Origin of the sequence: Marinomonas sp. S3726 (assembly GCF_000967665.1) — a bacterium.
Classification (GTDB): Bacteria; Pseudomonadota; Gammaproteobacteria; order Pseudomonadales; family Marinomonadaceae; genus Marinomonas.
The window spans coordinates 115,344-173,014 of sequence record NZ_JXYC01000004.1 but is presented as its reverse complement, the minus strand read 5'-3'; the positions used below and the strand labels follow the sequence as shown (position 1 = coordinate 173,014).

Sequence of the window (57,671 nt, the reverse complement as noted above, 5' to 3'; positions counted from 1 at the left end):
TAGGCCCTGGCATTAGCTGCTTAGCGGCAATTTGAGCTAGTGCATTATTAATCTGCCACTGAGCCATTTTTCTTGCATCACCTGTTAAGGTATTAAGGCTGTTTGTTAGCTTTTCAGCGCGTTGCTCAGTACCTAGTTGGTTCCATAGTGGAAACGCCTGCATTGCCTTATCTATTTGTGTTTTATTAGCATTCATAATATCTGTACCTAAATTCTTTTACCTGTATTGGCTGCTTATAAATAAAGTGTGGCGCCACACTTTATTTCATAAAGGCCGCTAAATAATGAGGTCCGCCCGCTTTTGGTCCTGTGCCTGATAGGCCTTGACCACCGAACGGTTGAACACCTACAACGGCACCAATTTGATCTCGGTTAATATAAAGGTTACCTACACGCGCAAGCTCAGCAATGCGTTGGCAGGTGGTTTCATTACGGCTATGAACACCCATGGTGAGGCCAAAACCTGAGTTATTGATCTCTTCAATCATATTCTCCAACTCGCTAGCTTGGTAGCGTACCAAGTGCAGAATAGGGCCGAATTGCTCATCACCTAATTGATTAATGCTGCTTAGCTCAAACGCAGTTGGTGCAATAAAGGTACCTTGATCGCATGCTTCTGGTAGCTTTGTTTGACCAATTAACTTCGCTTCTTTTTTCATGGTTTCAATGTGCGCAGCAAGCTTGTTCTGAGCTGTTTTATCAATCACAGGGCCAAGGTCTGTACTGTGGAACTGAGGGTCAGCAACCACTAGCTCTTGCATCGCACCTTGTAGCATGGTGATAACACGGTCAGCGATATCTGCTTGTACAAAGAGTACACGCAGAGCTGAGCAGCGTTGACCTGCTGAAGCAAAGGCTGAATTAACCGCATCTCTTACAACTTGCTCTGGCAATGCTGTGGAGTCAACTATCATGGCATTCTGTCCACCTGTCTCAGCAATGAGAGGAACAGGGTCGACACCACGAGCAGATAGCGCACGGTTAATACGTTGTGCTGTTCCTGTGGAGCCGGTAAAAGCAAGACCAGCAATACGCTTGTCAGAGGTAATTGCATTACCCACAGTTGCGCCATCACCCGGCAATAGATGAATAACGTCGGCGGGAATGCCTGCTTCTAACAATAGCTCTACCGCACGCATGGCAATTAAGCAGGTTTGCTCTGCAGGTTTAGCAACAACCGTATTACCGACAACCAGTGCGGCAGTTACTTGGCCAAGGAAGATAGCCAATGGGAAGTTCCAAGGGCTAATACAAGCAAATACACCTCTGGCTTCAAATGTTTGCTGCTGTTGCTTGCCTCTAAAGTCAGTATAAGGCTTAGCTTGGGCTAGATTATCTTGGCTGAAGCAAGCGTAGTAACGACAGAAGTCTACCGCTTCTCTTACTTCATCAATGCTGTCTTGTATGGTTTTACCTGCTTCCTTGTGGCAAATTGCAACAAACTCAGCCAGATTTTGCTCTAACAAGTCAGCCATCTTTAAAAGGCAAGCAGCACGTTCAGACATAGGTCTTGCTGACCAACTTGGGAAAGCGTCTTGTGCTTTGCTGATAGCAAGGCTTACTTGATCTGCGTCTGCCCAGTTTAGTTCACCCACTATCTGACTTTGCTTGTATGGGCTACGAACTAGATGCTGTATGTCTGTCGCTAGTTTTTCACCAGAAACTAATGGGCCTGCTTGCCAAGTGTTTTGCATAAAGCTTTGCACTTCTTTTTCAAATGGCTGCCATTGAGAGCTGATGTCGATATTTGGGCTAAAAGAGTTTTGGCGCTCTTCGAACATATCAATTGGTAGCTTGATATAAGGATTAGCCAGTGTTTTACGGCTTAACAGGGTTTCAACAGGGTGATGAGTTAACTCTTCGACTGGGCATTTAGCATCCACCAGCCTATGTACGAAAGAGCTATTCGCGCCATTTTCAAGCAAGCGACGAACTAGGTAAGGAAGTAGGTCTTTATGGCTACCAACAGGCGCATAAATACGTACATTCACAGATTGATCTTTGATTACGCGGTTATAAAGCGCATCACCCATACCATGTAGGCGTTGGAATTCGAACTCAGCTGTACTTGCACCTGTATTGCCTGCAATCGCATTAATCGCTGCAATTGTATGAGCATTATGTGTTGCAAACTGAGGGAAGATCCACTGCCTTGCATGCTGGCTTAATAGGTAATGGGCGCAGGCAAGGTAAGACGTATCTGTTGATTCTTTACGTGTATAAACAGGGTAACCATCAAAACCTTTTTGTTGACACAGTTTGATTTCAGCATCCCAGTAAGCACCTTTTACCAAGCGTACAGGGATCTGATCTCCTTGCTCTGCTGCAATGGCTGTTAACCAAGTTAGAACCGGAAGAGCGCGTTTAGAGTAAGCCTGAATGACTAAACCAAATAAGCCCCAGCCTTTACAAACAGGGTCTTGGTAAAGCTTTGCAAAGAGCGTCAAAGACATTTCTAGGCGATCAGCTTCTTCGGCATCGATAGTAATACCGACATTTTTCGCTCTAGCTTTGATAATAAGATTTTTTACACTTTCAAATAGCTCAGACATTACTCGAGCTTCTTGCGCAACTTCGTATCTTGGGTGAAGAGCAGATAACTTGATTGAGATAGTTGGGTTTGCTGCGCTACCTTTATAAGTGTCTTTTGCCACGCTATCAATTGCGCGCATGTAAGCATCAAGGTATTTATCAGCATCCTGTTGTGTCAGCGCTGCTTCACCTAACATATCGAATGAATAGCTATAACCTTTATCACGATAGCTTTTACCGCGAGAAAGAGCTTCTTTGATAGAGCGGCCTAGAACGAATTGGTGCCCCATGATTTTCATTGCTTGATACATGGCTTTTCGAATAACAGGTTCGGATAAGCGGTTTACCAAGCGATTCATCAGATTAGCGGGAGTGCCATCTTCTTTTTCACTCATGCCAACAACTTTACCTGTTAGCATCAAGCCCCAAGTTGAAGCGTTTACAAAAAATGAATCAGAATTTTTTAAGTGGCTATTCCAGTCCGCAGCGCTCAGTCTGTCACGGATAAAAGCATCGGCTGTTTCGCCATCAGGCACACGCATCAAGGCTTCTGCTAGACACATTAGAAGAATGCCTTCTTTGGTATCTAGGCTGTATTCTAATAACAATGAATCAATCATGCTGCTGGCTTCATCATCAGCACGTACGGCTTGAATAAGCGCTGTTGCATTGTTCGTGGTTGCTTCAAGCGTTTCTTTAGAAGGCTTAGCAAGAGGCAGTAGCTGAGTTAACCAGCTCGCTTCATCCACATTGTATAAGGGAGAGATCAGTTCCCATAACTGGGCAGGTTTTTGCTTGATGAAAGAAGAATCAAGCACATCAATTGCGTTAAACATAAGTAAGCTCCATACCCAAGTGGGGAGATAGAATACAAGCGCTCGCTGTTTTGATTTTAGAACAATATCGACAAATCAAACTGTGTTAGCGAGTTGCTAATGTGACATTTTGCTTACTGTATGATGACTTTTAATTTCAGTCTTATTGAATGCTCGCCTAATTTTACAAAAAACTCTGGGCGAACGAGGGAAGTTTAAGTGAGGTAAAGCTTTTGAAAGCGAACTGGGCTTATCCCTAATTCTTGAGAGAAAAGTGTGGTCATTGCGCTTTGGCTGGAAAAACCACAAAGGCTTGCCGCTTGAGAGGCTGAGTAGCCATTGGCTAATAAAAATTGGGCATGCTTGAGGCGCTTTTGCTGTACATATTGATGGGGAGTTAGGCCCATTTTCTCTTTAAACCTTTGATGAAATTGACTCACACTTAAGAAACAAAACTGAGCTAATTCTTGCATCTGAATTCGGCGAGAAAGGTTGTTATCTATATATTGATCCAACTTATCTATGTCTAATCGACGGCCAGCTGTTGTCGGCGTGACTATGTCTGTTTCGGTAAGTTGGTGGCGTATTGCACTAAGCAATGTGTTACCACAGGCTCTGGCAAGTAGCTTGTCATCAGGGTGCTGTTCTAACTCGCTGCTTAAGCTGGTGGCCAATAGTTTTAATCTAGCATTAAGCTGGAAAAAGCTTGCCTGATCAAACATGCGTGAAACCAACTCGTACTCTTCTTGGGTAATGGCCTGTTGAGGAGGGATAGGTAAGTTCACTACCATGATGCGGTTTTCACCTAAACCTGCAAAAGCATGGCCTTCACTTGAAGGTACGACACAACCACCGCCAGGGGCGAGTTGTTTGCCCTGTCCCTGAATGTCAAAATCCGTGTCGCCATCAAGCACTATGACCAACTGATGATACTCATGGTCATGGGTGTGTGCCTGAATGGGCAAGGATAGTACATCAGAGGGCGTTAACACATTTCTCTCCGCCATTTAGTATAGATAAAATCAGTTTATACAATGGCGGCTAGAATAGGTAAAGACTTGTTGTCTTTTGTTTAGATAAAAGCTTTTCTAGAAGGTTAGAAAGCGTCCAACCTAGAGACTTCTTCTAAATAAGAAACTTTATAAGGTTCAACAAGATAACCATTAAACTTCTCAAGTTCAGGGCTTTCGGAAATCATTCGAACATATTCTTTATGATCATCAACAGAATCCCAGTTTTCTATCTCAAAAACTTTGTTGGCTCTATCAGGAGTAGTAAAGATGGCCACATTTTTGGCACCAGCTTGAATCATACTCGCTTGGTGGGACTGGAGAAGGTCAATAAATTCATTTACTAAAGGTGGCTTAACTTTAAAGCTTACAACGACTGTCACACTCATATAAGGCTCCTTTCAAAGTGCATTATTAAGTTAGGCTAGCAAATAAGTTTGGGCTGAAATAGCGTATTAGTAAAGTTTCTATTTCATATAGTGAGCCTAGTTTCATTTTAAAAATATGGCCATTAAAACAAGGTATTAATGACCATAAAGTTGAAACCCTTCTCGATAGAAGAGAGTTTAATTCGCTAAAGTGACAACTAGGTTACCTAATGCACCTGCTTTTAAAACATCCTCATGGGCTAGGCCAAGTTCATCCAAAGAATAGGTTTTACGAACGACAGGTGTAAGTAAGCCTGAACTTAGTAGCGGGTAAAGTGACTGACCAATTTGCTTAAGGGCAGGTGTTTTTACATTAGCAAGGGCAACCCCAACAACAGCGGCATCACGAGCCATGAGGTCTCTTGGATTAATTTCGACAGTACCTCTGTTACCGATAACCGCAACACAGCCACCGTGGGCTAGGGCTTTTAAGTCCTGATCCAAGTTTTGGTCTGCAAGCATCTCGATAATGACATCAAAGCCATTTTCTAGGTTTTGAAAAGGGACAAGGTGGTCTGCATCTTTGTGATTAATCACATGATGAGCCCCTTGCTCCTTAAGAAGCGCTTCACCGGCTTCTGAGCCTGCACTAGCCACAACTTCTAAGCCTGCCGCTAAAGCAAGTTGTACGGCAGCAATACCAACAGCGCCTGTACCACCATGAATCAATACTTTTTGGCCTGCTTGAGCATGCGCTCGGCCGAATAAAGCTCTATGGGCTGTGGTGTAAGGTACGCCCAAGCAAGCGCCTTGTTCAAAGCTAATGTTATCAGGTAGCGGAAACGCCTTTTCAGCCAAGCATGAAGCGAATTCAGCAGATGATCCTGATAAACAACGACTAAAGTAGATACGATCGCCGACTTTAAACTCAGTCACATCGTCAGCCACTTCGACCACAGTACCTGCACCATCGTTCCCTGGTGTATGAGGGAAGCTGGCTTGGTAGTTGTTAGTACCAGAACGAATATAAGTATCGACTGGATTGATACCTGCCGCGCCTATTTCTACTAATAGCTGACCTGCTGCAATGACAGGTTTTTGAGCTTCAACCACAGCCAAATCGGATGCTGGGCCATAATCTTGTATTTGAACCGCTTTCATAGGATGTCCTCTTATATGCTTGGCTTAATCACCGTAAATGACACTCGGTAACCAAGTGGCTAACTCTGGGTAAATGGCTAATAGCACCAACATGGCAACTTGAATCAAGATAAAAGGGACAACGCCTTTATAGATTGATTGAGTTTTCAGTTCTGGCGGTGCTACACCTCGTAAATAAAATAGTGCAAAACCAAATGGTGGTGTTAGGAAAGATGTCTGCAAGTTAATTGCCATCATGATACCTAACCAAACGGGATCTAACCCCATTGCTAATAAAACCGGTGCAACAATAGGCACCACAACAAAGGTAATCTCGATAAAGTCTAAGATAAAGCCTAATAGGAACATGACTAACATGACAATTAGCATGGCACTAAAGACACCACCTGGTAATTGGCTAAAGAAGTTATGAATTAACTCTTCGCCACCAAATCCTCTAAAGACAAGGGAGAATAGTGACGCCCCGATCAGGATTAAAAATACCATTGAAGTAACGCGTGTAGTGGAGTAAACCACTTCTTTTAAGGTAGTAAGGTTTAAACGACCACTGGCTAGTGCCAAGATTGCTGCACCAAAAGCACCGACACCAGCAGCTTCTGTTGGCGTCGCAATACCTGTCAAAATAGAACCTAGTACCGCTAAGATAAGGGTCAATGGTGGCACCAAGCCTTTTATCAGAAGAATATATACTGGCTCTGTAGAGCCTGCTAATAATTCATCCTTAGGCACTGCTGGGGCTTTGTGAGGCTGTAACCAAGCCACAATTGCCACATATAAAATGTAGGCAACTACTAATAGTAAGCCTGGAATCAAGGCACCAACAAAGAGGTCGCCTACTGATACGGTTTTAGGAGAAAAAATGCCCATTTCCAATTGTGCTTTTTGGAAAGCATTGGACATAACATCGCCTAAAAGTACTAGTGCAATAGAAGGTGGGATGATTTGACCAAGTGTCCCTGTTGCACAGATTGTGCCTGCGGCAAGAGATGGATCATAACCGCGACGTAACATGGTAGGTAATGAGATCATCCCCATGGTAACAACCGTCGCACCTACTATCCCTGTACTCGCTGCGAGTAGCATACCCACTAGAATCACAGAAATTCCCAAGCCACCACGCAAAGTACCAAATAGCATTGCCATACTATCTAGTAGTTTTTCGGCAAGCTTAGACTTTTCTAACAAGACGCCCATAAGGACGAATAAAGGCACCGCAATCAGGGTTTCATTACGAATAATGCCAAATAGGCGATTAGGCAGAGCTTCTAAGAAAACGGGGTCGAAGGTTCCCATCATGCTGCCAAGGCCAGCAAAAATTAATGCTGTACCAGCTAATGAGAAGGCAACAGGGTAGCCAAAGAGTAAAAAGATACAAACAGCCCCAAAGAGCCAGAGTGGAATTAACTCAGTCATTTTGAGGTCCTTGTGTTGATTCAGAAGAGAGTTGGCCTGTAATTATGCCTATGCTCTTAAATATGTCGGCAAGGCCTTGAATAATGAGGGTAATCATCATTAAAGGTATCAAGGTTTTTAATAAGTAAACGAAAGGTAGGCCGCCAGGTTCTTGTGATGTTTCCATGACTCTCCAAGATGCAGAGACATAATCAAAACTCAAGTAACTGGTATAAAGGGTGACAGGTAAAAGGAAGAGAACTCCTCCTACTAGGTTTACCCACGCTTTTTTCTTATCACTAAAACCGCGATAGAAAACATCTACACGCACATGTTCATCTGACTTAAAGGTGTAGGCGGCGCCTAACATAAAGACTAACGCGTGTAGGTAAAGTACTGACTCTTGTAAAGCAATAGAGCCGGCATTAAAGCCATAACGCATGACAACGATAAGGCAGGTTAGCGCCATCATTCCTAAAGTAAGCCAGGCAACGCACTTACCTATCACAGAAGAAAGCGACTCAGCTAGGTCGATTATTATTTTTAGCATGATCAAAGTCCACAGACTGTTTGTTATGTATTGATTTAAGACGTATTTTCGCCTTTGAGGCTCAAGTTTATGGGATTTCAAATGCCAAATACACAGTAAGTGTTAATTAGATCAAGGATTTATCTTAATAAGAAAAATAGCTGCACATAACAAATGTGACAAAGGGCGTAATAAAAGATGCTTTTATGACACTGATAAAGACGCTTTAATTTAATAAAAAGCGTTTTTTTGAAAAAAAAGTTAAAAATATTTATTTATAACTATCTGATATATATGAGATTTATTGCTAATAAACAAAAAACTTGAATACAAATTTAGGAGCCTGTCTGGCTTTAACATTTTTGTCACATTCCCTCGCTATAGTATCAATCATCAAACAAGATATGGGAATTACCCCATGAATTTGGATGTAACCACTGAGGCTATTGTAATGATGAAAAATTTAGTTGCCGGTCTAGCTCTTACTGCTGCCGCAAGTTTATCTGTAAGTGCTGTTGCTGCTGTTGATCCAATGCTGCCTTCATATAATAAGGCAAGCGGTGTTTCTGGCAACATTTCAAGTGTTGGTTCGGACACACTGGCAAACCTAATGACACTTTGGGCGGAAGATTTTAAACGTTTATACCCAAATGTTAACATTCAAATTCAGGCTGCAGGTTCTTCTACTGCGCCACCAGCACTAACTGAAGGTACTTCAAACTTCGGCCCAATGAGCCGTACTATGAAGGACAAAGAAGTTGCTGCTTTCGAAAAGAAATATGGCTACAAGCCAACAGCGATTCCAGTAGCAATCGATGCTCTTGCGGTTTTTGTACACAAAGATAACCCAATTAAAGGCCTATCTTTGCCACAAATCGATGCTATCTTCTCTTCTACACGTAAAGGTGGATACAACCAAGATATCACTAACTGGGGTGCAACAGGCCTAACTGGTGCTTGGGCTAACCGCGACGTTCAATTGTTCGGTCGTAACTCAGTATCAGGTACATACGGTTACTTTAAAAAGAAAGCGCTTTTCAAAGGTGACTACAAAAACAGTGTAAATGAGCAGCCAGGTTCAGCATCTGTTGTACAGTCTGTATCAACATCTTTGAACGGTATCGGTTACTCTGGTATCGGTTATAAAACATCTTCTGTACGCGCTATCCCACTAGCGAAAAAAGAAGGCGGTAAGTTCATAGAAGCGACGCCTCTAAATGCTGCGAAAGGTTCTTACCCACTATCACGTTTCCTATACGTTTACGTGAACAAGGCTCCAAACAAGCCTCTTGATCCACTACAACGTGAATTCGTTAAAATGGTATTGTCTCAACTTGGTCAAGAAGTTGTAGTAAAAGATGGTTATGTACCACTACCTAGCAAGGTTGCTAACAAGTACTTGAGCGATCTAGGCATTCAATAACATTTGAATGGTACAGCAAGATCATAAGCAGGAAAGATTAGTCTTTCCTGCTTTTCTTATGCTTGCTGTTGTCACAAATATGCAACAAATTACAAGATGATTTCTGATGAGTAAAACAACAGACCGTCAAGCCCCAGATTTGGATTTCAACAGCCCAGCTTTGCTACGCCACAGAAAAGTGAGACGAGCAAAAGACAAGGCTGCTACAGCCGGTATCGCAATAGGTGGAAGCAGCGTTATTCTTGCTGTACTACTGATTTGTTTTTACCTTTTATATGAAGTTGCGCCACTTTTTGCAGGTGCTGAAATCGAAGCGGAAGCCGTGTATAGCCTGCCGCACCAAGAAAGTGGTGCTAGCCATTACTTAACGGTTGAAGAGCAAAATGAAGTTGCCATGCGTGTTGCCCAAGACGGCAGCATTATCTTTTTTGATAACTTAAACGGCGATGTTATCAAACAAGTAAAAAGCACGGTTGCAGCGGATATGACAGCCTTTGCGATTGAAGATGATACCAGTCGTATTATGGCGCTAGCTTATGACAATGGTCAGCTTGTAATTGCTCAACATAACTACAAAATTACTTACCCAGATGGCAAACGAAAAATTACTCCGTTAGTTGAGTATCCATTTGGTGAGCAAGCGATTGATGCTGCTGACTTTCCCATTAAACAAGTCGCGATTAGAAACGGTGAAGAAGCCTTAACACTTGTTGTTATTGGTGATACTCAAAGCCGTATCGTTAAGCTTGAAAAAGACGTTAACTTTATCACTGAAGAAGTGGAGCTAACCGAACTTCAAGCCGAGCTACCTTTTATTGATAATGCAACCTCTTTGCTTATCAGTGGTGATCAAAGATATCTATATATAGCCACTCAGTCAGGTGCTATGACAGAGCTTGATTTACGTGATATTGATAATATCCGTATTAAGGCTCAGCATCAGCTTACCGAAGAAGGTAAGGATTTAACTTCAATGAGCTACTTACTGGGTCAATCATCTATCATGGTGTCTGACGCAAGCGGTAAAGTGAGCCAATGGTTTAATGTTCGTGATGAAGATAACGTTGAAAACCTAACCTTTATTCGTGATGTTACTCAGCCTGTTGGCATTATCGATGTGGCGATGGAACAGCGTCGTAAAGGCTTCGCTACACTAGATACCCGTGGTGTTGTTGCGATTTATAATGCTACCTCTTCACGCCAAGTAATTAATGAAAAGTTGAGTGATGAGACAGCGACTAACATTGCTTTCTCTCCAAGAGCGAATGGTTTACTGCTAGAAGACAGCCAAGGTATCCGCTTCTTCAAAATTGATAATGAGCACCCTGAAGTATCATGGGGATCATTATGGTCTGAAATCTGGTACGAAGGTTATCAAGAGCCAACTTATACTTGGCAGTCATCTGCTGCTAACAATGACTTTGAGCCTAAATACAGCTTGATGCCACTTGCGTTTGGTACGTTAAAAGCGGCGTTTTATGCCATGGTTATGGCTGTGCCGTTAGCTATCTGTGGTGCTATCTATACGGCTTACTTTATGGCGCCTGGTCTTCGCCGTAAGGTGAAACCAGTAATCGAGCTTATGGAAGCCCTACCAACGGTTATTCTTGGTTTCTTGGCGGGTTTGTTCTTTGCGCCTTTCCTTGAAGAAAACCTAGCTGCAGCCTTCAGTATTCTTGTGGTGTTACCTATAGGTATCCTGCTATTTGCTTATATCTGGTCTCGTTTACCGAATCAGATTCGTTGGTTATTACCTGATGGATGGCAACCAATACTCTTGATCCCTGTGATCATTTTCTTAGGTTGGGCATGTGTCGCCATGAGTCCTGTGATTGAGCTGAACTTCTTTGCGGGTGATATGCGTGGTTGGATCACTAATGACCTAGGTATTACGTTTGACCAAAGAAACGCTTTAGTTGTTGGTTTCGCTATGGGCTTCGCGGTTATCCCAACAATCTTCTCTATTACTGAAGATGCCATATTCAGCGTACCTAAAGCACTGACTCAAGGGTCATTAGCATTGGGTGCAACTTACTGGCAAACCATGGTTCGTGTGGTACTACCAACAGCGAGCCCAGGTATCTTCTCTGCCATTATGATAGGTATGGGTCGTGCTGTCGGTGAGACAATGATAGTACTGATGGCAACGGGTAATACACCGATTATGGATTTCAACATCTTCGAAGGTATGCGTACTCTAGCGGCCAACTTAGCGGTTGAAGTACCTGAATCAGAAGTTGATAGCTCACATTATCGCATCTTGTTCTTGGCAGCATTTGTGCTCTTCTTGTTTACCTTTGTGGTTAACACGATTGCAGAAACTGTGCGCCAACATTTACGTAAAAAATACGGTTCTCTGTAACTTATAGTGAGCAAGAGTATGACAAGTATTAAAGAGAAAAAAATGCAAAAACCATCCGTTTCAAATTGGTTTAAGTCCGGTGATCCATGGGTATGGCTAAATGCTGGTGCCGTGGCAATATCTGTGATCATGGTAATTGGATTATTACTTCTTATCGCTGTACGTGGTTTAGGCCACTTCTGGCCAGCTGATATTGTTGAAGCTAGATATGAAGTACCAGGTCAACCTGCTTACAAGCTAGTTGCAGAAAGAGTAGAAAGCCTGGAAGTACCTGCTGTACAAGTGAGAGAAGCTGGTATTGAAATTAGCGAAGATAAAGAGATTGTTTCTCGTACGCTAATGAAAACAGGTAACCGTGATATTTACGGTTCTGACTTTCGTTGGGTAATTGATGATTTCCTAACGGAAGTAACAAAACCTGAAATGCTATTTGCTGCTGAAAGACATGAATGGGGTAACCTTTATGGTTACCTGCAAGCAGTGAAAGAAAATGGCACCGTGATTGCTGAAACGCAAGATAAGCAAGCAACTGACAGTGCGTTAGCGACTTGGGAAAGCTTTGAGAAAAGCATCGAAAGAGCGTTAGTGATCCATGAAGACATCTATCAGATTGAAAAACATGACATAGGTGCGATTAACCATGGTTTAGAGCGTTTACGTTTAAAGCAACGTTCTTTAGAGCTTAATGATGAGCTAACACCAGCAATCTTAGCTGACCTAGATGCTGATAGAGCAGTATTTGATCAAGAGTATAAAGTGCTGCAAGAGCGTTTGATTACACTTTACGGTGAAATCAATCGTGATACTTTCGTAGTAGAAGCGATGGACGGCACTATTAGTGAGTTACAGGTTGCTAAAGTGGTTCGTGCTTTTAGACCTAATGCGATGAATGTCTTTGATAAAATTGGTTTCTACGGCGCTAAGCTATGGGAATTCTTATCTGATGATCCTCGTGAAGCAAATACTGAAGGCGGTGTATTCCCAGCTATCTTTGGTACCATCATGATGGTATTACTGATGACTATCTTGGTAACACCTTTTGGCGTTGTTGCAGCGGTTTACCTAAGAGAATATGCGAGCCAAGGTTGGTTAACACGCGTGATTCGTATCGCTGTAAACAACCTAGCTGGTGTACCTTCAATCGTATACGGTGTATTCGGTTTAGGTTTCTTCATCTACTTTATGGGTTCTTCGATAGACCAAGCTTTCTTCCCAGAAGCTCTACCTTCACCAACATTTGGTACTGGTGGCTTGATGTGGGCGTCAATTACCTTGGCCCTGCTAACGGTTCCTGTGGTAATTGTTGCAACAGAAGAAGGTTTATCTCGTATTCCTAGAAACGTCCGTGAAGGTAGTTTGGCTTTGGGTGCGACCAAAGCAGAGACACTATGGCGTGTTGTTTTACCTATGGCTAGCCCAGCTATCATGACTGGTGTCATCCTAGCAGTTGCGCGTGCCGCAGGTGAGGTTGCACCACTTATGCTTGTTGGTGTTGTTAAATTGGCGCCATCTTTACCGTTAGATGGTAACTACCCATTTATTCACCTAGATCAAAAATTCATGCACCTTGGTTTCCATATCTATGATGTGGGTTTCCAAAGTCCAAATGTTGAAGCGGCAAGACCACTTGTCTATGCCACAGCCCTATTGTTAGTGATAGTAATTGCTCTATTAAACTTAGCAGCTGTTACCATTCGAAATCACTTACGTGAAAAATATAAATCGCTGGAAATGTAGATAGCAGAGAAGAGACGATTATGAGCGAAATGAAAGCACACTCAATTGATATTTCGGCGATGCAGCGTAGCCAACAGACTTTGCGTATCGAAAATGAAACTCCTTGTTTAACTGTGAACAACTTAGAACTTTTCTATGGTGATAAGCAGGCGTTGAATGGGATTGATATGATCATCCCAGAAAAGAAGGTAACTGCGTTTATCGGACCATCTGGTTGCGGTAAATCGACCTTATTACGTTGCTTTAACCGTATGAATGACCTAGTTGATACTTGCCGTATTACCGGTGAGATCAATCTACATGATACAAATATTTATGCGAAAGGAACTGAGGTTGCTGAGCTGCGCCGCCGTGTAGGCATGGTATTCCAAAAGCCTAACCCTTTCCCGAAAAGCATTTATGAAAACGTTGCTTACGGACTTCGTATTCAAGGGATTAACAAAAAGCGCATTCTTGATGAAACTGTTGAGTGGGCATTACGTTCTGCAGCCCTTTGGGATGAAGTAAAAGATAGACTACATGAAAGTGCTTTAGGTATGTCTGGTGGTCAACAGCAGCGTTTGGTTATTGCACGTACCGTTGCTGTAAAACCTGAGGTTCTTTTATTGGATGAGCCTGCGTCTGCGTTGGACCCAATCTCAACCCTGAAAATTGAAGAATTGATCCATGAGTTGAAAGAAGAGTTCACCATCGCAATTGTAACTCACAACATGCAACAGGCGGCTCGTGTCTCTGACTATACTGCTTTCATGTATATGGGTGACCTGATTGAATTTGGGGATACTAATACCTTGTTTACTAACCCAAGTAAGCAACAAACAGAAGATTATATTACTGGTCGTTACGGCTAGCTCTGTCGATAAGGAAGAAGATCATGAAAGAACTAATGACACACCATATATCGCAGCAGTTTAATACTGAGCTTGAAGATTTACGCCAACACTTTCTAACTATGGGTGGCGTGGTTGAGAAGCAAGTAAGTGATGCGATTGAAGCCTTACTAAACAGTAACTCTGAGTTAGCTGAGGACGTACGTGAGCAGGATGCTACGGTTAATAAGCTTGATGAGCTAATTGATGAAGAATGTACACGCATTCTGGCTAAGCGACAGCCTGCTGCCTCTGATTTACGTATGATCTTATCTATCTCAAAAGCGGTAAGTGAACTTGAGCGTATGGGTGATGAAGCTAAGAAGATTGCTAAATTTACCTTATCCTTGATCGAAGAGGGTGAGTCGCCAAGAGGTTATGTTGAGATTAACCGTATAGGTACCATGGTATCTCGCATGATACATGATGCGCTTGATGCGACCGCTCGACTAGATATCGATATGGCGATCAAGGTAGCTAAGCAAGATCGTGTTGTTGATATGGAATATAAAACAGCTTTGCGTTCCCTAGCGACTTATATGATGGAAGACCCACGCAGTATCACTCGTATTCTGAATGTGATCTGGGTACTAAGATCTCTTGAACGTATCGGTGATTATGCGCGTCATGTTTGTCAGCACTTAATCTATATGGTTAAAGGGGTGGACGTTCGTCACGTGCCAGCTCAAGAGATACAGCAAGAAATAGAATAATGCATCCCTGTGTGATGTATTAAGGAAAGGCTCCTAAGTGATTAGGGGCCTTTTTTGTATAGGGATATTTGATTATGATGGCTGGGCTAATTATTTACACCTCTAAAAGGGAAAGGACGGCGCCATGTTTACACTAGAAACAGATCAATCTTCATCTAAACCTGAGTTCTATGAATCTTTGAACTTACAATTAACTGGGTTATTGATGGAAGAAGAGGACATGATTTGTAATCTTTCTCAGTTTGCGGCTTTTCTGATGCAAAGCTTAGAAGAGGTTAACTGGGCTGGTGTTTATTTTGCACGAGGTGAGGAGCTGGTATTGGGGCCTTACGTAGGTAAAGTCGCTTGTACGCGTATTCCTTTTGGTCGTGGTGTATGCGGAACAGCAGCCAGCACTCAAGAAATCCAGAGAATTGCGAATGTCCACGATTTCCCTGGCCACATTGCCTGTGATAGTGCCTCTGAATCTGAAATCGTTTTGCCTATTATGGTTGCGGGTAAGTTGATTGGGGTTTTAGATATTGATAGCCCTATTGCGAATCGTTTTGATGACGAGGATCAAGCTGGCCTTGAAACCTTGTTACGCACTCTTACCCAAGCAACACAATTTGAGTGGCAGTTATAAACGTTCTCTCGTTATCCCCATTAAAGCAAGCTCATCTATGCTTGCTTTCAGTGCTGGGCTGAGGTTATCTAGCTTATCTTTATTAGCATTGAACTCATGCTGTTCATGATTAATACAATGCTCTTCTAGGCTTTTTGCTAACCTTGATAATTGCATAAAGCCTAGATTAGCGGCGGAAGACTTAAGAGAATGGGATTTGATTCGTAAGTCTTTGTGTTGCTCCACATGCCAGTTCTTCTGTAAAAAATGTATGTTCTCTTCTGCATTAGGAACAAACGCCTCAAATACTTCTTTAACCATGGCCAAACCAAGCTGACTTATAAGAAGAGTAATTGTATGTTTATCAATAAGTTCATCCATCTTTCTATCTCATCAAATGAGTAAAACTGATCTTGCTTAGGGTTAGTAAGCTTGACTAGATATAAAGTCTTGATGGGCTAACTCATTTAAAGCATGGCCCATGTTTAAGTGTAAAAGAGGCCCTTTATACAGTGCATGTGCAAGGGCTTTGGTTCGGTTCTGACTCAGGTTAGAGTCGGCCACAAGCTGGCTTCCTGTGTTAACTAATTTTTGTAAATTAATATAGGAGAGGTCATCTAACATGCTGTCATCTCCTATATAAATGTAATGAATCTTTTGTTCAGGAATTTGATTAAGCATTTGAGTATGTAGTGGCGTATTAAGTCCTAACGCATTGGCTTGCATTGCCATTAAGTGAGCCACTGAATCACTCGCTTCTAGAATAATCATATTTTTGTTGGTTAATGATTTAACCAAGGCTTGTGCCGCTTTACCTTCTTGAATCGGGGTAATTTGGTGGTGGAATATGGGCAGTTCCAGAATAAATTCACTGCCACCTGATTCTGGGCTATGACAGCTTAATTCTCCATGCATCAGGTGTGCGAGAGCACGACATAGATAAAGACCTAAGCAGTATTTATTTTCAGGAAAGTTAGGTACCTGGCTATCCAATGGGCTTTGAAGCATCTCCAGAATACTGTCTGATATCCCAATACCTGTGTCCTTGATTACCACCTGAATCATACTGGCAGGTATTTCAGGATACAGACTAGGTCGCCACTGCGGTGCTTTAGTCTGAGACATTCGCACGACTATGCTGATATGCCCAGAAGGGGTGAATTTGAATGAATTATCTATCAGGTTATAAATGATCTGATGTAAGCGGCTATTATCGTAAATGGCTTGGTCTGGCAGCGTTAAATCGATATAACTTAATACTCTCACCGCCTTAGGATTAGATCTCATAGCCGCAAATTTTATGCTCTTTTCTAACTCGTGCGCCAAGCTGAAAGGAGCATAATCTAACACCAAATTATCAGAGGCAATATCAGATAAATCAGAGAAGTCTTTGATTAAGTTTAGTAACAAGGTGCCTGAGTCTTCTATGGTATCTAGAATCTGACATTGCTCGTTATTCAACCCCTTGGTTCTTAATAGCTTACTCATGTTAATCACCCTATCTAATGGGGTATTAATCTCATGGCTCATGGTTGCTAAAAAGTGTGTTTTATCTTGTGCAATGTTCTCGATCTGGTGCTCTGCTTCTTTTGCTTTCATGACCGCAATACGAGTGCTTCTTATATTTGTCATAAGCACTAGAAAGAGGGCGATGGCATTAATAATGAAAATAAGCATTATGTACTTAAATAGCTGAAACTCTTCGAGAATTTGCTCTCTTTGCTCAACTGAATAAGCACGGCTGCTTTGGTTAACCAGGCTGACAAACTTATTTATCTGTGGCTCAAGCAAATGTAGTTTATTAATAAGTTTATCTAGATTTGATAAGTCGTTATTTTCGATCTGAACGATGTTAGGCTGCAGCAACTCTAATTCGGCACTGATAAAGTTTAGGATACGTATACTACGGCCATCACCATAATAGTGAATGCGATTTCCGACGCTGCCGACTTTTAGCAGGTCGATACGGCTCATCAAAAGGTCATAATAAAAGAGTACATCACCAGCCGCTGGTGGATTATCTTTATCTAGGCGTTTGAGGTAATCGACAAAGCGGTAGCTTTGTACTTGGAGTTGCAAGCTAGACCAGATACTACTTTCATAGGTTGTTCTAACATGCTTGGTACTGTTGGAGTTCGCTAAAAAGTAGAGCACAACGGAAGCGATTAGGGTGCAAGAAAAAATCACCAATAAGAAAGACGTGAGACGCTTCATCATGATTGATCTGACGTCTTTCGTTAATCCCTTCACATGCTACTCCTATCCTTGTACCGCTAGCTATTGGTTAACGACTATCTGGTTAACTTGCCAAATAGACTTACCATAATAGGATTCATTTTTAAGTTTTGGCTTATCATCAAAAGGATAGACGATCATGATAGGCCCTTTGTTTCTGACTGTCATAGGTACTCCGTCCATATGAGTCGCAAAGATGGCGCCGACTTCAGTAAAATCTTTAACTGGAATATCTATCATATAGTCATTAAGTGCAATCAGACTTAAGTTTTCACCTTCTACTCCAAGCAAATCGAAAAACTCTTGGGCATTAAAACCTGTATAAGTATGTTTCCCTTCATTCCAAGGTGTGTGAGTGCTGATACTCGATCTAGGTAGTTGATCTAGCATGTAACGGTCAAAAATCGCATTACTGTCTTTATTGGTATTACTAATTAAACCACTGACAGTTAACAGTGTGCGAGTTGAAGGCAGTTCTAATGAGTAAGATACGGAAGAGAAAATTAAGCTAATGAATATTAAGCAAAACTTCAAACTTTGCATGGGGAGTCCCTTCGTAAGGTTAATGATCAATTTACTAATTATACTAGTCTAAAATTATGATTGATTGCAGTAACTATTCAGTAGTTTATGGAATAAAGGTTCTTTTTATTCGGAAAGAGCACAATAATCCAAGAATTTAAGCCGAAGTTGAGCGATAAACTAGCAATATCTAGAAATTAATATTATATATCAATTAGATGGCATAAATTGTATGAAAATTAAAATAAAAAAAAGCCTTCATCTAATCATAAATGAAGGCATCAAAGGGCATTGCAAAATTGTCTAGTTAATGTCGTTTAGTCTCACACACGCAGCTTCATGGGACTCGGTAACATTTTCCAGTTGAGGAATATGCTGAGCACATGCTTCTGTCGCGCTTGGGCAGCGAGTTCTAAAAACACAACCAGACGGTGGGTTAATAGGGGACGGCAAATCGCCGGATAGCAACTGAATCTCTTTTTCTCTTTCCAGTTTTGGATCTGGCACAGGAACTGCGGATAATAAAGCTTTGGTATATGGGTGTTTTGGCGAGTCGTATAAAGAGTGTTTATCTGCAAGCTCAACGGCGTGGCCAAGGTACATAACCAGAACACGGTCTGAAATATGTTTAACCACACTTAAATCATGCGCAATGAAGACTAACGAAAGTCCCATTTCTTTTTGTAGAGACTTAAGTAGATTTACAACTTGTGCTTGGATAGACACATCCAATGCTGATACCGGCTCATCACAAACTACTAGCTTTGGCTCAAGAATAAGCGCGCGAGCAATACCGATACGCTGACATTGGCCGCCAGAGAATTCGTGAGGGTAGCGGTTAATAACGTTTGGTAATAAACCTACCTTGGTCATAATGGCACGAACTTTCTCTTTTACCACATCATCACTTAAGTCTGGTTGAAAGGTCTTAAGTGGTTCCGCAATGATCTCACCTATTGTCATCCTTGGGTTTAAGGAGGCTAATGGATCTTGGAAGATCATTTGTAATTCTTGGCGCTTATCACGCATGTCTTTCTTGTTTAGTTGAGTTAGATCTTGTCCTAACCAAACAACATTGCCTTGAGTGATAGGCAGAAGACGTAATAGGGCACGGGCAAGGGTAGACTTACCGCAACCAGACTCACCTACTACACCAAGGGTTTCCCCTTCATATATTTTAAGGCTCACACCATCTACCGCTTTTAATGGGCGACCCTTCTCCCAAGGCCAAGCATTCTCATTCTTGATATTAAAGTGAACTTTTAAATCATTTACTTCCATTAGGACTTTGTTGTTCATGCTACTAGCTCCTTAATGGATTTGTGACAAGCGCGTAAACCATGGTTTTCACATTGAATAAGCTCAGGTGATTCTGTGCGACACTTATCCGAAGCGTGAACACAACGTTCTTGGAAAGGGCAGCCTTGTGGTAGTTGCAATAAGTTAGGCGGATTACCTGGAATGGTTGCTAGGATTTCCCCTTCCGTATCAAGACGAGGAATCGCTTCTAATAAACCCTGAGTATAAGGATGAGATGGGTGATAGAAGACGTTATCTGTGGTGCCATATTCCATAGTACGACCTGCGTACATAACCAATACTTTGTCACATAAACCCGCAACCACACCCAAGTCATGGGTGATCATAATGATAGAAGTATTAAAATCAGACTTAAGCTCGTTTAGTAGCGTTAGAATCTGAGCTTGTACTGTCACATCAAGCGCTGTGGTTGGCTCGTCTGCAATTAAAAGCTTAGGGCGACACAATAGTGCCATCGCTATCATGACACGCTGACGCATACCACCAGAGAATTCGTGTGGGTACATATTCATACGTTTACGCGCTTCTGGCATTTTCACTGCGTCAAGCATGCGTACAGATTCTTCGAAAGCATCTTTTTTGGTCATACCCTTATGCAGGATCAAGACTTCCATCAACTGCTTACCGACCTTCATATAAGGGTTTAATGAGGTCATAGGGTCTTGGAAAATCATCGCGATTTTCTCTGAACGTATGTGGTTCATTGCGCTTTCTGGCAAACCTAGAATATTCTGGCCTTCAAATAAGGCGTTACCTTCCACCAAGCCGTTGCCTGCAAGTAAGCCCATCAAGGCAAAGGCCGTTTGGCTTTTGCCTGAGCCTGATTCGCCAACAATACCTAAGGTTTCACCTTCAGCTAAGCTGAAATTTAGATTGTTAACCGCAGTGACAGAACCGTCTGGCGTTTTAAAGTTAACGCGTAAGTCTTGGACATCTAATAAGTTCATATAACTCTCCTTAGCGATCTTTAGGGTCTAGTGCGTCGCGCAAACCGTCGCCTAGGAAGTTAAAACAAAACAGGGTAAGAATTAGGAAGGTTAGCGGCCAAGCAAGCTGCCAAATCGCAATCTCCATTGTGCCTGCACCTTCAGAAATAAGTGCACCCCAACTTGTCATTGGCTCTTGAACCCCGAGTCCTAAGAAGCTGATGAAAGACTCTAGAAGAATCATGCCTGGTACGAGTAGGGTGGCATACACCACAACAATACCCAGTAAGTTAGGAATAATATGACGGGTAATGATCTTGAAAGAAGACACACCGCAAGCGTGAGCTGCTTCAATATACTCTTTGTTTTTCAAACTTAATGTTTGTCCACGCACAATACGCGCCATGTCCAACCAAGAAATGGCACCGATAGCGACAAAGATCAAAAAGATGTGACGTCCAAAAATCGTCATCAAGATGATAACGAAGAACATGAATGGGAAAGAGTTAAGTATCTCTAGCGCACGCATCATCACACTATCGATACGGCCACCTAGGTAACCCGATGTAGCTCCATAAAGCGTACCGATAACGATAGCGACAAAACTACCCAGAATACCTACTAACAAAGAAATTTGGCCTCCTTGCATAGTACGTACAAAAATATCTCGGCCTAAAACGTCAGTACCAAAATAGTGGCCTGTTTCAAAGCTAGGACGACCTAGCGTTTCAATATCAGACAGGGCTTCCCAGTCGATATCCTCATAACTCCACACACTTAGAAAAGGGCCTACTAGTGCGAGTAGCGCAATGATTCCAAGAATAATTAAACTGATTACCGCGGCGTGGTTTGACAGAAAGCGGCGTCTAGCATCTTGCCATAAACTACGGCCTTCAATTTCAGTCACTTGTTGAGCGAAATCTTCTACGGCCTCGATTTTATCTTTAGTTAACATCATGATTGAGTGCCTTAATAACGAATTTTTGGATCAATAACCGCGTACAAAATATCGACAACGGCATTAAATAAAATAGTAAGCGAGCCAACTAAAATAGTGACACCCATAACCATTGAGTAGTCACGGTTTAGTGCACCATTAATGAAATGCTGGCCAATACCACCGGTACCAAAATACACATCCACAATCACGGAACCTGTAATAATGCCGACAAACGCAGGCCCTAAATAAGAGATAACAGGTAACATGGTAGGGCGTAGTGCATGCTGCAAAATAATGCGATAAGCAGGTAGGCCTTTCGCTCTAGCGGTACGAATAAAGTTTGAGTGCATGGTTTCTATCATGCTGCCACGGGTGATGCGGGCAATTTGTGCAATATAGCTGGTCGACATAGCGATGACTGGCATCACAAGGTAAGGCCAAGCGCCATCATTCCAACCACCTGCGGGTAACCATTTGAGGTAGATGGAGAAAAATAAGATACAAAGAGGAGCTAATACAAAGTTAGGTAGTACGATACCAATATTGGCAAAAGCCATAACAAAGTAATCAACTAATGAGTTTTGTCTTAAAGCTGCATAAATACCACAAGAAACACCGATAACCACGGCAATAATAAAAGACCAGATACCGATTTCAGCGGATACAGGTAAGCTCTGTGCAACTAATTCATTGATAGTAAAATCTTTGTAGCGAAAAGATGGACCTAAGTCACCTTGAAGTACACCGCCAAGATAGTAGAAGAACTGGTTGATAACAGGCTCATCAAGATGGTATTTAGCGTTAATGTTAGCTAAAACCTCAGGCGGCAAAGAGCGTTCGCTTGAAAATGGGCTACCTGGTGCCGAATGCATCAGGAAAAAAGAAACTGTGATAAGTATTAATAAAGTTGGGATAGCTTCAAAAATACGTTTAAAAATAAATGTCAGCATAATAATACCTGATTAGCCTCATGGGCCAAGGTTCCATTGACTAATACTAGGAAAACTAGAAGTTAGAAGAAGTAAGAGAGGTAGCAGGCTCACATCATGTGAGCCTGCTACTAACGCGTTAAGACATCAAACGCTTAGTGAGCAATGATGTACATGTCACGTGTATAGATGTTGTCTTCTGGGTTTGGCTGATAACCGCCAACGTAAGGTTTCTTCATACGCTTAGTAACATAGGTGTAGATAGGTGCGACAGCCATATCTTGGTTGATCGCAATTTCTTCAGCCTTGTTATAGTTGCTAGCAGGGTTTTGCATTGTTTTAGCTTCGTTCAACAAACGGTCATATTCAGTGTTTGAGTATTTACCATCGTTGTTACCATGAGTCGAAGTTAACAAATCAAGCATAGTAGATGCTTCATTGTAATCACCGATCCAACCGGCACGAGCAACTTGGAAGTCACCTGCTTTTTTCGTTTCTAGGTAAGTTTTCCACTCTTGGTTTTCAAGCGTTACTTCTACACCCAAAGTCTTCTTCCACATAGAGGCAATCGCAATCGCAATACGTTTGTGGCCATCGTTTGTGTTGTAAAGAAGGTTAAAAGTCAGAGGGTTATTTTTGTCATAACCTGCTGATTGAAGTAGTTTTTTCGCTTCAGCTTCACGCTCTTTTTGAGTCATGGTTGCATAAGCAGGTGTTTCTGGATCAAAACCGTTTACGATAGAAGGTGTGAAAGAGTAAGCAGGTTGCTCACCAACACCTGTTACGTATTTAGTGATTACGTCACGGTTGATCGCGAAAGAAAGCGCTTTACGTACTGCTGGGTTGTTATAAGGTTCAACCTGAGTGTTGAACTGGTAGTAGTAAGTACCTAATTGAGGTGTGATGATCACTTCATTTGGAGATTCTTTCTTCAAACGCTTGAAGTGGTCGCTTGGTAGGTTCCAAGTAATATCAACTTCACCCGCTTCATAACGCTTAAGGTCAGCACTGTCATTTTCTAAAGGTAGGAAAGTAACCTTGTTGATAACGGTTTTGTCATTATTCCAGTATTGATCGTTACGAACCATTTCCATTTTTTCGTTTACGATCCAAGAATCTAGCTTGTAAGCACCGTTACTAACCATATTGCCTGGTTTTACCCACTCATCACCGTATTTCTCGATGGTTTTACGAGGTGCAGGGAAAAGAGTTTGGTGTGATGTCATTTTTACGAAGTATGGAACTGGACGCTCTAGTGTTACTTCAAATGTGTAATCGTCTACAGCTTTAACACCTAGGCTTTTCACATCAGCTTTACTATTAATAATTTTAGATGCATTAACAATAGATGGAATTTCAACATACCAAGCGTAAGCAGAGGCAGTCACTGGGTCAACAGCACGCTGGAAGCCAAATACGAAGTCATGAGCAGTAACTGGCTCACCATTAGACCATTTAGCATCTTTACGTAGGTTGAATGTATAAACAGTGTTGTCTGCATTTGTTGTATAGCTAGTAGCAACACCTGGCGTTAGGTTGCCGTCGCCATCAAGGTTGTATAAACCTTCAAAAAGCTCACGAGTACGGTGAGAGCCTGGTGTTCCTTCTACTTTTTGTGGATCAAGTGTTGCAGGTTCTGCGCCACCACCACGAACAAGTTCTTGAACATCGGCTAGCTTAACGCCAGCAGGAACATCGGCAGCTTGAGTTTGTACTGCTCCGAAGGCTACGCTAAGTAACGCACTAGCGAGTAGAGTTTTTTTCAGGTTCATAAAAGGCCCCTTTAGTTAACTTAAGTTATTTATTATTAATGGTGCAATGTCTCTTAGACACTTAGCTTTTTTTTAGATCAGCAAATGTCTGAGTCTTGGATAGTTAACTAATTGGGTAAATGGCTCAATCGAAATTCCGCATTACGCTATACGCATAATAAAGGTTTAATCTAAAAAACGAATAAATAGGCTCATCTAAATCGGTTTGCAAGCGTGATAATTACAGGGAAGTTAGATAAAAATATGATAATGTCTATTTTCTAGAAAATTGATGGAACAAATTTGTGATATTGCAACCTTTTCAAGTAATAGGGGCTTACCTTAAAGCGTTACCTATTCTACTTTCATCTGGATTAAGGCTATTTATTCTGGTGCCTTTATTGGCGAATATGGGCCTGATGGCTCTCTTATATATGGTCGCTTTTAGCTATTTTGGTGATTTAACCGCTTATTTAATGAGTTGGCTTCCAGATTGGCTTTCGTTCTTAAGCTGGCTTTTTTACCTAGGTTTTAGCTTATTAAGTGCTATTAGTTTGTTTTACGCGTTTTCCATTGGCGTCAATATTATCGCAGCACCTTTCAACGGAATCTTGGCTGAAAAGGTAGAAGCTAGATTGTCGGGAGAGACGGTAGAGTCTGATTTAAATTTCCGTCAAATTTGCCTTTTGATTAGCCAAAGCATAGTGCGAGAATTACAAAAAATACTCTACTTTTTGCCTCGCTTTGTACTTTTGTTTATTCTGTCTATGATACCTGTAGTGAACATTATTACGCCTTTCTTATGGCTCTTGTTTGGCGCTTGGGTACTGGCAATACAATATATGGATTACTCGTTTGATAATAACCGAGTATCTTTTGCTGAAATGCGAGTAGGTTTAAGGCAGAAGCCTGTTTTATGCTGGTCTTTTGGCTTCATAGTAATGCTCCTATTACCTATCCCGTTTGTTAATTTTGTGGTCATCCCGTTAGCTGTGGTGGCCTCTACCATTCTTTGGTTTGATTCATTTAAAGCAAGTTATTCAAAGAGTGATAGCCTTGCACAAGATTTTGGAAATAAATAAATGGCTATAAAAATTCTAGTTGTTGATGATGCTTCTTTTACTCGAGATTTGATTCGTCGCACCTTAAAAAAACATTTCCCATCAGCTCAGTTGGAAGAAGCCGTTAACGGACGAAAAGCTCAACAACTTATGAATAAGGTCAAATTTGACATGATCTTATGTGATTGGGAAATGCCTGAAATGACAGGGCTTGAGTTACTTGATTGGTGCCGCCAGCAAGATAATTATAAAAAGGAAAATGTACCTTTTGTCATGATCACCAGTCGTGGTGATAAAGATCATGTGGTTGAAGCGGTTAAAACGGGCGTGACAGATTACCTAGGTAAACCTTTTTCCAGTGAGCAACTGGTAAATAAGATAGTGTCAGCAGCGAAAAAGCATAATTTAGATGGTGCCTTGATGGCCAAAGGTGCTAGAGGCTCAGGTGCTGAAAAAGAAGTATTGGACAGCTTAACAAAAGCGGCAACAGGCTCTGGCACTAAAGGTATGACAAGCCATACTTCTGGTTCTCTAGATGTGCTACTAGGTGGGAAAAGTCCTAAAGCAGCGACTGTCACTAAACCTAAAATTACGCATCCTAAAGTCACGACCAAAGACGTTAAAGTACCTAGCATGGTACGTTTTGCTGGTAAGCAGTTTAGAACCATGGTTATTCAGTTTAGCTGTACCGAAGCCAGTCTTTTGATTAAGAGTGATGATGTTATTCCAAGCGTATTGGATCAAGCCGTATTAGATTTAGAGTTCAAAGGTAAGGTAAACCGCCTGAATTATTATGTTCAAGGTGTGGCAACCACTGAAAAAAAACCAACCTCATCCTTTTTAACTGTGACATTAGGGTTAATTGATCAGGATGCAGAGAAAGAAAGCTTTATCAAAGCCTTGTTTGAAAGCTTGTAGCAAGGTGTTGAGCTTTAAGGGTTAGGCTGATAGATGACTAGATAAAGAAACAGCTAGCCCAAGTTACTTGGACTAGCTTACAAGATTTATGACGCGTCTTGATCTATGGTTTCCAATTCTGGTGGACTTGATTCTCTTACCCGTGTACGAGGGAAATGGCAGGAAAAAGTACTGCCAAAACCAAGCTGGCTACTAATATCTAACTTACTATCGTGGTGGTGCAAGACATGCTTCACAATAGACAGACCTAAGCCAGTACCAGCTGTATCTGACCCTCTTCCTTTATCTACTCTAAAGAAACGTTCTGTTAAGCGAGGGATAAATCTAGGGTCTATCCCTAAGCCATTATCCTGTACGCAGAAAACACCACCTTCTCTATTTACTTGCCAGCTAATATCTATCTCGCCACCATCAGGTGAGTATTTTAAAGCATTCACAACGAGATTAGAGAAGGCACTATAAAGTTCACTGTAACTGCCGAAAATAGCGCTCTCTTCATCTGCATCCCAGCTTAAAAAATGCTCGCTGGTGGTAAATACCTTCGCTGAATCACAAATTACCTGAATAAGATCACTGACATTATGCCATTGGTCAGAGTCTGCTCTTTGGTTACTTTCTAAACGTGAGAGTAACAGTAAGTCTTCGATCAGTAATTCCATGCGATTAGACTGAGTGTTCATATTCACCACGCCTTTTTGCATTCGCTCAGGCAAAGACTCTTTAAACATATCCAGTGTTTCCAGATAGCCCTTAATCACGGTGAGAGGCGTTTTTAGCTCGTGTGAGGCATTGGCAACAAAGTCTTTACGCATTTGCTCAAGCAAGTGCAGACGCGTGACATCACGAACAAAAATGAGGTGGTCATTTTTTGAATAAAGCGTGGTTTGAAACTCTAGAAAAGCCCCTTCTTTAGCAGGTGATTGGATTACCAAAGGGTCACCAAATCGCTTTTGGCTAAAATAGCGGAAAAACTCAGGGGTACGAACAATATTAGTAAGAGGCTGGCTTCTATCTGTTGGTTTAACTAAGCCAAGTAAATCTCCAGCAGAGGTGTTCCACCATTCTAGTCTGCCAGTGTTATCTGCCATGATAACGCCATCTTGTAATGCAGATGTTGAATCTTCAATTCTTGCTAGTGCTTGCTGCATGCGCTTTTTAGACTTTCTTTGTTTCTTTTGCAGTCGGTTAACTGCGTCAAAAACATCCCCCCAAATTCCAGAGGAATCCGGAGGTAGTGAGCGTCCAGAGCGGCGAATCCAGCTATGAAAGCGATAAAGTTCGTAATATTGCCAAGCTAAAAGTCCTAAAGCATATATAAATAGTAAAGGGAAAGTTTGCTCGCTCATTGTGCCAATAAATAGGCAAGTGAAAAAACCAAGTAAAAGTTTAACTGTGGCGCTTTTCCAAACTGTCTTCATATAGTTTTAAGCCAAACGTTTGCTTGAAAATCGATAACCTGTACCTCTAACGGTTTGAATAAGGTAATCATGGCTATCTCCTATCGCCTTACGTAAGCGACGAATGTGTACATCGACAGTTCTTTCTTCAACGTAAACATTCCCTCCCCAAACCTGATCTAACAGTTGAGCTCTAGAGTAAGCTCTTTCTTGGTGAGTGATTAAAAACTTCAATAAACGATATTCAGTTGGGCCCATTTCTAAAGGCTTAGAGCCAATCGAAACTCTTTGGCTTAGAGGGTCAAGTTTTAGACCATCAACCTCAATCGGTTCATCAACACCCTGAGGGTGAGCACGACGTAGTACCGCCTTAAGGCGAGCAACCAACTCTCGTGGTGAAAAAGGCTTGGTGATGTAGTCGTCAGCACCAGCTTCTAATCCTTGAATCTTATTGTCTTCTTCACTTTTTGCGGTAAGCATGATGACAGGAATTTCAGCTGTTAAAGCGTCTTTTTTAAGACGTCGTGTTAGCTCTATCCCACTGCCACCAGGCATCATCCAATCTACAAGGATCAAATCGGGTCTATGGTCCACGATTATCTCGTAGGCGGTACGGCTATTATCCGCTTCAAGGTATTCATAACCAGCCATCTCAAGAGCAATGGCAATCATTTCTCGAATTGATGATTCATCGTCAATTATTAATACTTTTTTACCGGTCACAGGATATATCCTCTTCTCTGGAACGGTTTAATTAAAACGATCAATTGTGACAGTTTAGTTAAAATGTCACAGATGACTTAATTTAGTGTACAAAAAAGCCTGCGATAAAACCTAAAAATACACATAATCCTATGCGGTTATTATCTAAAAATGATTTAAAACAAGCAGATCGCTCTCTTTTTCTTGCTTGCCAAAACTGTTGAAAAAAGAGACCCGCACAGACAAATAAACTTATAAAAAAGAAAGCGCCTAACTCTCTAATTACGCCTACCCAAACTAATAATGACAGGGTGAGCCCTTGTAACAAGAGAATAATAATAAGGTCATATTGAGCAAACAGTATCGCAGTGGACTTGATACCAACCTTAAGATCATCGTTGCGATCGACCATGGCGTAATAGGTGTCATAAGCGATTGTCCAAAACACATTCGCCATAAATAGCATCCAAAGTTCGATATCAGTTAAAGCACCGCCTTGTGCCACATAGGCCATAGGAATCGCCCAAGAAAAGGCTAAGCCGAGAAACAACTGAGGTAAGTGGGTGACCCGTTTCATGAAAGGATATAATGCCGCAAGCCCTAATCCGACAAAGGATAAAAGAATCGTTTTTAGGTCAGTAAAAAGGACAAGAACAAAGCTGATGAGACAGAGTAAAGCAAAGAAACCAAGGGCTTCTTTCTCACTGACTCTACCAGAAGGCAATGGGCGACCTTTGGTTCGCTCAACAAAACCGTCAACTTTACGGTCGGCATAATCATTAATCACACAACCAGCTGAGCGCATAGAAAATACCCCAGCAATAAAGATAATAAGTAAGTGCCAGTCAGGAAAGCCATCAGCCGCTAGCCACAAAGCCCACAAAGTTGGCCACAAGAGTAAGAGGGTGCCGATAGGCTTATCTAGTCTAGCTAACTCTGCTAAAGCAATGACTTTACTCATTATTCTTCCTTTAAATTTAAGAAGGGTTTGATGGCTGGAAAAAAGACTTCGTTGACCAGTATGCCTTGGCCATATTGATAAAAAACAGAACGTCTAGCCCAAGTTGGTTCGTTTATATGGGAAAACAAATTTGCTGGTAGTTGAGAGACTTCTATCTCTCCTCGTGTAAGGCCTTTATGCTTATAAAGAAAGCCTCCAAGAGGTTTGTTGCCTAACTTGGGCAAGTAACGCCAATGGCCTCTTAATGACCTTGCAGGGATGATAGAGCGCGCATAGATAATCGCCTGACCATCTACATTAAGTATTACCTCACGAATACGAGCAGCTTCACGTGCTTTTAAATTAAGCTTTTTTCTTTCTCTTTGGGTGGTTTGGCCCCAAGTGTCCGAAATAACATCAACTGTCAACTTCCCTAGAGTTTGAATCTTAGCGGTCAAGGATCCTTGCTCGGCTAGCCAAGGGAAGATAAAGGCAGGAATATTTTTGCTGTGAGCATGGCTTAACGATGACCAAACATAATCAAACTGTTTGGTCGCTGTGAAGTTTAATCTTGGGTTGCTGTTTGGCTGATCAATCATCGACATCAAAATAAGGATATTGTCCTAATAGTCTAAAAATTTAACCCGAACTGAAGAAAAGAGTGTTTCCTATTGAGCTCTAAGTGGCTTAGTTGCCATTAATTAAAGACACCATCAACTTAATATTCTCTGAGTTATCTTGTAGGTCTTGATAAAGGCTTTGTAGCTGCTTCTGATCTAGACCTATCATATCTTGACTAGCTTGAGAAATATCTTCTTTATTCAACAGGTTATGACAAACATTTAACATTCTCGCTATGATGGCATTTTCTCCATCATAGGCCAAATTTTTACTATAACGAATGCCATTACAGATGCCTGCTGGTAATTCCCAGTGGCGAAGTAACCAAGCACCAATTTGCTCTCTGCTGAGTTTAAGTAACTGTACTTCAACCAAGTTAGTTGGAAGGTGAGCGTTAATCTCAAGTTGGCGTGACAGGATATTAAAATGAGGCGGTAACACAGCCCCTATAGCGAGCAAACCAAAGTTATGCAGCAAGCCTGCTAGGTATGCATGCCCTAGCCTCGGACGCTTTTTAGCCGGCATAGCTTTGACCATAGCTTCCATCAGTGAAGCGAAGGAAACGGCTTCTAGCCAATAGTTGTCATAATGGCGAGGGCCGTTCTCTGGTACCGCGAGTGCTTTTCCCATAGAAAGACCAAGTGCCAAGTTCATAACCATATCAAAGCCTAATACGCGAATTATGGCATCTTCAACCGACTCAATCTCCCCAGGAGCCCCATAGTAAGGAGAGCTTGCCCAACTGACTACCTGAGCGGCCAAACTAGGATCAAGGCTAATCACTTCGCATAACTCGTCAGTGCCAGCATTTTCATCAGCACATAAACGTATGATGCGCTGTGATGATGCTGGTAAAGGAGGGAGTTCAAGAGTTTCTTCTAAACGTTGACGAAGGCGAATGGATTGAAAGCCACCCAAAGCATTTAACATGCTTTCTTCATCTTGTTCATGATTCTCGACTTCTCTTTTAAGCTGGCCTTGAGGGATAGAGAAGTCGCCAAAATGGCATTTTGAGCCTGAAAAAATCTTATTAATTTCTATGGCTTCAATGGCGTTAAACTTTGTCAGGTCTGTTTTTTTCAGAGATAGCCTTTTGATGTCCTTTAGGCTTTCATCGATATAGGTAATGACTTTGTGTGTATTGAGTAGTAAATCACTCGATACATTATAAGAATTTGTGGTCGCTAAACGACGCTTGCTGACTCGTGTAATCGCACCAATGTCGAGCATAGAATCAAATGGGAAAATGGCTTGAACCTTACCTGTGGAATCCTGTAAGTGAACAATTTTAACCTTAAGGCTAGGTGTGATATCTGATTCTTGCTTGGTCATAAATTTCAATTTGAGTCTAAGTATTATTAAGCAAGCAATTTACCAAATATCGAAAAACAAAAAAGCCCCTAAAAGGGGCTTTTTTGTGCAATGACTGCTTTTTTTCTCAATTAGTGGTTCAAAATCTGACTTAAGAACAATTGAGTACGGTCATGCTGAGGGTTTTCAAAGAATTCGTGTGGCTCATTCGCTTCAACGATTTCACCGGCATCCATGAAGACAACACGGTCAGCAACAGTTTTTGCAAAGCCCATCTCGTGAGTTACACAAACCATTGTCATACCTTCATCAGCTAGCTGAATCATTACATCTAGTACTTCCTTGATCATCTCAGGGTCAAGTGCAGATGTTGGCTCATCAAATAGCATGATGCGTGGCTTCATACAAAGACCGCGGGCAATCGCAACACGTTGCTGCTGACCACCAGAAAGCTGACCTGGGAATTTATTCGCCTGGTTAGCAATTTTTACACGTTCAAGATAATGCATGGCCATCTCTTCAGCTTCTTTCTTAGGCATCTTACGAACCCAGATAGGCGCTAAAGTCAGGTTTTCTAAAATCGTTAAATGAGGGAATAGATTGAAGTGCTGGAACACCATACCCACATCTTTACGGATAGCTTCGATGTTTTTCAAGTTATCGTTCATCTCAATGCCGTCAACAATGATAGAACCCCTTTGGTGTTCTTCAAGACGGTTGATGCAACGAGTCATAGTTGATTTACCTGAACCTGATGGTCCACAAACAACGATACGCTCGCCTTTTTTGATACTGAAATCGATATTTTTAAGTACGTGGAAATCACCGTACCACTTGTTTACATCTTTAAATTCGATAATTGCTTTTTCGCCCGGCTCAAGCTGAGCGAGTGCCATATTGTGTTCTGTCATTTGAAAGGCCTCAAAAAAATTCTAGTTCCGCTTGTGTCCGGTTTCTAATTTACGCTCAATTGTCATACTGTAACGAGACATGCCAAAGCACGCTGCCCAGTAAATAAAGCCAGCAAAAGCATAACCTTCAATCGTTGTTCCTAACCAGTTAGAGTCGTGGGTCGCTGCTTGAATCCTACCTAATAGGTCAAACATACCTACAATATAAACTAGAGTGGTGTCTTTAAATAAGCCAATGAAGGTGTTTACGATACCAGGAATAACTAGCTTTAATGCTTGTGGCAAGATTACCAAAATCATTGACTGCCAGTAAGTTAGGCCCATAGCATCAGCTGCTTCATATTGACCTTTTGGAATCGCTTGTAAACCACCACGTATTACTTCCGCCATATAAGCTGCAGAGAATAGGGTGATACCAATCAATACACGCATTAACTTATTAAAGTTCATACCATCAGGTAGGAACAATGGAATCATTACAGATGCCATAAATAAGATAGTGATCAGAGGTACTGCACGAATCGTTTCAATGAAAACGATACAAACAGACTTAGCAATTGGCATGCTAGATTGACGACCTAATGCTAGAAGTACTCCCAACGGGAAAGAAGCAACAATACCCACAACACCTAAAAGTGTTGTTAGGAATAAACCACCCCATAAAGAAGTTTCAACGATTTCTAGTCCAAAGACTCCGCCAGCAAATAGGAAATAAGCAACAACAGGATAAACCGCTATGATCCCGATTGATAAATACAGCTTATTTACAGCTTTTACTGCGAACATTGCAATCAAGACAACTAGCAGAATCAAGGCTAGATTAATTCGCCACGTTTCTTCTGCTGGGTATAGGCCATACATAAACTGTTCAAAGTAAACACCAATGAAAGCCCAACATGCACCGCCTGCTGTACAGGCCGCTTTTGATTCACCTCCAAATGTTGCATTTACAACACCCCACTCTACAACAGGTGGGATAAGCAAGTACAAAACGTAAAAGCTGAATAAAGTTAAAAATATATTGAGTGGGGACGACAATAAATTTTGACGTACCCATGCCACTGCACCAACAGAATTTACTGGTGGTGGAAGGCTTGGAGATGGTTGAAATATCTTCGCCATGATTCGCCCCCTAGCGCTCAGTTAATGACATTTTTTTGTTATACCAGTTCATGAATATCGAAATAGTCAAACTTAATGTTCCGTAAACCAGCATACAAAGCCCAATGTTTTCAATCGCTTGACCTGTTTGGTTCAGCGTTGTACCCATAACCACAGCAACTAATTCTGGGTATGCAATTGCAGCCCCAAGTGATGAGTTTTTCGCTAAGTTAAGGAATTGGCTAGTAAGTGGAGGAATGATAACGCGTAGCGCTTGAGGCAAAACAATTAAACGTTGTGTCAAACTGTCTTTAAGACCTAAAGAACGAGCTGCTTCAGTTTGTCCCCAGTTTACAGACAAAATACCTGCACGCACTATTTCAGCAATAAAGGCACCGGTATAGGTAGAAAGTGCAACAAGTACTGCAACAAATTCTGGGGGTAGAACCATACCACCTTTAACGTTAAAACGACTTTTTTGAGGAAGATCGAATTCAATAGGGAAGCCAGATACAACCAAAGCGAGTAGGGTAATGACTATGATTAGGCCTAGAGAGGACCAATAAGCTGGAAACCAAAGACCTGTAATAGTTTGACGCCTTTTCGCCCAAATAATTAGTGCAATAGATGCAATAATCGATATAACAAAGCCTGCGATAACAATACCAAAACCATCTTGAAAGATAGGGTTTGGAGAGTAGATACCACGTTTGTTTAGGAAGAAGTCACCGAAGATTATACTGTTTTTGGGTATAGGCAAGGTTGCTAGAACCGCAAAATACCAGAAAAACATTTGCAGCAATAATGGAATATTACGCAGCGTTTCAACATATACCGTTGCTAAGCGCGCTACTAACCAGTTATTAGAAAGACGAGCTAAGCCCATCACAACACCAATAATAGTGGCTAGTATAATACCCATTAAGGAAATAACGACGGTATTAATCAGAGCAACAATAAAGGCGCGTCCATAGGAATCGGCTTCAGTGTACTCAATAAGGTGGATAAGAATGGGAAATCCAGCAGGTTGGTTTAAAAATTCAAAACCAGTGGAAATACCTTGATTTGCTAAGTTGGCTTGTAAGTTACTAAATAGGTAATAGCTTACGAAAACAACCACAGCTAGAAGCACAACTTGAAAGATAATGGCGCGGGTGCCGGCATCATTCAAAAGGCTTTTATTACTTGAAGTAGTATTATCGCTCATCTTGGTTCAGGCAATCGAAATGCTCGTCAGATGTGTAAAGAAAGGGGGGAAAGATTCAGCGGCTCAAAGCAGAGCCGCTGAATAGATACCCGAAGCAGGTAGCTTGTAGGTATTAACGTACTGGTGGCGCGTACATTACACCACCTTCAGTCCACAGTTTGTTAATTCCGCGTGGAAGACCTACTGGAGTAGATGGACCAACGTTACGCTCGAAAACTTCACCGTAGTTACCTACTTGAGCAATTACATTGTAAGCCCAGTCAGCAGAAAGGTTTAGTTGAGCACCCATGTTACCTTCAGCACCTAGAAGACGCTTGATACCTGGATCTTTCGTTTCTGCTTTGATCTTAGCTACGTTTTTAGAGCTAATACCCATTTCTTCAGCATTAACCTGTACAAACATTGCCCAAGTTACAATATCTTTCCATTGGTTGTCGCCATGACGAACAACAGGACCAAGTGGCTCTTTAGAAATTGTTTCATCTAAAATAACGTGTGCATTTGAATCAGCTAGCTTAGAACGGTGAGCAGCAAGACCTGATTTATCTGTTGTGAATACATCACAACGACCTGAAGCATATGCAGCTAGAGCTTCGTCTGCTTTCTGTACAACAACTGGAACGTATTCTAGTTGGTTCTTACGGAAGAAGTCAGCCATGTTTAATTCTGTTGTTGTACCTTGTTCTGTACAAACTGTTGCACCGTCAAGTTCAAGTGCAGAATTAACACCTAGATCTTTACGTACCATGAAACCTTGACCGTCGTAGAAGTTAACAGTTGTAAAATCTAGACCTAGAGAAGTATCACGTGTGTAAGTCCAAGTAGTGTTACGAGATAGAACGTCAATTTCACCTGATTGAAGCGCTGTGAAACGTTCTTTCGCAGAAAGAGGAGTAAATTTAACTTTTTGAGCATCACCGAATACGGCTGCAGCAGCTGCACGACAAGCATCTACGTCGATACCAGTCCAGTTACCATTAGAATCGGCATTTGAGAAACCAGGAACACCTTGGCTTACGCCACATTGAATAAAGCCTTTTGCTTTTACATCGTCAAGCGTACCAGCAGTTGCACCAGCACTTACAGTTAGAGCAACAGCTGCAGTAGAAATTAACTTACCCACGTTAGATTTCATCTTATTTTGCCTCCCAGGCGTTTTGATTGGTCGTAATTTTTAGACATAGATTATTGATATTTACTTGTGTTCAAACTCAATTCTTTTAGAGAGTTAAATTCTTCAACAGCAATTCTTAGGCCAAAATTAACTTATTATTTTATTTTGTTTTATTACAGCCGAATATTCTGAATGCATTCGACTGGCCTCTATAGAATTACTGTTTAAGGTACTGAGTCAAGAGAAAACTAACAAAATACCTGTGCATTTTGAGTAGATCCTGCTTTTTTATAGTTTTTATTTATCAACTAACCTTTAACCGATAAAAAAACTGAATTTAAATTCAAAAATAAACCTTTCATCTAGTAAGGGTTAAGTTAAGACCAAAATTTCAAAAAAGCACCAAAATGGTTCGTCGAATCTTCTAAAAATGTCTTTTTGCACAGAATAATTGTCTGTTTTGAGCCATCACTCAGGACTTGAAAATGTTATTGTTTTACTTTGTCTGCTTAAAAGTGAAATATAGACGCTCTAAAACTGAAGCTAAGATCAATAAATACAAAGATTTGTAATTTTTGTTGTTCGCTGAGCGCATGCTAAACTAGCGTAAGACCTTGTTTGAATGGGGAGATTCAACAGAGATGGATAATTCGCCTAAACCGTTAGATAGGTTAGATCGAAAAATATTAAGAGAGCTACAAGTAAACGGCAGATTATCTAATGTGGAGTTAGCTAGTCGTGTGGGCTTGAGTGCGACACCTTGCTTAGAAAGGGTGCGCCGTTTAGAACGTAATGGCTATATCACAGGTTATTGCGCTTTAGTCGATCCTCGTAAAGTAGAAGCGGGTTTATTAGTATTTGTAGAAATTCGCCTTAAAGCCACATCACCAGAAGGTTTTAATGAATTCAAAGCATCCATTGCTAATATTCCTGAAATCTTAGAGTGCCACCTTATAGCAGGTGATTTTGAATACCTACTAAAGGCTCGCGTGCCAGATATGGATGCATATCGCCAATTATTAGGTGAAACCTTGCTAACGCTTCCTCATGTGCGAGAGTCACGTACCTATGTTGCAATGGAAGAAGTGAAAAACACCACAGTAGTTAACATTCTCTAAGCTTTAAACATTTAGATAATGCTCAATATTCGGCAGCCACCTCTGTAACAGGGGCGAAATGGCTTCCGGGTGGTTGTGGTATAAGCGCTGTGCTGTGGCTTGTACTTGATCAAGTAAACCCTTATCCCTTTGTAAGTCTGCGACTTTAAACTCCATCAAGCCTGTTTGCCTAGAGCCTAATAATTCACCTGGCCCTCTCAATTCTAAGTCTTTCTCCGCAATCTTAAAGCCGTCTGAGGTTTCTCTCATCGTCGAAAGCCTAGCTTTGCCTTGTTGACCCAGCGGTGTTTTATAAAGCAAGACGCAATGGCTCGCCGCAGAACCTCGTCCAACACGGCCACGAAGCTGATGTAACTGAGCCAAACCAAGTCGTTCTGGGTTCTCGATCACCATTAAACTGGCGTTTGGTACATCAACCCCAACTTCAATCACAGTGGTTGCCACTAAAAGCTGTAGCTCTCCTGCTTTAAAGCGATTCATTATGTCTGCTTTTTCTTGAGCCTTTAAACGGCCATGAACCAAGCCAATAGATAAACCTTGTAACTGCTCGCTGAGCATAGTGGCAGTATCTTCTGCAGCTTGGCATTGCAAGGCATCAGACTCTTCAATCAGAGTGCAGACCCAATAAGCCTGTTGGCCTCCCTGACACGCCGCTTGTACCCGAGAAATTACCTCATCACGCCTTTGATCTGAGACCACAATCGTTGTAACAGGTGTTCGGCCAGGAGGTAGTTCGTCGATAATTGAGCAATCAAGGTCAGCATAGGCAGACATAGCCAAAGTACGAGGAATTGGAGTGGCTGTCATGATGAGTTGATGGGGCTGTAATTGGCCATTCATGCCTTTTTCCCTTAACGCCATCCTTTGATGCACACCAAACCTGTGTTGTTCATCAATAATGGCCAGAGATAAGTTATGAAACTCAACACTGTCTTGAAAGAGTGCATGGGTGCCGACCACTATTTTGGCTTCGCCAGACGCGATTTTAGCCAGCTCTTGCTCCCTTTGTTTTCCTTTTAATTTGCCTACCATCCAAGCGACTTCTATCCCTAATGGTTTAAACCACTGGCTGAAATTCACCAGATGTTGTTCGGCTAAGATTTCTGTTGGTGCCATGACAGCCACTTGTAAATCTTGAGCCACAAAGACGGCGGCTGTCATCGCGGCAACCAAGGTTTTTCCTGATCCTACATCGCCTTGAATCAGACGTAACATAGGGTGACCTTTTTTAAGGTCGTCTAGAATCTCACTCACCACTCTGTTTTGTGCGTTTGTTGGCGAAAAAGGTAAGCTTTTTAATAGCTTATCCATAATTTCGCCCGGTTCATTTAAGCTGATAGAAAGGTCTTCTTTGGCTTTAAACTTCTTACCAATCAAACTTAATTGATGGGCTAATAGCTCTTCAAACGATAAACGATACTGGGCTGGATGTGAGCCTGCTTTTAGCTCTTCGATATTAGCATCGGTCGGAGGTTGATGCAGGTAACGCACAGCATCGTAAAGAGCAGGTAGCTGAAAATCTTGGCGAATTTGCTCTGGTAACCACTCTTGTAAATTGTAAGGTGATAAATGCTCTAAAGCTTGTTCACATAAGAGCCGAATCTTGTTTTGCGTGATGCCTTCGGTCAAAGGGTAAATCGGTGTAAGTCTGTCATCTTCAGCTTGCCAGTCGTCACTCACAAGCTGATATTCTGGGTGGAACATTTCCAGCCCAGTGCTGCCTCGTCTTACTTCACCGAAGCAGCGTATGGCTTTACCGGCTTCAAACTGCTTTTTCTGGCTCGCATTAAAATGGAAAAAACGCAGACATAGTGAGCCAGAGTCATCGCGAATACGGCACACCAAGCTACGGCGTTTTCCCATTTGCACTTCACAACTGGCAACCTTACCTTCTACTACTATTTCGTCACCAAATTTAAGCTGACCAATAGGGAGCACACGGGTTCTGTCTTGATAACGAATTGGCAAATGGAAAATTAAATCCTGCAGCGTTTCGATATGCAGCTTCTGTAACTTCTCAGCCAGTGCCGCACCGACACCTTTAAGTTCAGTAACAGCAACACATTCAAGCGAATCCATAGGGCTCCTTATAAAGCGAGTTTAAACTATCAAAGATAGGCTGAATTAGACTGGGAAATGCTGATAAGCATCACGAATAGACTGACTCAACGCATCAATGGCCTGCGGACGAGGAAAGCTTGCACGCCAAGCCAATGCCACAGTACGTTTAGGCGCTGGATGAGCAAAGGGGCGAATTTCTAGCAGGTCCGAATTGATATTAGTGGCGGCAGATTTTGGCAATACAGTCACGCCTAAACCAGAAGATACCATATAGCGTATTGTCTCTAGGGAGCTGCCATTCACCACGGTTCTCGCCGTATCATAGTCGGCTTCATTTAGAATAGGGCAGGCCTCTGTTACCTGATCACTAAAACAATGGCCTTTACCTAAAATCAAAAGGTTGTCAGTGCTTAGTTGTGAGGTTTCAATATGGCTCAATTTGGTCCAGCTGTGATTTTTTGGCATTAATACCACAAACTCTTCCTCATAGATGGGTTGAGTCACCACATCAGGCTCTCTAAAAGGAAGCGCCACTATAATGGCATCGAGTTCGCCGTTTCTCAGCTTAGGTCTTAAATTCTCTGTTAAATTTTCCTCAATAATCAAAGGCATACCTTGAGTATGCTGATGTAAAAAAGGAATCATATGAGGGAATAAATAAGGGGCAATAGTATAAATAGCACCGACCTTAATCGGACCTTTAAGCTGATTTTGACCTGTTGAAGCCAGCTCTTTAATCACATTGGCTTGTTCCATAACACGTTCAGCTTGATCCACAATTTGTTGGCCAAGAGGCGTAATATAAACCGCGCTTTTAGAACGCTCAAAAATAGCTGCTCCTAGCTCTTCTTCAAGCTTTTTCACAGCCACACTTAAGGTCGGCTGTGAAACATGACAAGCATCCGCGGCACGGCCAAAATGTTGTTCTTTGGCGAGCATTACAATGTATTTAAGTTCGGTAAGCGTCATATACTAGTAAGCCTATAAAATAGAATCGATTGTTAATAACTATGATAAAGTAATTTTTGATAAAGTATAATATTAAGATTCGTTATTTCGCGTAAGGACGCTTCATTTATGTCAAGCATACTCATAGCTGGTTGTGGTGATCTAGGCAGTGGCCTTGCCACAAAATTGGTGGAACAAGGGCATGATGTGCATGCCATTCGTCGTGCTACCAATACATTTCCAAAAGGCGTTAAGGGGATTTTGGGGGATATTTGTGAATTGCCTGAAGCTGCTTTTCCTAAAGTAGATCTTGTTTACCTTATTATGACGCCACAAGGGCGAACTCAAGACGCCTATGAGGCGGCCTATTTAGCAACGAGTCAAAGACTGTCTGAGGTTTACCAAAAGCTTGCGACTCAAGATGGCCCGCATATCTTTTTTATCTCAAGTACCAGCGTTTATGGTAGCGAACAAGATGGCTGGTTAGGTTTGGATGAAACAACCCAAGCCCTGCCTAGCTCAGTAACAGGTAAGGTATTACATCAAGCTGAAAATGTTTGGTTAGAAGGGTCTCTAGATCACTCTGTGGTGCGCTTCTCTGGTATTTATGGGCCAGGACGAAACAGAACACTCGATAAAATCGCTCAAGGGCAAGGTTTTAGTGCAGCAAATCAGTGGACTAACCGAATTCACCGGGATGACTGTGTCGCCAGCTTATTCTTTCTAGGGCAAGCAAAACTTGCGGGCAATACTCTTGCTCCTATTTATATCGGTACGGACCAAGCGCCTGTTAGCCAATGGGAGCTAGTGAATTGGATTGCTGCTCATATGGAGGTGGAACAAGAAATAAACTCAGAGTTAAGCCTGGGTGACATGATACCGGCTAAAGGCAAACAACTAAGCTCCAGTGCATTACAAAGCTTAGGCTATCAGTTTATTTACCCAAGTTATGTGCAAGGTTATCAAGCCTTACTGAAAGACTATTTAAGTAAGTAAATTTGAACAAGCAGCTTGTTCAAATGGCTGGCCGATAAGCAATAAAAAAGCCAATGCTGTCTCAGCATCGGCTTTTTCGGTCTGAGGAAAAGAAGATTAATCTTCTAGTACCATCACACCTTCAATTTCAACTTTTACATTCTTCGGTAGCGCACGTACACCAACCGCAGCACGAGCAGGATAAGGAATGCTAAAGAATTGCATCATCACTTCGTTTACGGCATTGAAGTTACCTAGGTCTGGCATGAAGATGTTTAGTTTTACGATATCTTGTAGAGAGCCACCGGCTGCTTCACAAACAGCTTGAAGGTTTTTAAATACCTGAGTGGTTTGCTCAGATACGTCTTCACTAATGATTTCCATTGTTTCTGGTACCAGTGGAATTTGGCCAGAAAGGTAAACCGTATTACCTGCACGTACCGCTTGAGAATAAGGGCCGATCGCTTGTGGCGCTTTGTCGGTATGAATCACTTGCTTGGACATCTCTATTTCCTCGTTATGTTATGGCCTTCGTGAGGCTTTTTTTATAATCAACTGCAGACTTAAACGTTAGCGAGAGGCATCTCGCTAACGTGAAACTATGGTCTCGCGGGTCACTTTCTCAACACAGCGCACTGCTTTAATGCGACGCATCACATCGGCTAATCCTACGCGACTTGAAATCGTAATGTTTAAGCGTAAGCGACTGATTCTGCCTCTTTCAATGATATCTAGGTTCGAAACCTGATAATCCGTATCACTGATGGAGCTGGCGATCTTAGCAACCGCACCACGCTCATTCACATAACTCACAATCAAGCTAATATTGAGATCTTCTTCTATCTCTTTACCCCAAGCCATATGAATATAGCGTTCAGGTTGAGTCAGATGGTCTTGAATATTAGGACAGCTCTGGTGGTGAATAATAATGCCCTTTTCAACCTGAACAAACCCAACAATAGGGTCCCCAGGAATCGGCGAACAGCACTTAGCATAAGATAACAACATGCCTTCTGAGCCATTCACTTTGAAAGACTTAGGCGAAATTAATTCTTCCTCGTTGAAGTGTGGGAACAGCTGGCGAGATACCAAATAGCCCACATGACGGCCTTTACCAACAGATTCTAAAAGATCGTCCATAGAATCAAGTTGGTAATGCGCCAATACTTGGTCTATTTGTTCTTGAGCGAGTTGTTCTATGTTGGTTTTGAATGTATTCAGAGAGCGGTTAAGAAGGCGAGTACCAATGGAAATGGCGTTTTCACGTTGCTTGTCTTTAAGATAATGACGGATATTTGCACGTGCTTTACCGGTAATCGCAAAACTTAGCCAAGCCACATTAGGTTGGGCTTTCTTCGCGGTGATAATCTCAACTGTTTGGCCACTTTCTAATTGTGTGCTTAATGGTGATAAGCGTCGGTTAATACGACAGGAAATACAGGTATTACCGATTTCAGTGTGGACACCATAAGCAAAGTCGACCGGTGTTGCTCCAGTTGGAAGCTCGATAATCTCGCCATCAGGCGTGAAAACATACACTTCATCTGGGAAAAGGTCATTCTTAACGTTGTCGACAAACTCGATAGCGTTACCGGCTTTCTGTTGTATTTCCAACAGGCTTTTAACCCATTTTGTCGCTCTATCATGGCTATTGCTCGCACTAGCACCTGCGCTAGTCGACTTATATGCCCAATGTGCTGCAATACCATTATCTGCCACCGTATCCATTTCTTGGGTACGAATCTGCACTTCCATAGGTAAGCCATTTGTACCCACAACCGTGGTATGCAAAGACTGATAACCGTTGGACTTAGGCACAGCGATATAGTCTTTAAAACGACCTTCAACTGGCTTAAACAAAGAGTGAATTACACCGAGAATACGGTAACAAGAATCATGCTTGTCGGTGACGATACGCACACCAACCACATCCATAATTTCGCCTAAAGAACGGCGCTTCTTCTGCATCTTCTGATAAATGCTATAGATGTGTTTTTCGCGAATACTAATATCAGATTCAATATAGTCAGCAGCTAACTCAGACTTTAAATAATCGCCTAGCTTTTCAGTATCCTTAATGCGTTGACCGTACTTCTTATTAATCGCACGGTTAAGCATGCGAGCACGCATAGGATAATAAGCCTGAAAGGCTAGGGATTCTAAATCGATACGAACATTATACATACCCAAGCGATTGGCTATCGGTGCGTAAATGTCTAAGGTTTCGCGAGCAATACGGCGCTTTTTATGAGCTGGCATAGAATCCAGCGTGCGCATATTGTGTAATCGGTCGGCTAACTTCACCAAGATGACACGAATATCATCAGCCATGGCCATCGCCATTTTCTGGAAGTTATGGGCCTGTTTCTCAAGCTGATTATTAAACTCGAGATGGGTAAGTTTACTTACCCCATCAACCAGAGCCGCAACCCCTTCACCAAATTGTTCCGTTAAGGCTTCACGGCTAATGCCAGTGTCTTCAATAACGTCATGTAACAGCGCGGCCACCAGGCCGTCGCAGTCCATGCGGAACTCAGCTAAAATTTGCGCCACAGCTAAAGGATGAATCACATAAGGTTCACCACTTTTACGACGTTGGCCATCGTGAGCTTGTTCGGCGTAATAATAAGCGCGTTTGATGTCAGCAACTTGCTCGTATGGCAAGTACTGGATCAGGGTGGAGGCTAAATCTTCTATGGTATACATCGCTCACCTCAACAGTGAGCTAAAAATGTTGAAACGAGCGATACCATAAATTAAAACTCGTGAATCGGTTGGTCTTGCTGATCAACATTACCTGCGTTGATAGCGTCTTCAGCGATTTCACGTAAAGCAACAACAGTAAACTTGTCATCTTCGATAGCAACTTTAGCGTCTTTACCACCTGTTGCTAGTTGGCGAGCACGTTTTGCTGCAACCATAACCAACTGAAAGCGGTTATCAACATTTTCTAAACAATCTTCTACAGTAACTCGAGCCATCTTGATCTCTACCTATTTAATTCATGAATGTTCTAATTCTACTTAACCGCTTCTCACAAAGACAAGAGATCATTGATAAGATCCGCATGTTTTTGTGCAATAAGCTGTCTTCTATTGCGCATCGCAGTGAAAATGGCCTGCATTTCCGTGAGAGCCTGATCTAAATCGTCATTTATGACGACATAATCGTACTCATCATAATGAGACATCTCGCTAACCGCTTTAGACATACGACGCTCAATGACCTCGTCAGAATCTGTACCACGACCACGTAAACGTTCATCTAACGCTTGTGTCGAAGGTGGTAAGATAAAAATACTCAAAGCATCTGGGTAAAGTTCGCGTACTTGACGCGCCCCTTGCCAATCAATTTCCAAAATAACATCTAGACCCTGATCAAGCATATCTGCGATGGCTTTTTTCGAAGTGCCATAATAGTTATCAAATACTTGTGCATGCTCAACAAAGGCATCTTCAGCAATCATATCTAAGAAGCTATCAGCATCTATAAAGAAGTATTCTCTGCCGTCTTCTTCACCTGTACGTGCCGCACGAGTGGTATGAGAAACAGAAATACGTACCTGCTCATCTTGAGCCAGTAACGCTTTATATAAGGTTGATTTTCCAGCGCCGGAAGGGGCTGAAAGAATGAAAAGATTTCCGCGAGATTGATTCATTCGGGTCTCTGATAAAGATCTATTGGTGGAAAAATAAGAGTATAACAACGCGAAGTGCGAAGCCCGATTCAAATCGGACAGGGATTGTACCATATTTCTTTTTATTGGGGTTAAAACGCCTGAGTTTGCCGAGACATTGTTAAAGCTTTTACTCAATATGCTCATTTATCACGATAAACTCCGCTATTTCGTAAAATCTTTGCCTCGTCTCAACTTCACTCAGTTCGTTTTTAATAGGTTGTTTTATTTGAAAACTGATAAATGAAGAAATGGCGAAAGAGTAAATTTTTTCTGTATGATATTAGCGACTTAGTCTGCGTAAAAAGGAATTTAGATGAATCAAGTAGGTATCTATGAGCAGTTGATTACGCAATTGGTGGAGCAGAGTTTAGATAGAGATCAGTTTTATGTCGGCGAAAGGTTACTAGAAGCTGCTGAAGCATCTGTTTTCTTGTCTCGTTTTTTAACCAAAATTATAGAAGTCTCCATGGACTCTGTGCCGCAAGGTCTGGATAGAGTTACGACTCAGATTAAGCTTGCTAATAACATCATCACTTGGCTAAGTACGCATATTCGAGATGAAAAGCTAATTGATGAAAACCTGCTAGATAGCCAAGGTAAAATTCTTACTGCTCTGTTTGATAAAACAAACCCTATTTCCTCAGATTTATCAAAATACTCCCAATCCATTATGCCGCTTACAGGTTTGACCCAAAGTGAGCTTTTTTCAGGCAGTAATGTGGGTGTTTCTATGGAGACTGAGCTTAAAAGAGAGATTCAATCGTCGGATAAAATTTACTGGCTGGTATCTTTTATTAAGTGGGCTGGGATTCGAATTTTTAAAAAGGAGCTAGAAGCCTTCACACGAAGCGGTAAGGAGCTCAAGGTAATCACTACTTCCTATATGGGAGCAACGGATGCAAAGGCGGTGGAGTTTTTAGCCTCTCTACCTAACACCCAAGTGAAGCTGAGCTACAACACAAACAGAGAAAGGCTACATGCTAAGTCCTATTTGTTTTTACGAGATACAAAATTTCATACTGGTTACATAGGCTCATCTAACCTTTCTCACTCTGCTTTAACCAATGGTCTTGAGTGGAACCTTAAAATTACCTCGCAAGAAATTCCGCACATTATTGATAAAAGCTTGAGTACTTTTGAGACCTACTGGGAGTCTCCTGAGTTTGAAAGCTTCGATGGTAGAGCTGAAAGTCGTGATAAATTGGTCAAAGCTTTGCAACAGGCCCAAGGGGCTCAAGAACTCACTCAATTTCATTTTGAGGTTAAGCCTTATGCTCATCAAGAGGTGATTTTAGAGAAGCTCCAAGTTGAACGAAGACTACATGATCGATATAGGAATCTCGTTGTAGCGGCTACAGGAACAGGAAAAACGCTTATTTCAGCTTTTGATTTTGCTGATTTCTACAAGGCTAACCCAGAAGCCAACTTTCTATTTATTGCCCATAGGGAAGAGATCCTAAAGCAAGCTCAAGCGGCTTATCGTGGTGTGCTTAAAAATAATTACTTTGGAGAGCTGCTGGTAGGTCACCATAAACCAAATGGCTATAGGCATCTATTTGCATCGATTCAGAGCCTCAATAATCAACTAGACAGCCTTTCCTTATCTACTGATTTTTTTGATTATATTGTGATTGATGAGGTGCATCACGTTGCAGCCAATAGTTATCGCCCTTTATTAAATTACTTCACACCTAAAATTTTGCTTGGCTTAACGGCGACACCAGAAAGGCATGATGGAACAGATATTTTGGACGACTTTTGTGGTGCTATCGCTGCTGAAATTCGTTTACCAGAGGCTATTAATCAAAGACATTTAACGCCTTTTCAATACTTTGCCATCGATGATGAAACTGACCTAAGTAGGCTTTCATGGAAGCAAGGTCGCTATGACATTGCTGAACTCACCAAGGTTTATACTCATAATGATCAGAGGGTGTTTCGCATATTACAAAGCTTAGATGAGTTAGTGACTGATATTTCTCAGATGCGAGCTTTGGCATTTTGTGTCAGCCAAGATCATGCCTCCTTTATGGCGAAAAAATTTAGCTTAAAAGGCATTGCTTGTGCTGTTTTAACTAGTAATAACACCAAAGAAAGACATCTACTACAGCAGCAACTTAGACGAAAAGAAATTAATGTACTCTTTGTCGTAGATATCTTTAATGAAGGGGTAGATATCCCTGAACTTGATACCTTATTGTTTTTAAGGCCAACCGAGAGTTTAACGATTTTCTTGCAACAACTTGGTCGAGGGCTACGCCTCACTGATGATAAAGAGTGTTGCACTATTCTAGACTTTGTCGGTAATTCACGACCTGAATATGATTTTTCTCAGAAATTCAGATCATTAGTTGGTAAGACAAATCAATCCATTGAAACCGAGATCAAACAAGACTTCCCTAACTTACCTTTGGGTTGTCGTATTGAGCTACATGAAAAAGCCCAAGAGATCATTTTAAAAAATATAAGGTCAGCAACCTTAAATAAGAATAAGTTGCTGAGTTTGATTGCTAATTTCTCTCTCCATTCTGATCAAACGTTAACCCTAGAGAATTTCTTAAAACTGAACACTAATCTGTCTTTAGAAGATATATACCGTATTAAACTGGGTAAATTTGGTGGTTGGAATCGATTGCTTTCAAATGGAGAAAAAACACAAATATCCGAGTTTGTTGAAAGCCTGCAAGCTGCTTATTATCGGGCTATTAACAACCGTTTATTAGTATGTTCTTCTCAATCTTATCTTGAATTTTTACTCTCCTTATCACGCCATAATTTTGACATAAATAAAGTCTGGTTAGATCAGCCCCATAAAGATGATTTAGCCTTAAGGTGCCATTATGACTTTTGGGATAAAACAGGTGCTCAGCTAGGTTTTACCTCAATTGAAGAAAGCTTAATCACGCTGCAAAACCACGAGTTACAAGCGGAGTTAGAGCAAGTGCTTGTCATCTTGATTGACCGTCTCGAAACACAAGAGTTTAGGATGCCACTTGTTGGCAATATGGATGTTGATTCATCAAGTTTGAACATGCATGTCCGCTACCCCAAAGAGCATATTTTAATTGCCTTTAAAGATACTCATTTTGCTAAAAAGTCATCTAGCCGAGAAGGTATTTTGACTATTAAAGCTGCTAATACTGAGCTTATGTTTGTCACCTTAAATAAGTGCGAGAAACAGTTTTCAGCAACGACCATGTACCATGATTACGCTTTAAGCCCGACCTTGTTTCATTGGCAGACACAGAATAATACGCGACCAACATCTGGTCGTGGATTAGGCTATATCAATCAAAAAGCAGAAAAGAAAACCTTCCTACTCTTTGTTCGAGAACAAGCCAAAGATGAAAACGGTAGAACCATGGGCTTTGTGAACTTTGGTCCTGTTTCCTTTGTTAAATACGAAGGCAGCCAACCTATGAATATTACGTGGAAGTTGGCTCATCCAATGCCGTCTTTTATGTGGCATGACACAGCAAAACTTGCCATGTCTTAATTGAAATAGCGTCATCTGAGGCGATTAACCTCTTTATTCGCCTCATTATTTTATCCACCATTTTTGTGTGGGTAACCTCTATGCTTTTGATTCACCTAAACTATCTTTAGGCTTACAAGGGCGTGACTCAAAGTGGTAATTTCCGCTCTCATCTAATGTTAAAACGGAAACTTTTCCTCCTCCCAAATATGAAAGCCAAGTTTTATTTTCGTTCTTGAAATTACACAGGTGCTTAACTTTTATGTAATACGTATCTTTAAGTATTTTCTCTATTCCATTATTTCCATAATATGAAATTAAATTGGTCGCTGTATAGTGAGATGAGAAAATTAACATAAAGGTTAGAAGTATCTCGTTTAAGAAGTCTTTTGACTGTCTTATACTTATATATATAAGTACTGAAAATGCTATTGGAATAAGAATTACATTGAATAAATAAACCAAAAAAAACATAGTTAAGATTGATGTTGTTATATATAAAGCTATTGGAAATGATGTTGAACTCTCTTTTGTTACGCTCAATATATCCAAGTTTGCTAGCGAGCTGGAGTATGTACTGATACTGATAAATATCATAATTGCTAGATATTTAAGGAAAAACATTAATGTTTTATACTCTCTAAGTTTGTTTATTTCATTTTTAAAAGCATAACTTAGGATGAAAATTAATATAATAGAGTTGATGAGATAATAAGCTTTAGTATAAAATCCAAACGAAATTATTTTAAAGTTAATTAGCCAAATTGTTAAAGAAAATGATATTAATATTATATAACTAAAATATATGTAAATTCTTTTAGGTGTTAATGAATTATTATGTTTTTTTATATTTAATACTTTTCTATATAATCTTTATGCTTTTTTCTTATCCTTAAGTATCGTCTATATTTCTTTAAACCTTGAACTCTAGAATAGTTTCCAAGCAATACGGGAAGAGCAAAAAATATAGAAAAATGTAACCAGAAAAATACGAGCAAAACTACTTCCTTGTAAAATATGATCTTTACGTATTGAACCACTCTTTTTGAGTCGCATAAAGGTTTGATTTGATAAAGCTTTTGTCATTTTTCTGTACCAAATGAGGCAATTAACCTCTCTATTTGCCTCATTTTGTGAGGCGAATAATCTTGCTAATCGCCTCATATGGTGAGTAGAATAGGTTTGTTATTCGACTCATTTGAGGTGTGGTATGTGGATTTGGCAAGAAGCGGATTGGCCTAATTTTACTTGGCAGTCTGATGTGCTCGCGCCTTTGTTGCGTGAGGTGCATTTTAATCAGGGCTTGTTGTTGGGTCGTATGAGTCATCAATCAAAAGATGAAGCCCTGAATACCACGTTAGATACCTTGCTTGCCAATATCATTCATTCCAGTGCAATCGAAGGAGAGAAGTTGAATGCCTTTTCTGTGCGTTCATCCCTGGCTAACAAACTAGGTGTTTCTGAGAGTGAGCCTTATGCGCGATCTGAGCAGTCCGATAGTTTAGCGGACTTGATGTTAGATGCTCTGCCTTCTTCCACTGAATCCCTTAAAGCGCCACTAAGTTTAAAGCGTATCTTACATTGGCATAGGCTGTTGTTTTCTGGTGATGCTGGCCAAAGCTATTTGAGTAATGACATCCTTGTTGGTCAATTGCGCGGCGAATCGCCCATGCAGGTCATTTCTTATCAAAAAAGGGGGAGAATCGATCGACCCACTTTGCACTTTGAAGCGCCAGCAAGAGAAAGGTTAGAGGCAGATTTAACATACTTTATTGATTGGTTTAATCAGTCCCTATTAGATGAGTCTCTAGACCCAGTATTACGGGCGGGCATTACTCATCTTTGGTTTGTTACCTTACATCCTATGGATGATGGTAATGGACGTTTAACACGCCTGTTAACGGATCTTGCACTGGCACAAGGAGAAAGCCAATCCATTCGTCTTTATGCTATGTCAGTGAGCATTCTGGAAAATCGGCAGTCTTATTATGACGTACTTGAAAGCGTTCAGAAGGGACAGCTTGATATCACGGATTGGCTAGTTTGGTTTTTACAAACTTTGAATCAAAGCTTGCTTAACACCCTAGCAGATATAGAGCAGACACTGTCTAAAACTCGATACTGGCAAAGTTTTGATCAAACTCAGCTAAGTAAGGAGCAAAGTAAGGTGCTTAATAGACTCTTAGATGGTGACTTTGAACTGGGAATAAATAGCGGCCAATATCAGAAGGTTGCTAAGGTAAGCCGCGCCACGGCGACTCGACATTTGGCTCATTTAATGGAGTTAGGTTGCTTGGTGAAAACGGGCGCGGGCGGGCGTAGTACGCGCTACAAGTTAAACCTATAATTTAATCGCCTCACTCTTTTATTATTTCTTCTCTTTACACTCTTTTTGAACCCCAGTCTTTCATAGCATCAAAGATGGGGACGAGTGCTTGTCCATCTTTGGTTAGCTCATATTCAACTCTCACTGGCAATTCGGCAAAGGCGGTGCGCTTGATGAGTTGGTCATCTTTTAGTTCTTGCAGGGAACGGGTCAGCATTCTGTCTGAGGCGTCTGGGAGTAAGCGCTGTAGCTCAGAGTAGCGTTTTGGACCTGATAATAATTGATACAAGACGGTCAGCTTCCACTTGCCGCTTAATAGGCTGACAGTCAGCGCTACGGGGCAGATTTCTTCGGTATTTATTGGGTCGGCTTTCGTCATATTTTTACCTTAAAAAGCACTTACATGAGTGTAAGTTACGCACATTTTTGCGTCTAGAATGGCTGTTTTTCGCCTGTTACTTTAACACTTTAGCAGGCTAATCGCTGTACTTGAGCCTGAGTTCTAACTAATAAAAGGTGAGATGAATATGAAGAAGACAGTTGCTATTTTTGGTGCGACAGGCGCACAAGGGGCACCCGTAGTGAAAGCTGCTGTGGCAAGAGGCTTAAAAGTAAGAGCCGTGGCCCGTGATCTGAACAAAATTACTGACATGCATTCAGACGCAGAGGCATTTAGTGCCACATTGGATGACGTAGATGCTATCGCACAAGCCTTGGCGGGTGTTGATGCTGCTTTTTTACATCTACCTATGCCAGTAGGTCCTGATGATGCGCAAACTTGGCTAACGAACTTTATGATAGCCGCAAAACGCGCCGCTTTACCGCTATTGGTTTACACCACAAGTGGTCCTGCAGGTGATCGTTACCCTGAATCTATGATGGTACAAGCGGGCACTGCTGGTATGCAGGCACTTTTAGATTCTGAGATTGCGACGATTGTTTTGCAGCCGGGTATCTATCTTGAAAATCTTCGCGCTGACATGATAGTGCCTAAGCTAGATAGAGAAGGGATACTGGATTACCCGCCACTGGATACGAGTACACAAATTCAGTGGACCTCTCATCATGATCAAGCTTTAGTGGCAGCGGCTGCTTTAACTCGCCCTGATTTGGCAGGGAATGCCTATGAAATTGGGACAAAAGGCAGTTTGACTGGGGAGCAATTAGCCAAGGCATTAACAAATAAGTTAGGTAAACCAGTCACTTTTGCTCCTTTAACGCCAGCTGAGTTTGGCCAAAGGGTAGGGGATGCAATCGCAAGCCCAGGTGCCGCATTTGCTTTAACTGATTTGTATACCTCTCTTGCTAAGATGCGTGATGCTGAAATGCAGGTTAACTTGTCGCTAATTGAAAAGACATTTGATGTGTGTTTAACGAGTGTTGAAGAGCATATTGCACGCTGGTAGCCGTCTATATGTTTTGCTAGAAAGTTTATGTCTCATGGGGCGATTAATTCTCTATTCGCCTCATGATATGCATCAAGCCGAGTAAAAATCTTTATTTAAAAGCTGAGATGATTAACTTTTAAACACTTTTATTTTATGTAAAATAAATGAAGTAAACTCAATAAAGTCAGCTACTTGACTGAGTGTAAAATTAAAGATAAAAATATCTTATCTCAACCAAAAAAGTGGTAGTTTTTTGTCAGGAAATTACTTTGAGTAATCATAAATATACATGATGTAACACTTACCCTCAGATGTTCGCCCTTCCTTAACAATTCACCTTATAAAAAGTCAGCCCTGATCAAATAATATACATGTAAAATCGGCCCCTTAATTCGTAGCTCATTGATCTCTTCTTTTTTACAGAGTCAAACATGGGTGATTGGTGACAATAAGGGAGTTTAGAATTAAAAATCAAAAGAAAGCCCTGTTTATTGGATTTACGCTCATTATTTTAATGATTGGCGTTCTGGGCATAGTGTCGAAAGTGCTGCTGACTCGTATGGCAAATACGATGAATCAGTTCTATGAGCACCCTTATATCGTGTCGAATACCACCCAAAGAATTAAGCTTAACCTTGTATCTATGCAAGGGGATATGAAGGATGTGGTTGCCGCAAATACGACCCAAGATTTGAATCTTGCGATTGAGCATATTCAACAGCATGAAGATAAAGTCCTGAAAGACTTTGACCTTTTATCAGATCGCTTTTTAGGCGAGAAACATGCGATTAATGCGTGTTACCGCCTTGTTATCCAGTGGCAGGCAATACGTGCTGAAATCATTGCCTTAATAAGGCAAGACCAGCATGAGCAAGCTATGGTGCTCACCAAGGGTAAAGAAACTGATTTACTCAAGCAGTTAATGGTGAATGTTGAAGAGATAAACGCGTTTGCAAATCATAAGGCGAAAAGCTTCCAGCAGGAGTTTGAAGTCGCTAAGTTAGAAGCCCTTTGGATTAACTATGGCTTCACTATTTTCTCTATTATTTTTATCCTTTTATTGGCGACTCGCACCATTAAAAGAGCCATCCTGTCGGAAAAAGAACAAAATGAAAAAGAGCACCTTATTGATCAAAATATCCTATTGGCTGAGTTAGACCATGAAGGAGTGGTGTTGGATGCAAGTAATGCCTTATGCCGCTTTTTAGGAAAAGATAAGCCAGAGGTAATAGGGCAGAAAAGCCACTTCTTTGATAACTCCAAACGCTCAAGTAAGGTTAATGCCGCCATTTTATCTGTGTTGAAAACTGGCGCAGAATGGCGTGGCGAAGTGCAATATATTAATAGCGAAGGTAAATCCTGTTGGGCGCAATCCACCATAGCACCAAGCTTTGATAAGCAGTATCAGATAAAGAGTTTTACCAATACTCTGGTCAGCATCTCGAATAAGAAACTGGCGATTATTGATGAGTTAACAGGCTTGTATAACCGTCGTGGTTTTGACGCCATTTTAAGCCGTGAATTTCATAATACCCAGCGCGATGCTTCTTATTTAAACCTCGCCATTCTCGATATAGATTATTTTAAGAAATTTAATGACTTATACGGTCACCCAGCAGGGGATGAGGCCTTAAGAAAAGTATCGAGTGTGTTTAGTAGCACGGTTGACGATACTTGCTTCGCGTTTAGAATCGGAGGCGAGGAGTTTGCGATAGTGTTTGTTGATCAAAGTATTGAAACCAGCAAGCAAAAGCTCTTATGGATAAAAGAGCAGGTGCAGTCGCTAGAAATTCCGCATAAGGAAAATTTGGTCAGTGACTTCTTAACTATTTCGATTGGCATGTTTAGCTTATCGCCTTCAAGCAAGGTAGAAGAAGGGCGCTTGTATAGCATAGCGGATAAAGCCCTTTATCAAGCCAAGTTAAAACGTAATGCCTTGGTTGTTACCACTAAAGCGCCAGAAAGCATGACGACGAGCTAAGGTGTTATGTTTTCTTATGGCAGAGATCGATTGTTAAGAGCGTTTTCTGTCTGTTTTCCCTCTCAAGTTATTCGTGGTTTTTGATTCATTTTTCCCCCATTTCCGTTTTTTAGTTAGTACGTAATAACCAGTAATTGCTGCAAGCTGTTTTTGTGGCATAAATGACTATGCTTTATCTGTTCATACTCATCACTAAAATGACTAATGATATTAAGAGCATAAGGAAAAGTTGCTTTATTAGTCTTGGTTAATCAATAAGGATATTTAGCATGGGACACGCGCAAGTAACCGATATAGCAGCCAATAAAGATAAGCAATATTGGGAAAGTCATGAGATGTATTTTGAGGACTTCGCCCCAGGTCAGGTGTTTCAACATAACCATGGCCGTAAAGTCACTGAACTCGATACCATTTGGCATTCTGCCTTTAACATGCAGCAAACCCTTCAACCCCAAACAAAGGAAGCGCTTAACACAGATATTGAAAGTGGGAGGACCTTGGTTTCTAGCTTGGTTATTTTTTCTATTGTGAATGAGTTGAGTCTAGCGAGCTCTGTTAATCCTGATATTGAGAATTTGGGTTGGAAAAATGTCTCTATTCCTCACCCTGTTTATGTGGGTGATACCTTGTATGCAGAATCTAAAGTGTTAGCAAAAACGGCTGAAGAAGCTGATGCAAATCAAGGGCTTGTAAAGGTAGAGACAAAAGGGGTTAACCAAAGAGGCGCGGTGTGTTTATTGGTAGAAAGAAGCTTTTTGATTCCCTGTCGTGAACAAGTTGAGAGGTAGGTGTGAAATACCTGAATCAAGCCAATATTCAACGTGTGCAAGTGATTCCGCTTTTGGTTAAGCAAATTCATGAGTTGGTTGAGAATAAGGGCTTTAGTCATATCCAAGCCCCTTTACGAAATATTATTAGGCCTGAGAACAAGTCTGCCTCTTATGCTGCCATGATGGCGGTAAGTGAACAGATGGATCTGTTTATTTGTAAAGCAGCTAACTTCATTGAAGATAACCCGCAAAAAGGTCTGTCTAGTATTCATGCGGTGGTGAATGCTTTTTCCTATGAAACAGGTTTACCTCTGGCTGTGTTAGATGGCAGTGCGATTACCAATTTAAAAAGCGCAGCTATTACGGGTTATTTTACCGATTTAGGCACACCGGAAGACGCTGATACCTTGGCCATTATTGGTTCGGGTGCTCAAGCTATGCAACAGTTTTTAGGAGTGGCGGCGGTGCGGCCAATTAAACGAGTGCAGGTTTATTCTCGCTCTCCTTTAAAGACCAGCCAATTTACCACTCATCTTGCAGAGGCTTTCCCTCGGGTGCAATTTGTTGTGTGTGATTCTATTCAAGAAGCCCAAAAAGGCGCTCAGATTCTCAGTACAGCAACCAGTTGCAAAACGTGTCTGATAGAAAGCTTAGACCCTGCCTGTTGCCATATTAACTGTATGGGCGCGTTTACTTATACGGGCAGGGAAGTGTCGTTAGACATTATCAACGACTCTATTTTGCTGGTGGAGGATAGGGCCACAGCCGTGCAAGAAGCAGGGTTTGAGCACACTCAAGCGCTGGACTTACGGTCTGAACCTGAGATGTTTAATGTCACTCTCAAATCTAAACTGACACTTTTTAGCTCAACAGGTCATAGCAGCTTGGACCTAGTCGCCTGCTACCACATATTAAAACAATTAGGGGACTTTTAGCCCTGTTTGACACATAAGGAATGGATGCCAAATGTTTTGTGAATTTAACCGTGAGCTGCAAGGACTGATGATAGAGAAATCAGACCAACTTAAAAAAGCTCAGATAAAGGAGCGACTCACCACCTTTAAAAATGGTTTAGCGGCGGATAGGTATGAGTTTTTCTCGACCCCATTTATTTTTTCTCAAACGGATTTTGAGAAATTATCGAGTGACTTAAAGCACTTGTTAGACGCGCAAACCAACATCATGAATCAAATCTATCAGCAGAGAAGCAAACAAGAAATTCTCGACTATTTTATGATTCCGAATGTACTGCGTGCCTATATTAATTGGCAAAGGCTCTTATCTGGCGAACAAACCATTGCTCGGCTAGATCTTGTCCCCCATAAAAAAGGCTACTCCTTGTGCGGCATGAACTTGCACACAGGAGTCGGTGGGATGGCCTGTGGCGATGCTTATGATTTGCTGATGGAAAGCCTCTCGCTTGAACCTTATTACGATCATGGCAAGGTCAGCGCTTATCTCACCTTAGCCGAAGAGATTAAAACCCTGTGTCGTCAACAAAAGTATGAAAGGCTGGTGATCCTTGATTGGCAAAGTCATGCGGATAAAGGTTATCCGTCCTTTGAACTCATGCAGTTAAGCTTTATTCAGGCGGGAGTAAGATTGCCTGTAATAACCCATACGGAACAAAGTTACCCTGAGGCATGGTTAGCACCAGAAGAAGCGAGAAAAACCTTGGTTTATCGAGGGTTTGGGCTAAATGAAATTGATCCATATGATGAGTTTTTGCATGCATTACTAGAGAGTGAGGCGAATATTTTACATGGTTTTGAAGACGAACTAAGAAGCAATAAACGCTGGTTAGCGCTTATGTGGGATGAAGCCTATCAAGCACGTTTAACCCCAGAACAAAAACAGGCAATCAAACAATACTTACCTTATACCTGCTTATTGTCTCAGGATACCTTGCCCCATTTTATTGCCAATAAAAATGATTACCTGTTTAGAGGGAATGGCACCACGAGAGGCCAAGGAGTATTAGCCGGTAAGGCGTATAGTGATGCTGAGTTAGAAAAAAAGCTGCTGAAAATCGGTGTTGAAAATGTGTTAGTGCAAGAGTTTATGGAAGCAGATGATATGCCCATACTTCATGATACGGACGAGCAACCTGCTGGCCACAAATTTGTATTAGGTCTTTATATTATGGGAGAACGCAGCCAAGGTTTGGCGATTCGTGGCAGCAAAGTATGCGACCGTATTAACCTTTCTTCAGGCCTTTCTAAAACCGGCTGGGCAGCCATTATTAATGAACAAGAAAAAGATCAATTGATTGAAGCGGTTAGAAGGCTTTAAGCCTTCTAACCCTGACCTCTCATTTAAGCCAGATAGGTTTCTCTATAGTGGCCTGGTGACACACCTTTCCAAGCAGAATACGCCCTAATAAACGAATTCACCTCGCTAAAGCCCAATAAGAAAGATATCTCACTCAACGACATCTTAGACTTCTTCAAATAATGATCAGCCAATTCGCTGCGTACTGATTGCAACACAGATTGGTAAGTTTCAGTCTCGGCGGTGAGCTTGCGTTGTAAGGTACGTTTACTCATGGCAAGCTTATTCGCAATATGTTCAATCGAGCTTTTACCTGAAGGTAGTGACTCAAATAAAACAGCACGAATTCTATCGACCGTCTTTGCATCTGAATCAAGATCGGCCAACTTCTGGTTTAGCTTATCTTCAAAGAACTCCCACATAGCCAGATTCTGAGTCAAAAAAGGCTTATCTGCATCTTCGGCTCTAAAGTGAATGCTTAAGGCTTTTGCCTTGGTAAGGCGGCAGCCAAAGTAGTCTTCATAATCTGCAAGGTTATGAGGTAATTCAGGTAACTCAACGGCCAATGGAATAATCTTTTCTCGTGTAGCCAAACGGGCTAACTGAGTGAAAAAGACTAACTCAGACAAGCTTAACGAGAGCGGTAAATCTTCATGATAGTCATAGCAACTTATGGTGAGCTTAGTTGCCTGACTGTCTTGCTGTATGTCCATTATCATAGGCCCAATTAAAGGCTTGTATTGGCTTAATCTAGCCAAGGCAACATTCAGGTTAGGGCTGCAAATAGAAGCAAAAATAGGCGCATCAAAGCTTTCTGCTTTCATATTTTTAGCAAATACCAAGGGCAGATCCATATCCCCAGATGCCTTATCTATCGCTAACCAAAGCTGAAAATACTCGCTGGGAGTCACACTCGCCTGTTTTTGGTTGTAGAGATCAGCAGGTAACTTGGCATAGGCCAAGACGAGTTGCGGATCGACTCCCATATCTAACAACATCAATTTCCACTGGGGGGAAATTGCAAACTTGCTTGCTCTTTTCATAGGGTGTTTGCTCTTTTTATAACAGGTCTGCTTATTTAAAGATTCAGTTGTCTTTTACTCTCTAAGCGGATTTTTCCATGGCTTGGCGAGAAGTTTTTAATACAAGGCTTCTTGGTAATAGTGGCACAATCCAATTGATTAATAAGACCAGTTTACCTTCGTTAATGGCCACAAGTTTGCCTTTTTCCATGGCTTTATAACCAAATTGAGCCACA

50 protein-coding genes (2 of these 50 cut by a window edge) are annotated in these 57,671 nt (G+C 41.5%); 17 read left to right on the top strand and 33 right to left on the bottom strand.

Annotated elements, in window-relative coordinates; all coding sequences use genetic code 11:
- The 7 genes from TW85_RS01955 to TW85_RS01925 form a co-directional block, all read right to left on the bottom strand.
- Positions 1 to 196, bottom strand: the 5' end (the start) of a protein-coding gene (locus tag TW85_RS01955) for a hypothetical protein (protein WP_046015400.1). It extends 494 nt beyond the left edge of the window; the window shows 196 of its 690 coding nt (coding positions 1–196); it begins with the start codon at positions 194 to 196; its stop codon lies off the left edge, out of view.
- A gap of 64 nt (positions 197 to 260) precedes the next feature.
- On the bottom strand, positions 261 to 3,368 hold the full coding sequence (gene putA, locus TW85_RS01950; protein ID WP_046015399.1) for a bifunctional proline dehydrogenase/L-glutamate gamma-semialdehyde dehydrogenase PutA: 3,108 nt from the start codon (positions 3,366 to 3,368) through the stop codon (positions 261 to 263).
- A gap of 194 nt (positions 3,369 to 3,562) precedes the next feature.
- Positions 3,563 to 4,339: an AraC family transcriptional regulator gene (locus TW85_RS01945; protein ID WP_231870376.1), complete on the bottom strand. Its 777-nt coding sequence runs from the start codon at positions 4,337 to 4,339 to the stop codon at positions 3,563 to 3,565.
- 104 nt (positions 4,340 to 4,443) lie between these two features.
- Positions 4,444 to 4,746: an antibiotic biosynthesis monooxygenase gene (locus tag TW85_RS01940; RefSeq protein WP_046015397.1), complete on the bottom strand. Its 303-nt coding sequence runs from the start codon at positions 4,744 to 4,746 to the stop codon at positions 4,444 to 4,446.
- A gap of 177 nt (positions 4,747 to 4,923) precedes the next feature.
- Positions 4,924 to 5,886 (bottom strand): NADPH:quinone reductase, encoded by a 963-nt coding sequence (locus TW85_RS01935; RefSeq protein ID WP_046015396.1) that lies wholly within the window; start codon positions 5,884 to 5,886, stop codon positions 4,924 to 4,926.
- Between the two features lie 24 nt (positions 5,887 to 5,910).
- Positions 5,911 to 7,299 (bottom strand): TRAP transporter large permease subunit, encoded by a 1,389-nt coding sequence (locus TW85_RS01930; protein ID WP_046015395.1) that lies wholly within the window; start codon positions 7,297 to 7,299, stop codon positions 5,911 to 5,913.
- Positions 7,292 to 7,828 carry a TRAP transporter small permease subunit gene (locus TW85_RS01925; protein WP_046015394.1) on the bottom strand — a complete coding sequence of 179 codons (537 nt, stop codon included), beginning with the start codon at positions 7,826 to 7,828 and terminating at the stop codon, positions 7,292 to 7,294. The genes TW85_RS01930 and TW85_RS01925 overlap by 8 nt, the downstream gene beginning before the upstream one ends.
- Positions 7,829 to 8,261: 433 nt before the next feature.
- Between TW85_RS01925 and TW85_RS01920 the strand changes: the two genes are divergently transcribed.
- The 6 genes from TW85_RS01920 to TW85_RS01895 all read left to right on the top strand — a co-directional run bounded on the left by TW85_RS01920 (position 8,262) and on the right by TW85_RS01895 (position 15,536).
- Positions 8,262 to 9,230, top strand: coding sequence for a phosphate ABC transporter substrate-binding protein PstS family protein (locus tag TW85_RS01920; protein WP_046015874.1), 969 nt, complete (start codon positions 8,262 to 8,264; stop codon positions 9,228 to 9,230).
- Positions 9,231 to 9,336: 106 nt separating this feature from the next.
- Complete coding sequence (locus TW85_RS01915; protein WP_046015393.1) at positions 9,337 to 11,592, top strand: ABC transporter permease subunit; 2,256 nt, start codon at positions 9,337 to 9,339, stop codon at positions 11,590 to 11,592.
- A 42-nt stretch (positions 11,593 to 11,634) separates the two neighbouring features.
- Positions 11,635 to 13,329: a phosphate ABC transporter permease PstA gene (gene pstA, locus TW85_RS01910; protein WP_238326154.1), complete on the top strand. Its 1,695-nt coding sequence runs from the start codon at positions 11,635 to 11,637 to the stop codon at positions 13,327 to 13,329.
- Positions 13,330 to 13,349: 20 nt separating this feature from the next.
- Positions 13,350 to 14,180: a phosphate ABC transporter ATP-binding protein PstB gene (gene pstB / locus TW85_RS01905; RefSeq protein WP_046015391.1), complete on the top strand. Its 831-nt coding sequence runs from the start codon at positions 13,350 to 13,352 to the stop codon at positions 14,178 to 14,180.
- A gap of 23 nt (positions 14,181 to 14,203) precedes the next feature.
- Positions 14,204 to 14,911 carry a phosphate signaling complex protein PhoU gene (gene phoU, locus TW85_RS01900; protein WP_046015390.1) on the top strand — a complete coding sequence of 236 codons (708 nt, stop codon included), beginning with the start codon at positions 14,204 to 14,206 and terminating at the stop codon, positions 14,909 to 14,911.
- A 124-nt stretch (positions 14,912 to 15,035) separates the two neighbouring features.
- Positions 15,036 to 15,536, top strand: a complete 501-nt coding sequence (locus tag TW85_RS01895; protein WP_084616076.1) for a GAF domain-containing protein — start codon at positions 15,036 to 15,038, stop codon at positions 15,534 to 15,536.
- Here TW85_RS01895 and TW85_RS01890 read toward each other — a convergent pair.
- From TW85_RS01890 to TW85_RS01855, 8 genes are all read right to left on the bottom strand, one after another.
- The gene (locus tag TW85_RS01890; RefSeq protein ID WP_046015389.1) at positions 15,531 to 15,896 is read right to left on the bottom strand and encodes an Hpt domain-containing protein; all 366 of its coding nucleotides are present in this window, start codon (positions 15,894 to 15,896) and stop codon (positions 15,531 to 15,533) included. The genes TW85_RS01895 and TW85_RS01890 overlap by 6 nt on opposite strands.
- 42 nt (positions 15,897 to 15,938) lie before the next feature.
- A complete protein-coding gene (locus TW85_RS01885; protein WP_046015388.1) occupies positions 15,939 to 17,765 on the bottom strand; it encodes a HAMP domain-containing sensor histidine kinase in 1,827 nt (608 codons plus the stop codon).
- A gap of 27 nt (positions 17,766 to 17,792) precedes the next feature.
- Complete coding sequence (locus TW85_RS01880; RefSeq protein WP_046015387.1) at positions 17,793 to 18,293, bottom strand: hypothetical protein; 501 nt, start codon at positions 18,291 to 18,293, stop codon at positions 17,793 to 17,795.
- A gap of 282 nt (positions 18,294 to 18,575) precedes the next feature.
- Entirely contained in the window at positions 18,576 to 19,571 is a 996-nt protein-coding gene (oppF, locus tag TW85_RS01875) for a murein tripeptide/oligopeptide ABC transporter ATP binding protein OppF (protein ID WP_046015386.1), read from the bottom strand.
- Positions 19,568 to 20,539 carry an oligopeptide ABC transporter ATP-binding protein OppD gene (oppD, locus tag TW85_RS01870; protein WP_046015385.1) on the bottom strand — a complete coding sequence of 324 codons (972 nt, stop codon included), beginning with the start codon at positions 20,537 to 20,539 and terminating at the stop codon, positions 19,568 to 19,570. The genes oppF and oppD overlap by 4 nt, the downstream gene beginning before the upstream one ends.
- A 10-nt stretch (positions 20,540 to 20,549) precedes the next feature.
- Positions 20,550 to 21,476 (bottom strand): oligopeptide ABC transporter permease OppC, encoded by a 927-nt coding sequence (gene oppC, locus TW85_RS01865; protein WP_046015384.1) that lies wholly within the window; start codon positions 21,474 to 21,476, stop codon positions 20,550 to 20,552.
- A gap of 11 nt (positions 21,477 to 21,487) precedes the next feature.
- A complete protein-coding gene (oppB, locus tag TW85_RS01860) occupies positions 21,488 to 22,408 on the bottom strand; it encodes an oligopeptide ABC transporter permease OppB (protein WP_046015383.1) in 921 nt (306 codons plus the stop codon).
- A gap of 134 nt (positions 22,409 to 22,542) precedes the next feature.
- Positions 22,543 to 24,159, bottom strand: coding sequence for an ABC transporter substrate-binding protein (locus TW85_RS01855; RefSeq protein WP_046015382.1), 1,617 nt, complete (start codon positions 24,157 to 24,159; stop codon positions 22,543 to 22,545).
- 284 nt (positions 24,160 to 24,443) lie between these two features.
- On the opposite strand from TW85_RS01855, the gene cysZ reads away from it, so the two are divergent.
- Together cysZ and TW85_RS01845 are read left to right on the top strand one after the other, a co-directional pair.
- Positions 24,444 to 25,220, top strand: coding sequence for a sulfate transporter CysZ (gene cysZ / locus TW85_RS01850; protein ID WP_046015381.1), 777 nt, complete (start codon positions 24,444 to 24,446; stop codon positions 25,218 to 25,220).
- Positions 25,221 to 26,117 carry a response regulator gene (locus TW85_RS01845; RefSeq protein ID WP_046015380.1) on the top strand — a complete coding sequence of 299 codons (897 nt, stop codon included), beginning with the start codon at positions 25,221 to 25,223 and terminating at the stop codon, positions 26,115 to 26,117.
- 86 nt (positions 26,118 to 26,203) lie between these two features.
- Here TW85_RS01845 and phoR read toward each other — a convergent pair whose 3' ends face one another.
- The 9 genes from phoR to TW85_RS01800 form a co-directional block, all read right to left on the bottom strand.
- Entirely contained in the window at positions 26,204 to 27,535 is a 1,332-nt protein-coding gene (gene phoR, locus TW85_RS01840; protein WP_046015379.1) for a phosphate regulon sensor histidine kinase PhoR, read from the bottom strand.
- A 6-nt stretch (positions 27,536 to 27,541) separates the two neighbouring features.
- Positions 27,542 to 28,237, bottom strand: a complete 696-nt coding sequence (gene phoB / locus TW85_RS01835; RefSeq protein WP_046015378.1) for a phosphate regulon transcriptional regulator PhoB — start codon at positions 28,235 to 28,237, stop codon at positions 27,542 to 27,544.
- A gap of 82 nt (positions 28,238 to 28,319) precedes the next feature.
- Positions 28,320 to 29,177 carry a 4-hydroxybenzoate octaprenyltransferase gene (ubiA, locus tag TW85_RS01830; protein WP_046015377.1) on the bottom strand — a complete coding sequence of 286 codons (858 nt, stop codon included), beginning with the start codon at positions 29,175 to 29,177 and terminating at the stop codon, positions 28,320 to 28,322.
- Positions 29,177 to 29,761, bottom strand: coding sequence for a chorismate lyase (locus TW85_RS01825; protein ID WP_231870378.1), 585 nt, complete (start codon positions 29,759 to 29,761; stop codon positions 29,177 to 29,179). The genes ubiA and TW85_RS01825 overlap by 1 nt, the downstream gene beginning before the upstream one ends.
- A gap of 82 nt (positions 29,762 to 29,843) precedes the next feature.
- Positions 29,844 to 31,109 (bottom strand): HDOD domain-containing protein, encoded by a 1,266-nt coding sequence (locus tag TW85_RS01820; protein ID WP_046015376.1) that lies wholly within the window; start codon positions 31,107 to 31,109, stop codon positions 29,844 to 29,846.
- A 110-nt stretch (positions 31,110 to 31,219) separates the two neighbouring features.
- Positions 31,220 to 31,999, bottom strand: a complete 780-nt coding sequence (locus TW85_RS01815) for an amino acid ABC transporter ATP-binding protein (protein WP_046015375.1) — start codon at positions 31,997 to 31,999, stop codon at positions 31,220 to 31,222.
- A 21-nt stretch (positions 32,000 to 32,020) separates the two neighbouring features.
- Complete coding sequence (locus tag TW85_RS01810; RefSeq protein ID WP_046015374.1) at positions 32,021 to 33,121, bottom strand: amino acid ABC transporter permease; 1,101 nt, start codon at positions 33,119 to 33,121, stop codon at positions 32,021 to 32,023.
- Between the two features lie 10 nt (positions 33,122 to 33,131).
- Positions 33,132 to 34,307 carry an amino acid ABC transporter permease gene (locus tag TW85_RS01805; RefSeq protein ID WP_046015373.1) on the bottom strand — a complete coding sequence of 392 codons (1,176 nt, stop codon included), beginning with the start codon at positions 34,305 to 34,307 and terminating at the stop codon, positions 33,132 to 33,134.
- A 112-nt stretch (positions 34,308 to 34,419) separates the two neighbouring features.
- Complete coding sequence (locus TW85_RS01800) at positions 34,420 to 35,442, bottom strand: amino acid ABC transporter substrate-binding protein (RefSeq protein WP_046015372.1); 1,023 nt, start codon at positions 35,440 to 35,442, stop codon at positions 34,420 to 34,422.
- A gap of 620 nt (positions 35,443 to 36,062) precedes the next feature.
- Here TW85_RS01800 and lrp point away from each other — a divergent pair.
- A complete protein-coding gene (gene lrp / locus TW85_RS01795; RefSeq protein ID WP_046015371.1) occupies positions 36,063 to 36,539 on the top strand; it encodes a leucine-responsive transcriptional regulator Lrp in 477 nt (158 codons plus the stop codon).
- A gap of 3 nt (positions 36,540 to 36,542) precedes the next feature.
- On the opposite strand, the gene recG is transcribed toward lrp, so the two are convergent.
- Both recG and TW85_RS01785 read right to left on the bottom strand, forming a co-directional pair.
- Entirely contained in the window at positions 36,543 to 38,618 is a 2,076-nt protein-coding gene (gene recG, locus TW85_RS01790; protein WP_046015370.1) for an ATP-dependent DNA helicase RecG, read from the bottom strand.
- Between the two features lie 45 nt (positions 38,619 to 38,663).
- Positions 38,664 to 39,569: a hydrogen peroxide-inducible genes activator gene (locus TW85_RS01785; protein WP_046015369.1), complete on the bottom strand. Its 906-nt coding sequence runs from the start codon at positions 39,567 to 39,569 to the stop codon at positions 38,664 to 38,666.
- Between the two features lie 108 nt (positions 39,570 to 39,677).
- On the opposite strand from TW85_RS01785, the gene TW85_RS01780 reads away from it, so the two are divergent.
- Entirely contained in the window at positions 39,678 to 40,544 is an 867-nt protein-coding gene (locus tag TW85_RS01780) for an NAD-dependent epimerase/dehydratase family protein (RefSeq protein ID WP_046015368.1), read from the top strand.
- Positions 40,545 to 40,640: 96 nt separating this feature from the next.
- Here the strand turns inward: TW85_RS01780 and TW85_RS01775 are convergent, their stop codons facing one another.
- From TW85_RS01775 to gmk, 4 genes are all read right to left on the bottom strand, one after another.
- Complete coding sequence (locus tag TW85_RS01775) at positions 40,641 to 41,027, bottom strand: RidA family protein (protein WP_046015367.1); 387 nt, start codon at positions 41,025 to 41,027, stop codon at positions 40,641 to 40,643.
- A gap of 84 nt (positions 41,028 to 41,111) precedes the next feature.
- Positions 41,112 to 43,229, bottom strand: coding sequence for a bifunctional (p)ppGpp synthetase/guanosine-3',5'-bis(diphosphate) 3'-pyrophosphohydrolase (locus tag TW85_RS01770; RefSeq protein ID WP_046015366.1), 2,118 nt, complete (start codon positions 43,227 to 43,229; stop codon positions 41,112 to 41,114).
- Positions 43,230 to 43,279: 50 nt separating this feature from the next.
- Positions 43,280 to 43,504, bottom strand: a complete 225-nt coding sequence (gene rpoZ, locus TW85_RS01765; RefSeq protein WP_046015365.1) for a DNA-directed RNA polymerase subunit omega — start codon at positions 43,502 to 43,504, stop codon at positions 43,280 to 43,282.
- 53 nt (positions 43,505 to 43,557) lie between these two features.
- Positions 43,558 to 44,181: a guanylate kinase gene (gene gmk / locus TW85_RS01760; RefSeq protein WP_046015364.1), complete on the bottom strand. Its 624-nt coding sequence runs from the start codon at positions 44,179 to 44,181 to the stop codon at positions 43,558 to 43,560.
- A 334-nt stretch (positions 44,182 to 44,515) separates the two neighbouring features.
- On the opposite strand from gmk, the gene TW85_RS01755 reads away from it, so the two are divergent.
- The gene (locus tag TW85_RS01755) at positions 44,516 to 47,698 is read left to right on the top strand and encodes a DEAD/DEAH box helicase (RefSeq protein ID WP_046015363.1); all 3,183 of its coding nucleotides are present in this window, start codon (positions 44,516 to 44,518) and stop codon (positions 47,696 to 47,698) included.
- Between the two features lie 1,189 nt (positions 47,699 to 48,887).
- Positions 48,888 to 50,024, top strand: coding sequence for a Fic family protein (locus TW85_RS01745; protein ID WP_046015361.1), 1,137 nt, complete (start codon positions 48,888 to 48,890; stop codon positions 50,022 to 50,024).
- A gap of 34 nt (positions 50,025 to 50,058) precedes the next feature.
- On the opposite strand, the gene TW85_RS01740 is transcribed toward TW85_RS01745, so the two are convergent.
- Entirely contained in the window at positions 50,059 to 50,382 is a 324-nt protein-coding gene (locus tag TW85_RS01740; protein ID WP_046015360.1) for a helix-turn-helix domain-containing protein, read from the bottom strand.
- A 148-nt stretch (positions 50,383 to 50,530) separates the two neighbouring features.
- Between TW85_RS01740 and TW85_RS01735 the strand changes: the two genes are divergently transcribed.
- From TW85_RS01735 to TW85_RS01715, 5 genes are all read left to right on the top strand, one after another.
- Positions 50,531 to 51,409: an NmrA family NAD(P)-binding protein gene (locus TW85_RS01735; RefSeq protein ID WP_046015359.1), complete on the top strand. Its 879-nt coding sequence runs from the start codon at positions 50,531 to 50,533 to the stop codon at positions 51,407 to 51,409.
- A gap of 424 nt (positions 51,410 to 51,833) precedes the next feature.
- Positions 51,834 to 53,372, top strand: coding sequence for a diguanylate cyclase (locus TW85_RS25285; protein ID WP_157196873.1), 1,539 nt, complete (start codon positions 51,834 to 51,836; stop codon positions 53,370 to 53,372).
- 269 nt (positions 53,373 to 53,641) lie between these two features.
- A complete protein-coding gene (locus TW85_RS01725) occupies positions 53,642 to 54,160 on the top strand; it encodes a MaoC family dehydratase (RefSeq protein ID WP_046015358.1) in 519 nt (172 codons plus the stop codon).
- 2 nt (positions 54,161 to 54,162) lie between these two features.
- The gene (locus tag TW85_RS25280; RefSeq protein ID WP_052701782.1) at positions 54,163 to 55,077 is read left to right on the top strand and encodes an ornithine cyclodeaminase family protein; all 915 of its coding nucleotides are present in this window, start codon (positions 54,163 to 54,165) and stop codon (positions 55,075 to 55,077) included.
- A gap of 31 nt (positions 55,078 to 55,108) precedes the next feature.
- Positions 55,109 to 56,434 carry a hypothetical protein gene (locus TW85_RS01715; protein WP_046015357.1) on the top strand — a complete coding sequence of 442 codons (1,326 nt, stop codon included), beginning with the start codon at positions 55,109 to 55,111 and terminating at the stop codon, positions 56,432 to 56,434.
- Between the two features lie 23 nt (positions 56,435 to 56,457).
- Here the strand turns inward: TW85_RS01715 and TW85_RS01710 are convergent, their stop codons facing one another.
- The gene (locus TW85_RS01710; RefSeq protein WP_046015356.1) at positions 56,458 to 57,456 is read right to left on the bottom strand and encodes an AraC family transcriptional regulator; all 999 of its coding nucleotides are present in this window, start codon (positions 57,454 to 57,456) and stop codon (positions 56,458 to 56,460) included.
- 61 nt (positions 57,457 to 57,517) lie between these two features.
- A protein-coding gene (locus TW85_RS01705) for an SDR family oxidoreductase (RefSeq protein ID WP_046015355.1) crosses the window boundary here: on the bottom strand, positions 57,518 to 57,671 show its end. The gene runs 629 nt beyond the window's last position; only the last 154 of its 783 coding nucleotides appear in the window; its start codon lies off the right edge, out of view; its stop codon occupies positions 57,518 to 57,520.

Coding starts and splice junctions, on each gene's coding strand:
- TW85_RS01890 (WP_046015389.1), bottom strand. CDS start 15,896: ATGGATGAACTTATTGATAAACATACAATTACTCTTCTTATAAGTCAG.
- TW85_RS01740 (WP_046015360.1), bottom strand. CDS start 50,382: ATGACGAAAGCCGACCCAATAAATACCGAAGAAATCTGCCCCGTAGCG.
- ubiA (WP_046015377.1), bottom strand. CDS start 29,177: ATGAGTAAAGTCATTGCTTTAGCAGAGTTAGCTAGACTAGATAAGCCT.
- TW85_RS01845 (WP_046015380.1), top strand. CDS start 25,221: ATGGCTATAAAAATTCTAGTTGTTGATGATGCTTCTTTTACTCGAGAT.
- TW85_RS01820 (WP_046015376.1), bottom strand. CDS start 31,109: ATGACCAAGCAAGAATCAGATATCACACCTAGCCTTAAGGTTAAAATT.
- TW85_RS01770 (WP_046015366.1), bottom strand. CDS start 43,229: ATGTATACCATAGAAGATTTAGCCTCCACCCTGATCCAGTACTTGCCA.
- putA (WP_046015399.1), bottom strand. CDS start 3,368: ATGTTTAACGCAATTGATGTGCTTGATTCTTCTTTCATCAAGCAAAAA.
- oppF (WP_046015386.1), bottom strand. CDS start 19,571: ATGAACAACAAAGTCCTAATGGAAGTAAATGATTTAAAAGTTCACTTT.
- TW85_RS01810 (WP_046015374.1), bottom strand. CDS start 33,121: ATGGCGAAGATATTTCAACCATCTCCAAGCCTTCCACCACCAGTAAAT.
- TW85_RS01925 (WP_046015394.1), bottom strand. CDS start 7,828: ATGCTAAAAATAATAATCGACCTAGCTGAGTCGCTTTCTTCTGTGATA.
- TW85_RS01745 (WP_046015361.1), top strand. CDS start 48,888: ATGTGGATTTGGCAAGAAGCGGATTGGCCTAATTTTACTTGGCAGTCT.
- TW85_RS01880 (WP_046015387.1), bottom strand. CDS start 18,293: ATGCAAAGTTTGAAGTTTTGCTTAATATTCATTAGCTTAATTTTCTCT.
- oppC (WP_046015384.1), bottom strand. CDS start 21,476: ATGATGTTAACTAAAGATAAAATCGAGGCCGTAGAAGATTTCGCTCAA.
- TW85_RS01775 (WP_046015367.1), bottom strand. CDS start 41,027: ATGTCCAAGCAAGTGATTCATACCGACAAAGCGCCACAAGCGATCGGC.
- rpoZ (WP_046015365.1), bottom strand. CDS start 43,504: ATGGCTCGAGTTACTGTAGAAGATTGTTTAGAAAATGTTGATAACCGC.
- pstB (WP_046015391.1), top strand. CDS start 13,350: ATGAGCGAAATGAAAGCACACTCAATTGATATTTCGGCGATGCAGCGT.
- phoU (WP_046015390.1), top strand. CDS start 14,204: ATGAAAGAACTAATGACACACCATATATCGCAGCAGTTTAATACTGAG.
- TW85_RS01895 (WP_084616076.1), top strand. CDS start 15,036: ATGTTTACACTAGAAACAGATCAATCTTCATCTAAACCTGAGTTCTAT.
- pstA (WP_238326154.1), top strand. CDS start 11,635: ATGCAAAAACCATCCGTTTCAAATTGGTTTAAGTCCGGTGATCCATGG.
- TW85_RS01920 (WP_046015874.1), top strand. CDS start 8,262: ATGAAAAATTTAGTTGCCGGTCTAGCTCTTACTGCTGCCGCAAGTTTA.
- TW85_RS01815 (WP_046015375.1), bottom strand. CDS start 31,999: ATGACAGAACACAATATGGCACTCGCTCAGCTTGAGCCGGGCGAAAAA.
- TW85_RS01930 (WP_046015395.1), bottom strand. CDS start 7,299: ATGACTGAGTTAATTCCACTCTGGCTCTTTGGGGCTGTTTGTATCTTT.
- TW85_RS01940 (WP_046015397.1), bottom strand. CDS start 4,746: ATGAGTGTGACAGTCGTTGTAAGCTTTAAAGTTAAGCCACCTTTAGTA.
- TW85_RS01735 (WP_046015359.1), top strand. CDS start 50,531: ATGAAGAAGACAGTTGCTATTTTTGGTGCGACAGGCGCACAAGGGGCA.
- TW85_RS01725 (WP_046015358.1), top strand. CDS start 53,642: ATGGGACACGCGCAAGTAACCGATATAGCAGCCAATAAAGATAAGCAA.
- gmk (WP_046015364.1), bottom strand. CDS start 44,181: ATGAATCAATCTCGCGGAAATCTTTTCATTCTTTCAGCCCCTTCCGGC.
- TW85_RS01855 (WP_046015382.1), bottom strand. CDS start 24,159: ATGAACCTGAAAAAAACTCTACTCGCTAGTGCGTTACTTAGCGTAGCC.
- lrp (WP_046015371.1), top strand. CDS start 36,063: ATGGATAATTCGCCTAAACCGTTAGATAGGTTAGATCGAAAAATATTA.
- phoR (WP_046015379.1), bottom strand. CDS start 27,535: ATGAAGACAGTTTGGAAAAGCGCCACAGTTAAACTTTTACTTGGTTTT.
- TW85_RS01785 (WP_046015369.1), bottom strand. CDS start 39,569: ATGACGCTTACCGAACTTAAATACATTGTAATGCTCGCCAAAGAACAA.
- TW85_RS01780 (WP_046015368.1), top strand. CDS start 39,678: ATGTCAAGCATACTCATAGCTGGTTGTGGTGATCTAGGCAGTGGCCTT.
- TW85_RS01915 (WP_046015393.1), top strand. CDS start 9,337: ATGAGTAAAACAACAGACCGTCAAGCCCCAGATTTGGATTTCAACAGC.
- TW85_RS01935 (WP_046015396.1), bottom strand. CDS start 5,886: ATGAAAGCGGTTCAAATACAAGATTATGGCCCAGCATCCGATTTGGCT.
- TW85_RS01800 (WP_046015372.1), bottom strand. CDS start 35,442: ATGAAATCTAACGTGGGTAAGTTAATTTCTACTGCAGCTGTTGCTCTA.
- TW85_RS01715 (WP_046015357.1), top strand. CDS start 55,109: ATGTTTTGTGAATTTAACCGTGAGCTGCAAGGACTGATGATAGAGAAA.
- oppB (WP_046015383.1), bottom strand. CDS start 22,408: ATGCTGACATTTATTTTTAAACGTATTTTTGAAGCTATCCCAACTTTA.
- TW85_RS01710 (WP_046015356.1), bottom strand. CDS start 57,456: ATGAAAAGAGCAAGCAAGTTTGCAATTTCCCCCCAGTGGAAATTGATG.
- TW85_RS01825 (WP_231870378.1), bottom strand. CDS start 29,761: ATGTCGATGATTGATCAGCCAAACAGCAACCCAAGATTAAACTTCACA.
- recG (WP_046015370.1), bottom strand. CDS start 38,618: ATGGATTCGCTTGAATGTGTTGCTGTTACTGAACTTAAAGGTGTCGGT.
- oppD (WP_046015385.1), bottom strand. CDS start 20,539: ATGAACTTATTAGATGTCCAAGACTTACGCGTTAACTTTAAAACGCCA.
- TW85_RS01755 (WP_046015363.1), top strand. CDS start 44,516: ATGAATCAAGTAGGTATCTATGAGCAGTTGATTACGCAATTGGTGGAG.
- TW85_RS01805 (WP_046015373.1), bottom strand. CDS start 34,307: ATGAGCGATAATACTACTTCAAGTAATAAAAGCCTTTTGAATGATGCC.